This is a genomic window from Arthrobacter sp. UYP6 (assembly GCF_040547315.1).
Classification (GTDB): domain Bacteria; phylum Actinomycetota; class Actinomycetes; order Actinomycetales; family Micrococcaceae; genus Arthrobacter_B.
Genome location: NZ_JBEPPM010000012.1, coordinates 57,371 through 115,041 on the forward strand (window position 1 = coordinate 57,371; position 57,671 = coordinate 115,041).

Consider the following 57,671-nt stretch of genomic DNA (forward strand, 5'->3'; position numbering starts at 1 on the left):
CGGCGTCATCGGACAGCACGGTATTGGGGATCTCCTCATCGCGGACGTGGCGCACCGGAGATCCGCCGCGCGCTTCGCTCTGTCCCGCCCCGGCGCTCATTCGGAGAGTCCCATGAGGGTGATGAGGTCATAGGCAACGTGGGACGCAGCCACCGCGGTGATGTCGGCGTGGTCATACGCCGGAGCAACTTCCACGACGTCGGCTCCCACCAGGTTCATGCCGCGCAGTCCGCGCAGGATTTCGAGCAGTTCGCGGCTGGTCATGCCGCCGGCTTCGGGGGTGCCGGTTCCGGGGGCATGGGCCGGGTCCAGGACGTCGATGTCTACGGAGATGTACAGTGGCCGGTTCCCGATCCGGTCCCGGAGCTTGGCGACCACTTCGTCCACGCCCTGCCGGAAGACATCCGAGGAAGTGACAATCCCGAAGCCGAAGCGCCGGTCATCCTCCAGGTCCCGCTTTCCGTACAGCGGCCCGCGGGTACCCACGTGCGAGATGGCTTCGGTGTCGAGGATTCCTTCCTCCACAGCCCGCCGGAACGGGGTGCCGTGCGTGTATTCCGCGCCAAAGTAGCTGTCCCAGGTATCCAGGTGAGCATCAAAGTGCAGCATGGCCACGGGCTGTCCGGCGCGTTCGGTGGCCGCACGCAGCAGCGGAAGCGCGATCGTGTGGTCCCCGCCCAGGGTCAGGAGCTTGGTCCCGTTTGCGGTCAGGTCCAGCGCGTTCGCCTGGACGGCCTCAATGGCCTCGTTGATGTTGAACGGGTTGACGGCCATATCTCCGGCATCGGCCACCTGCAGGTTCTCGAACGGAGAGGTGTCCTGCGCCGGGTTGTACGGACGCAGCAGCCGAGAGGCCTCACGGACATGGTTGGCGCCGAAGCGGGCACCGGGCCGGAACGAGACGCCCGTGTCGAAGGGAACCCCTACCACCGCCACGTCCGCATGCTGCACCTGGTCCAGCCTCGGCAGCCGCGCGTAGGTGGCAGGTCCGGCATAGCGTGGCACCAGCGCCGCGTCTACGGGTCCGAGATTGCCGTTGGCGGTGATCCGCGGCGGATTCTGCATGCTGGTTTCTCCAGTTCCGGGCCCGCCGGAATCCGGCGAAGCCCTGCGCACGAGCCGGGACGCCAGCGGACCGGCCCCCGAACTCGTTTTCTATTAGGCATCAAGTGTTTCCCCTGAGGCTAAAGTGGAACCGGGGCTCCCGTCAAGACTAGGCTGTTCCTATGGCGGCTCATCAGCACAGTGTGGACAGTAACTACGACGTCGATGTCCTGATCGTGGGCGCAGGCCCCACGGGACTGGCCCTCGCGGCCCAATTGGAGAGTTTCGGCACCAGTTTCCGCATCATCGACCGCCAGCAAAACCGGCCCAACCATTCCCGGGCGCTGGCCCTGCAACCGCGCACGCTGGAGGCGCTGCGGCCCTTCGGTGTCAGTGCGGCGCTGGCCGCAGCAGGCCACCCGGCACGCGGCCTTCACCTCCACCTTCCCGGGCAGACCATCCCCGTGGACCTGAGCGACGCCGGGATTGAAGACTCCGAATTCCAGCAGCTGCTCTTCCTCTCGCAGGCAGAGACCGAACGCGCCCTGGCCTCCTACCTTGCCGGACGGCGCATCCGGGTGGAACGCGGCGTCGAGCTCCAGGACCTGGAGCGGCTGGACCCCGAGGATCCCTTTGCCGGGATGGAGGCTAAGATCCAGCGCATGGACCGCGGCATCGAACGCGTCCGGGCCCGCTACGTCGTTGGTGCGGACGGCGCGCACAGCACGGTCCGGGCCAAAACCGGCATGGACTGGCGCGGCAGCGGCTATCCCGGCACGTTTGTGCTGGCCGATCTGGAGGCCGACGGCGTGGAACCCGGCGTCATGCACTCCTACCTCACCGAAGACGGCTTTATGCTGCTGTTCCCGCTGGGCCGGCCCGCCACTTGGCGGCTGATCGGCATGAAAGAGCCCGGCGACACATCCGAGGTAACACTGGAGACCCTGCAGTCCATCGCGGATAAGTTCACCGGCGGCGACGTTTCCCTCAAGGACCCGCAGTGGATCAGCTCATTCAAGCTCTCCCACCAAATAGCCGAGTACTTCCAGTCCGGCTCCGTGTTCCTCGCCGGCGACGCCGCGCACGTCCACTCCCCCGTTGCCGCGCAGGGCATGAACACCGGCATTCAGGACGCTTTGAACCTCGGCTGGAAACTATCGCTCGGTGCACGCGGCCTGGCCTCGGAGGAGCTGGTGGACAGTTACGATGCCGAACGGCGCCCCGTCGGCGAGAGCGTCCTTCACTTCACTGACCGCCTCTTCCGGCTCGCCTCGTCTAAAAACGGCCTGCTGAAGCTGCCCCGCACCAAGGTCCTTCCGGCTCTTGCTCCCAAGGCCTCCGGGTCGAAGGCCCTGCGCAATCGCCTTTTCCGAACGGTCTCCCAGCTGGACACGCAGTACCGCGGCAGCGACATGGTGGATACCGGTGAGACCCGTCTTCCGGCCTTCCTCACGGCGGGCCCCAAGGCCGGAGATCGACTGCCGGATGCCGTGGTGCTGGACCACGGCCGCGAACGGCGACTTCACGAGATCCTCGCAACCCCGGGCTTTCATGTGCTCCTGTGTGGTCCGGGCTGGGCCGCCGACACACAGCTGCAGCTGCACAACGTTCTCGATCGCCTGTCTCCGTGGCTCAGCGTGCAGCGCCTCAACGTGGGCAGCCGGCTGGCGGCGGATAATCCCAATGAAATCCAGGACGTCAGCGGACTGGCCTTTGAACGCCTGGGGCTGAGTGTCCGGCGCCCCGAGCTCCTGGTGGTGCGCCCGGACGGACACATCGGATTCCGGTCCCAGGGTAATGACATCACCGGGGCGGTGGACTATCTGAACCGGCTCACCACTCCGTCCGCCGCTAACCAGCCGGCCTGACCCACACCCTGACCCGGGCCGGGCCAAGCCGGGCCGAGCCTGGCCGGGCCGGGTCAAGCCTGGCCTGGAAACCGGCGCTCCGGCGGGCAGCTGACGTCAGCTGGCCGCCGGGCTGACCAGCGTCCACAGGACCACGGTTTCCTCATCCGTTGGATTGCGCCAGGAGTGGGGCTCCTGCCCGGGAAACGTCACGGTGTCCCCCTCGGAGAGCTCCATGGTCTCGCCGGCAAAGATCAGCACAAACCTGCCGCGGGCCACGTGCAGCACCTCCACCTCGCAATCCACCGAGTACAGCTCGGCCTCTCCGGAGCCCCGGGGATCAATGACAGCGCGGATCACCTGCACCCGGCGTTCGGCCCGCGGAGTCAACAGCCTCTCGGTAATCCCCGTGCCTCCAAGGTTCACCGCCGGGGCATCGCCCCAGCGTGTCAGTTCCATCGCAGGGGCCGTGAAGAGGTCCCCAATGGAGATCGACAGCACCTGGCACAAGGTGAGCAGCGAGGCCACCGACGGAGAGGTCAGGTCCCGCTCCACCCGGCTCAGAAACCCCTTGGTCAGTCCCGTGGCTCCGGCCACCTGCTCAATGGTCATCCGCCGTGCCTGCCGTGCAAGGCGAATCTTCGGCCCGATGGCCACCGGCGCATTGGAGGGCTCTACGGGCAAGGCCTTCATGACGACAAACGTCCTCTCACTTTTCTTCCCCGGGGCGCAGCCGCAGGTTACCTTTCCCGAGCATATCGAGCGGCGCCAAACTGCCCGCTGCCCGAGTTCAGTAAGGCGTCACCGTAGCCGTCATGATTGACGGGGATTCTCCACTGAATTAGCCTACGGGACAACATATGTTTACTTGGGGGCACTTCGCCGCCAAGCCCGGCGCACGGCAGGAAACTTCATGGAACACCTCAATACCGTCATCGTGGTGGCTTACCTCGCAGGCATGCTTGCCTTCGGCTGGTGGGGCAAATCGCGGACAAAGAACGTGAGCGACTATCTGGTGGCCGGCCGCCGCCTCGGCCCGCTTTTCTACACCGGCACCATGGCCGCCGTGGTCCTGGGCGGTGCTTCCACTGTGGGTGGAGTGGGCCTGGGCTACACCTACGGAATATCCGGGATGTGGCTGGTAGTGGCCATCGGCGCCGGCGTCCTGCTGCTCAGCCTGTTATTTGCCTCCACGCTCCAAAAGCTAAAGATCTATACCGTTTCGCAGATGCTTACCCTGCGGTACGGCGTCCGGTCCACCCAGGTCTCCTCGATCGTGATGCTCGCATATACGTTGATGCTCTGCGCCACGTCCACCGGCGCCTACGCCACCATCTTTGTGGTCCTCTTTGGCTGGGAGCGCTGGGCAGCCATCGCCGTGGGCGGCGCCGTGGTGCTGGTCTACTCCACGATCGGCGGAATGTGGTCCATCACTCTGGCTGACATGGTGCAGTTTGTCATCAAGACGGTGGGCGTGTTTGCCCTGATGCTGCCCTTCACCCTCAACGCCGCCGGCGGCATGGACGGCATCCGGGAGCGCGTGGGAGCCGAGTTCTTCAGCATCACCGGCATCGGCGCGCAGAGCATCATCACCTACTTTGTGGTCTATACCCTGGGCCTGCTGATCGGCCAGGACATCTGGCAGCGCGTCTTCACCGCCCGGACGCCACTGATCGCCCGCTGGGGCGGCACCGCCGCCGGCATCTACTGCATCCTGTACGGGGTGGCCGGAGCCCTGATCGGCATGGCCGCCAGTGTGGTCCTGCCCGCGGTGGCATCCAAGGACGATGTGTACGCCGACGTTGCCATCAGCATTCTTCCCATAGGCCTGGGTGGCCTGGTGCTGGCCGCGGCTGTCGCGGCCATGATGTCCACGGCTTCCGGCGCCCTGATAGCTGCCGCCACGGTGGCCCGCGCCGACGTCGTACCCTTTGTGGCCGGCTGGTTCCGCAGCCGCGGAGCCGCTGCTGCACCCGCAGCCGAAGGCAACCCGGAGCACGCCGTCGCGCAGAACCGGGCGTGGGTCCTGGGGCTGGGGCTGGTGGCCATCGGCCTGGCCATTGTGGTCCAGGACGTGGTGGCAGCCCTGACGATCTCCTACGACATCCTCGTGGGCGGGCTGCTCGTGAGCATCCTGGGCGGACTCACCTGGAAGCGCGGCACCGGCTTTGGCGCGGCGCTGTCCATGGCCGTGGGCACCGTGGTCACGCTGGGCACCATGGTGTTCCTGGAGATCACCGGCGAACAGCAGTACGACGGCGTCTACGCCAACGAGCCCATCTACTTTGGGTTGCTGGCCTCGGCCGTGGCCTACATTGCCGGCTCGCTGCTCACCGGGCGCACCGACGACGGCGTGATGCGGGCTTGGGAGGACCGGGTGGCCGGCCGCGGCACGGAACTCGAGACCGCGCCGGTGGCCTAAGGCTAGCTGCGCTCCGCGGCCTCGGCCTCGGCGGCTTCCGGCTCCTCCGCTTCGGGGACTTCGGCGGTTTCCTCGGGATCGCCGTCGTCCTCCCCCGTCCAGACTTTGATGATGGCCCAGGTCACGGCCGCAATCGGAACCGAGAGGATGGCGCCTACAATGCCGGCCAGGATAGTCCCGGCGGTCAGTCCCAGCAGGATCACCAGGGCGTGGATGCTCAGCGTCCGGCCCATGACCACCGGCTGCAGGAAGTTTCCTTCCAGCTGGTTGACGGCGATGATCACGATCACCACCACCAGCGCCACCACGGGGCCGTTGGCCACCAGCGCAATCAGCGCGGCGAGCACACCCGCCGCAGTGGCGCCCACGAGCGGAATGAAGGAGCCAACAAACACAATCACTGACAGCGGCAAAGCCAACGGCACCTGCAGGATAAACAGTGCCGCACCAATGCAGATCGCGTCCACGGCGGCCACAATGGCGGTGCCGCGGACGTATCCGCCCAGGACCTCCATGGCCCGGGTTCCGGAAAGGCGGGCCTTCTGCAGCCGTTCCCCGTGGAACCAGCGCAGGACGAACGCCCAGATCCTGTCCCCGTCTTTGAGGAAGTAGAACAGCACCACCGCCATCAGCAGGAATCCGGTGACAAAGTTCGTGGCCGCGCCGATACCGGCTAGGGCACCGCTGCCCACGGCGGAACTGGTGGCAAAGTCGATCGCGGCGTCACGGGCGTTTTCAATGGCAGCGGCGTCATGCGGGATGGGGCTGTCCTGAATAAATTCGTACAGCTTGTTGAACCCGTCCACCGCCTGGTCCACCAGTGAGCTCCACTCGCTGCGGATGGCAAAGACGATGCCGGTGATAAGGCCGCCGAACACGGCGAGCAGAAGCAGGAAGGACACTCCGGTGGCAAGGGCGCTCGGCCAGCCCTTGCGCCGCAGCCAGTTCACAAACGGGGCGATCGCCGCGGCCAGGATGAGGGCCAGCAGCACTGGAATCACCACCAGGGTGATCTGCAGCAGGCCGTATACCGCCACGCCCACCAGCAGGAGGATCAGGAGGATCTGTGCTGACCGCTGGCCCGCGTGGCCCAGGGCTCCGCTCCAGTACCCCTGGGGCGAATCCCCGGCCGGCGGGCGCTGCTGGGGTGAAGGTGTTCTGGGCATGTGCTGATCTTCCTGTTGGGGGAACCGGGCTGGGCGTTACGGTCTAGGCGTTAGGTGTGGTGCTGCTGCCGTTTCCGGCGGAGTCCTGGCTTGCCGCGGGCGAGCCGTCGGTGTTGACCGAGTCGGAAGCTGCGGGTGCGGTCAGGCTGTCCCGGACATCCCGGCGCAGTACCTTACCGATCAGCGACCGGGGCAGATCCGGGATCTGAACTATCCTCCGGGGCACCTTATACGCGGCAAGTTCGTTGCGGACGTACTCGCGGAGGTCCTCCGGCTGGAAATGTGCATCCTCCTTGAGGACCACGGCGGCCACCACGTCTTCTCCCCCGGTAGCCCTGCTAATGCCGACGACGGCGGCGTCGGCAATGCTGTCGTGGCGCTTGAGCGCTTCCTCCACCTCGGACGGGGAAACGTTGAAGCCGCCGGTAATAATCAGTTCCTTGATGCGGTCCCGGATCGTCACAAAGTGGTCTTCGTCCACGGAGACAATGTCACCGGTCCGGAACCAGCCGCCATCGAGCAGCGCCGCGCGGGTTTCCGCCGGTTTGTTCCAATAGCCCTGGAAGACCTGGGGCCCGCGGATCAGCAGCTCTCCCTGTTCGCCCAGAGGACGGTCTATGTCGGGATTCTCCGGGTCCACCACGCGGATGTCGGTCAGCGGGAACGGCACCCCCACGGTTCCGGACTTCCGTGTCGGGCCCATCGGATTGCCGATCGCTACCGGTGAAGTTTCAGTCAGGCCGTAGCCTTCAATCAGGTATCCGCCGGTGGCTTCCTCCCAGGCTTTCACGGTGGCCGCCGGCAGGTTCATGGCACCGGAGATGGCAAAGCGAACTCCTTTCAGAGACACACCCTGCTCCTTGGCGCCCGCCGCGATGCGGTCATAGATCGGCGGAACTGCGGGCAGGAAGGTGGGAGGGGACTTCTTCACGGCCTTCAGCACCAGATCAACATCAAATTTAGGGAACAGAACCAGGTTGGCACCGAGGCTCATAGCCGTGGTGAGGCACAGCGTCAGTCCGTAAGCATGGAACATGGGCAGCACGCCGTAAAAGGTCTCTTTACCGGGCCGCAGCCCCGGCACCCAGGCCCTGCCCTGCGCGGCGTTGGCCATCAGGTTGGCATGAGTCAGCATGGCGCCCTTGGGGGTGGCCGTGGTACCGCTGGTGTACTGGATGGCGGCAAGGTCGGACGCCGCGGGACGGGGATGACGGCGGCGAAGCGGCCGATGGTCCAGCAGCTTCTTCCAGGCAACCACGTTTCGGTCTCCGCTGCGCGGGGCCTTGGCCACGGTCAGCGCGTTGCGGGCTTTGCGCGCAGCGGGAACGGGAAGTTTGAGCGCCAGCCTGTTTTTCAGCGGCATGCTCTCGATGAGGTTGACTGAAACAATGCTGCGCAACGGAACGTCGCCCGGCATTGCCTGCAACCGGTCCACCACTTTGTCCCAGGCCACAGCCACCGCGGCGCCGTGGTCCTCGAATTGGTGCCGCAGCTCCCGGTCCGTGTACAGCGGATTGTGCTCAACAACGACGGCGCCCAACCGAAGAACCGCGTAGAAGGCCACAATGTGCTGGGGGCAGTTCGGCAGCACCAGTGCCACCCGGTCGCCCTTCTTCACGCCAAGCTTTTTCAGCCCGCTGGCCGCCCGGCGGATTTGTTCGCCAAGGGCTTGATAGCTGGTGGTCGCACCAAAGAATTCAAGCGCCGTTTTGGGCCCGTACGTCCGGATCGACTTCTCCACCATGTCCACCAGCGATCCTTCCGGAAGACGCAGGTCGGCAGGAACCCCTGCGCCGTAATGTCGGGTCCAGGGCCGTGGATGTTCTGCGGAAGCTGAAAGTGTTTGAGTACTCACGTTCTCGACTTTAGCCGCTGGGCGGAACGGTTCCTTCCCGGGCCCGCTGGTGCCTGCGCCAAAGTTCTCTCCTGCTCGCTGCATCCGGCCTTCCTCTGGTTCCACGATGTTCTCCGCTACACTGATAGGTCGAAGGGGAGTAGCTCCGGCCCTTCCGCAGAATCCATAGTAGTGAACGTCCGCAGCCAGATAGGCTGCAGCGCACGCAGGATCCGCGGAGAGCCGAGGTCTGTCGACATACTGGCCGCCGTTGCGCGGCCCGGCATTCCACCCACAGTGTTCAACGCATGGGCGAGCGAGACCTTCGGTCAGTTTCGCCATCAGCTGACCGGAGACTCCCCGAAATGCTCCGGTCCCCGTATCAGGAGCATTGTGAACATCCATCCAGCAGACGAGCGCTCCCAGAGCTCGCCCCCGTCGTCCTCCGACCGCAGGCGGTGGCGGCAGTATCTGGCCGATGAACGCGCGGAAGCAGAAACCTACCGCTACCTCGCCGAACGCCGGGACGGCGAAGAACGCGACATCCTGCTCGCCCTCGCCGAAGCCGAAGGCAGGCATGAAGCCCACTGGCGCGCACTGCTGGGTGATGACGCCAACCGGCGCACCAAAGCATCCCTGCGCAACCGGCTGCTGGGGTTCCTGGCCCGCCGGTTCGGGTCGGTGTTCGTGCTGGCGCTGGCGCAGCGTGCCGAAGGCCGCTCCCCGTATTCCCGGGATCCCAATGCCACCGTGGCCATGGCCGCGGATGAGCAGATCCATGAAGAGGTGGTCCGCGGCCTTGCGACCCGCGGCCGGACCCGGCTCTCCGGCAATTTCCGGGCAGCAGTGTTCGGCGCAAATGACGGCCTGGTGTCCAACCTCGCCCTGGTCATGGGAATTGGCGCCACCGGCGTTTCCAGCGGCTTCATCCTCTTCAGCGGACTCGCCGGCCTGCTGGCCGGTGCACTGTCCATGGGTGCCGGCGAATACGTGTCAGTGCGGTCCCAGCGCGAACTGCTTGAAGCCTCCCGTCCCACGCAGATCACCCTTGCCGCTGCCAAATCGCTGGATATCGATGCCAACGAACTGGTGCTGGTCTACCGGGCGCGCGGTATGACACCGGAGGCGGCTGAGCATCGGGCGGCGGAACGGATGGGACTGTACAGCTGCGACTGCGACCCCAGTTTTTCCTTGAATCCGGAGGCCAGGGTGGAGGGCGTCGATGAACACGAGACCGTGGGTACCGGCCTCGGAGCCGCCATCTCCAGCTTCTGCTTCTTCGCCTCCGGAGCCATCATTCCGGTCCTGCCGTACATTTTCGGGCTCACCGGACTCGCCGCCGTCGTCGTATCGTGCGTTTTGGTGGGCCTGGCCCTGGTCGTGACCGGTGGCGTGGTTGGCCTGCTGTCCGGGGCGTCACCGCTGAAGCGGGGGCTGCGCCAGCTGGCGATCGGGCTGGGCGCGGCCGGCGCCACCTACCTCTTGGGCATGCTGTTCGGCACCGGCGTGGCTTAGGCTTCCCCCATGAATACTTCCGTGCCCGCCCTTCCGTTGCCCAGCGGAGCCCTGATCCCGCAGGTCGGGCTGGGAACCTGGCCCCTGGACGACGACGAAGCGGCCCGCGCCGTTGACACCGCCGTCGGCCTTGGCTACCGCCACTTCGACACCGCTGAGAACTACCGCAATGAAAAGGGCGTAGGTGTTGGGCTGCGCCGCAGCGGACTGGATCGCGGTCAAGCCTTCATCACCACCAAGTTCAACAAGGAATGGCATAGTTTCGACGGCGTCCGGCGGGCAGTGGAGGCCTCCACCCAGCGGCTGGGTACTGAGTACGTGGATCTACTGCTCATCCACTGGCCAAATCCGGACCTGGACCGCTATGTGGAGGCCTTCCGGGGGATGCGTGCCGTGCAGGACGACGGCCTGGTCAGGGCGGTGGGCGTCTCGAACTTCAAGCCGGCACACCTAAAAAAACTGGCCGACGCAGGATTGGTGCCGGAGGTGAACCAGATCCAGCTCGATCCCTACCGTCCGCGCCGGGATGTCCGTGAGGCTAATGCCGGCCTGGGAATCCTGACCGAGGCATGGAGTCCGTTGGGCAAGGGTACCCGACTGCTGGCGGAACCCCTGCTCCTGACACTCGCCGCCAAATACGGCAAGACGCCGGCACAGGTGGTCCTGCGCTGGGACATCCAGTCAGGCATCGTTGCCATCCCCAAATCCGCCAATCCGCAGCGAATGGCGGAGAACCTGGACATTTTCGATTTCGAGCTTGATGCCCGGGATCTCTCCTCCCTGGACGGCTTGGAAAATGACGCCGCAGTTTCAGATTCGGACACCTTCGGACACTAGCTGCGGGACTTGTCCACAGGCGCTCCCCTGCCCATATCCGCGGTGAAACGGACCGGTTAGATTGAACGGACCGGACGGGGCGCCGGGATTTGTTGCCTCTTTTCCGGCCCATGTCTCAACGCCCGGCCAGCCGCCGGGCACCGGAAGGGGAACTCATGGTTGCCTACAACATCGACACCGCTGCGGTCCTGACTGTCCTCCGGGACACGGAAATGGAAGTGGCTTCCCTGGGTTCCCTCAGCTCAGATCTTCAGGGCGGGGTGGACGCAGTTGGCGCCTCACTCGGGCCAGGCCCGGTGGCCCGCGCCTTCACCCGATACGCGGCTGAAACGCTTCTCTCCGACCTGCGCTCCGGAATGATCAGCTCCGGGCGCGCCCTTGCATCGGCACGCACCGCCGTAGCGGAATACGCCGCGGCCGATGAACAGATGAGGGCGCGGGCAGAGGCTGCGGCCGCCGCCGTTCCGGCTGTTCTACCTGAGTCCCCTGCCACGGTTGTCCCGCCGGCGGGCACCGCACCCGGGCTGATCCCTGCCGTGCCTTTGCCTTTGCCTTTGCCTTTGCCTATGCCTATGCCTTTGCCGCCCCCGGAAAAAGAACCGGAACATGAACGCGGAGCCGTGGAGCCCCTGCCCGGGCCCCCGCCCTGGCGCCCCATCTGGCCGCGGTCCCCGCTCCCAGTGCTGCCCAACCCGCTTCCGCCGCGGCCCAGCCCGGACCCCGCCTTCGGGCCCTGGTGGTGGGTGTGCCTGCCCCAGTGGTGGTGGATGCGTCCGCCGGGTTCGCAAAGATGGCCCGGTTGGCGGGACTGGTATGGATTCCGCTGGCCATGGGCGTTCCTGCCGTTGCCGGGATGTCCAGGACCACCTCTGCTGCCCGGTCGGGGCATCATGCCGCCGGGGTGCTACTACCCCATAGTGCCCCTTGAGAACCCGCTGCTGAGGGTGGGCCCTCCCGTTGCCCGAATGCTGGCTGACCACGCTACCGTCCCTGAAGGTGACCCGGGTCCGGAAAGCGGAGGCACCATTCCCGACGGAAAGAGCCTTCCCGCCCGCCTCTCCGCTACCGGCAGCCGAACATGGGGTCTGACATGAGCGCGCCCCTGGACCTGAGTGGAACGGCCGGCCTGCCCGTCCCGTCCGATCTCGAGGAGAGCGCGTCCGCGGTCCTGCGCTGCGGTTCGATCGTCAACGAATCCATCCGCCGCGCCCACACCAAATGGTCATATCTGGCCGAAGCCTATGCCGCCCCCGAGCAGCAGCGGGTCCAGCGCGCCATGGATCCTCCCCGTGATGCGGGGGAAGCCGTGTTCCAGGCAGCCACCCACGCGGCCTCGGCACTTGGTGTATTCGCCGCATCCGTCGAAGTGATCCGGCAGAAGCGCCTGGAACTGCAGGCCGAAGCGGAGGTGCTCTACGAAAAGGAGAATCAAGGGAAGGCAGCCGGCGTCCTGCCGGCGGAATGCGTCGCTTTGACCCTCCCCTGGATCCTGCTGCAAGACAGGGCCGACCAGCTGGCCCAGGAACTAAGCACCGCCGAAGACGAGTGCATCCGCACTCTGACCCGGTGAGAGCGCCATTCGGCCGGTTCGCGCATTCGGGGACACTAAAAGGCCTGGCTTCGGCCGCGGCAGCGGCGCCGGCCTTGAACGCAGGATCCGGTACGCGGTGTGTCATCCGTCACCAACCCGGGATGGAACTTGGGACAGCCCCGCGGATGCGTGCGTGCCCGGCCGCCAATCCGCCGTCCACGAATTTGACTTGCACCGTCAACCGGGAAACCCTAATAAAGACTACGCATTATCACGTACCAGGTACGGAAGAGCGTACAAGAGGGGCAGCGTCGCTTTCACCACCCGGTAGAGCCATGCCCGCAGAGCCACGCCCGCAGAGTACATACCTGCGAAATCCGGGGACCAGCAGCCTCATCACACGCCGCCCACTGCTCCCCTGCGGGAGCCGGGCATTCTTCCGTTAATACCAAGGAAGGTCTATGGCTAACATGATTGAACCTCACCCCCTTTCGGGGCAGGGGCCGGATGCACGCGACGGAGGCAGCCATCCTGACGCGGCTTCCGACACGGCGTCACAGCAGGCCAATGATCTACCCGCAGAGACCTTGGAAGCAGACCCGGACCAGGAACTGCTTCAACAACTCCGGGAAACAGAACGGGCGCATGAAGCGGCCCGCAGCACCGAGACGCCGGCAAGACTGGACAAGGTCCTCTTCGGAGTCACCGGTGCCCTGGCCATAGCGTTCATCCTGTGGGGTTTCTTCGGACGTGACTCCTTGGCAACGTCGTCGCAGGCAGCACTGGACTGGGTCATGGCCAACACTGGCTGGCTGTTTGTTCTGTTGGCTTCCTTCTTTGTGGTCTACGTCCTGTGGCTTGCCCTGGGGCGCTTCGGGAACATCCCGCTGGGCAAGGACGATGAGGAACCGGAGTTCAAGACACTGTCCTGGATCTCCATGATGTTTGCCGCTGGCATGGGCATTGGCCTGATGTTCTACGGCGTGGCTGAACCGCTCTTCCACTACGTTTCGCCTCCCCCCGGCACCGTGGATGGACAGACGCCTGAGGCCCTGCGCACCGCCATGGCCACCTCCATGTTCCACTGGGGCCTGCATCCCTGGGCGATGTACGCCATCGTCGGCATCGCCATGGCCTACGGAAGCTACCGGCTCGGACGCAAGCAGCTGATTTCCTCGACTTTCACCTCGCTCTTCGGCAGGGCCCGCGTGGACGGGCCCCTGGGCAAGCTGCTGAACATCTTCGCCATCTTCGCTACCCTGTTCGGCACCGCCGCCTCCCTTGGTCTGGGCGCCCTGCAGATCGGCAGTGGACTGGAATCCACCGGCTGGGTCGGAACAGTTGGTACCCCCATCCTGGTGGGCGTCGTCGCCATTCTGACAGCCTGCTTCGTGGCGTCGGCCATGTCCGGTATTTCCAAGGGCATCCAGTGGCTCTCCAATATCAATATGGGCCTTGCGCTGCTCCTGGCGATCATCGTCTTCATTGCCGGACCCACGCTCTTCATCCTGAACGTCATCCCGTCGGCCATTGCCGACTATGCCGGCAACATGGCCGAGATGGCATCCCGGACAGAGGCCGTGGGCGACGGCTCCATGCGTGAATGGCTCTCCAGCTGGACCATCTTCTACTGGGCCTGGTGGCTGTCCTGGACGCCTTTTGTTGGCATGTTCATTGCCCGCATCAGCCGCGGCCGTACCATCCGGCAGTTTGTCACCGGCGTACTGCTGGTGCCCTTTGTGGTTACCGTCCTGTGGTTCTCGATCTTCGGCGGTGCCGCCATCGGAACCCAGCAGAGCGCTGCCCCGGGGGAGGCAGACGCTCTGACGGCGGCTGCAGGTTCGGACGCAGCGCTCTTTGAGCTATTTGCCCTGATGCCCATGCCCAACCTGATTGCCGCCGCCGTGGGGGTCCTGGCGATGGTACTGGTGGCTATTTTCTTCGTCACCGGAGCTGATTCGGCATCCATTGTGATGGCCTCGCTGAGTTCCAACGGCGCTGAAAAGCCGGCCCGCGGCGTCGTCATCTTCTGGGGCGTCCTCACCGGCGCTGTGGCAGCGGTGATGCTCCTGGCCGGGAGCAGCGACGACCCGTCGGCCGCGCTGGCAGCCCTGCAGCGCATCACGATTGTTGCGGCGCTCCCGTTCGCGATCGTGATGCTTCTGATGACCGTGGCACTGGCCAAAGATCTTGCCCGTGATCCCATGGCTTTGCGGCGCCGGCTGACCAAGTCAGTGGTTGAGCGCGCCATTGCAGCCGGCGTGGACGAACATGGCGGATCGACCTTTGATCTGTCCACTGTTGAACACGACACCACCACGCACGACGTCGTGACACCCGGCCCGGTCCCGGCCCGATCGGCACGGGTAGAAGAATCCGCAGACGGCGGACCGTTGCGGCCACGCAGCTAACGCCCCGCACTGGGGCAGGGTAGCCAGCAAAAAAGGTTCCGGCCGCCGCTGAAAAGCGGTGGCCGGAACCTTTTTTACATGTCAGGTATTAGGCGTCGGTGCGCAACCCCTCGGGAGCGGCCCCGCGAAGCTGCGCTTCCACCTGTTCCAGGCTCTTGCCCTGTGTCTCGGGCATGAACCGCTTCACGAACAGAATGGCGCAGATGCCCAGGGCCACAAAAATAAAGAACGTGGTGGAGATCCCCAGCCCGGCCATCAACATCGGGAACGAGAAGCCGACGGCGAAGTTCGCCATCCACTGCACGAACACGGACAACCCCATGCCCAGCCCACGGACCCGCAGCGGGAAGATCTCCGCGATCATCAGCCAGGTCACCGGTGAAATGGAACCCTGCTGGAAGGCCAGGAACAGCACGGTCAGCGACAACACCACAAAACCCCGGGCGGCGCCCTCGGGCATCGTGATGGAGACGATGCCAATCAGCAGCAGCGTGGTGGAAGTGCCGATCAGCCCGGTCATCAGCATGGGGCGGCGGCCCACCTTGCCCAGCAGCCAGATGCCCAGGATGGCAGCGGCCACCGACACTACGCCGTTGGCGATGTTCGCGGTCAATGCGGCCTCGGTGCCAAACCCGGCGTCGGCCAGGATCTGTGTGCCGTAGTACACAATGGCGTTGACGCCGGTGATCTGCTGCACCACTGACATGCCCATGCCGATCAGGAGCACCCGGAACAGCCACGGCTCGGCGAAGTCCTTGAAAGACCCGTGACGGGTAGTTTCCTCGCTGGCCAGGGCGCGGACGCCGTCGTATTCGGCTTGGGCCTCTTCAGAGCTGCGGATTTTCTGCAGGACGGCCATCATCTGCGGGTAGCGCCCCTGAGCGGCGAGCCAGCGCGGGCTCTCCGGCACAAACTTCATGCCGATCCACAGTGCGATGGCCGGCAGCGAGGCCACGGCCAGCATCCAGCGCCATACATGGTTCTCCCCGCCCCACGCATTGCCGATGCCGGCGTTGACGGTGAAGGCGGCCAGCTGGCCGGTGACGATCATCAGCTGGTCACGGGTCACCATTTGTCCGCGCCGGTCCGCGGGGGCAATCTCGGACAGGAACATGGGCACGACGGCGGATGCCCCGCCCACGGCCAGGCCCAGCACCACACGTGCGGCCACCATCAGCCCCACAGTGGGAGCGACAGCCGTCCCGAGGGCTCCGGCCAGGAAGACCACTGCCAGCACCATGAGTAGGCGTCGCCGGCCAAACCGGTCGGCAAGCTGTCCGGCCACAAGGGCACCGAACGCTGCTCCAAAGAGCAGGCTGGAGGTGATCAGTCCCTCGGTGAAGGGGGTGAGTCCCAAATCCACCTGCATGAAGGGCAGCGCCCCGTTGATGACTCCGGTGTCATAACCGAACAGGAAGCCGCCAAGGGTGGCAATCCAAGAGGCACGCCCCAGCACGCCGCGGTGGCGGTTGCGGCCCTGCTGGCCGGAAGATGCGGGGGTAAGAGTTGTGGACATCACGTTCTTTCTGAAGATAGCCAAGCGCGCAAAAACCCCCGCCTGCCGGATAAGACTCCGGCGGACGGGGGTGGATGCGTGCGTTTTAGAGCGCTGCGAAAACTTCGCGCAGCAGGGTGGCGGTCTCGGACGGCGTCTTGCCGACCAATACGCCTGCAGCTTCAAGAGCTTCCTTCTTGGCCTGAGCGGTTCCGGCGGAACCGGAGACAATGGCGCCTGCGTGGCCCATGGTCTTGCCTTCGGGAGCGGTGAAGCCGGCCACATAACCCACAACGGGCTTGGTGACGTTGGCCTTGATGTACTCGGCAGCGCGCTCTTCGGCGTCGCCGCCGATTTCGCCGATCATGACGATCGCTTTGGTCTCGGGGTCAGCTTCGAACGCAGCCAGGGCGTCGATGTGCGTGGTGCCGATGACAGGGTCGCCACCGATGCCGATGGCGGTGGAGAAGCCCAGGTCCCGCAGTTCGTACATCATCTGGTAGGTCAGGGTGCCGGACTTGGAGACCAAGCCGATCGGGCCCTTGGTGGTGATGTTGTTGGGTGTGATGCCAACGAGGGCTTCGCCCGGGGTGATGATGCCGGGGCAGTTCGGGCCGATGATGCGCGTGACCTGGTTGCCGTCGGCGTCCACCTTGGACTGGGCGTGTGCCCAGAACTCGGCGGAATCCTGTACCGGAACACCTTCGGTGATGACAACAACGAGGCCGATGCCGGCGTCGATTGCTTCCATGACGGCGTCCTTGGTGAAGGCCGGCGGCACAAAGACGATGGAGACATCGGCGTCGGTCTTGTCCATGGCCTCGGTGACGGTGCCGAAGACGGGCAGTTCAACGTCGCCGTGGGTGACCGTGGTTCCGGCCTTGCGGGCGTTAACGCCGCCGACAACCTGGGTTCCGGCCTTGAGCATCAGGGCGGTGTGTTTGGTTCCTTCGCCGCCGGTGATGCCCTGAACGATGACCTTGGAGTCCTTGTTCAAAAAGATAGACATAAGGGGATTCTCTTTCTAAAGGTTCGACAGGCTCTGAGTCAGCGAGCTGCGTAAGCGAGCTCGGCAGCCTTGTCGGCGCCTTCGTCCATGGTGGTGGCCAGCGTGACCAGCGGGTGGTTGGCCTCGGCAAGAATGCGGCGGCCTTCTTCGACGTTGTTGCCGTCCAGACGGACGACCAGCGGCTTGTTGGCTTCGTCGCCGAGGATTTCCAGGGCCTTGACGATGCCGTTCGCGACGGCGTCACAGGCGGTGATGCCTCCGAAGACGTTCACGAATACGGACTTGACCTGCTCATCGTTGAGGATGACGTCCAGGCCGGCGGCCATGACGGATGCCGAAGCTCCGCCGCCGATGTCCAGGAAGTTGGCCGGCTTCACGTTGCCGTGCTTTTCACCGGCGTAAGCGACGACGTCGAGCGTGGACATGACCAGTCCGGCGCCGTTGCCGATGATGCCCACCTGGCCGTCGAGCTTGACGTAGTTCAGGTCATTCGCCTTGGCCTTGGCCTCGAGCGGGTCGGCAGCATCCTTGTCTTCCAGTGCGGCGTGGCCGGGCTGGCGGAAGTCTGCGTTTTCGTCCAGGGACACCTTGCCATCGAGGGCAACGATGTCGCCTGCGCCGGTGCGAACCAGCGGGTTGACCTCAACGAGGGTGGCATCTTCCTTGACGAAGACGTCCCACAGCTTCAGGATCGCGTTCACGACACCTTCGCGCAGTTCCGGTGCGAAACCTGCGGTGTCGACGATCTCTTCGGCCTTGGCCTGGTCGATACCCACGGCGGGGTCAACGGCAACGCGGGCCAGAGCGTCGGGGCGCTCTACGGCGAGGACCTCGATTTCCATGCCGCCTTCCACCGAGCACATGGCCAGGTAGTTGCGGTTGGCGCGGTCCAGAAGAACGGAGAAGTAGAACTCCTCGGCGATGTCTGCGCCCTGGGCGATCATCACGGTGTTGACGGTATGGCCCTTGATGTCCATACCAAGGATGTCGGAGGCGTACGAGAACGCCTCGTCAGCGGTCTTGGCAACCTTGACGCCGCCGGCCTTGCCTCGGCCACCGACCTTGACCTGTGCTTTGACGACAACTACGCCGCCAATCTTCTCGGCTGCAGCTTTTGCTTCTTCAGGAGTGTGCGCCACGATTCCGGCAAGCACGGGTACACCGTGCGCCTCAAAAAGATCGCGCGCCTGATATTCAAACAGGTCCACGGGCTAGTGTCCTTCTACGTCGAAGTAGGTTTACATTCGATCAGATGATCGCCGAAGCAGATGCGTCACGCCGGTCTGCCCCACTGGAACTTTAGTCGCTCGGCATCCAACGCCGTCCCCAGAGTACCCCTTTAGTGATGAAGCGCACAGTTCTATGGTTTGTAGAAATCCGGCTTCGTGAGCTATGTGGGCGCACCCTACCGCACCGCTTAGGACTCTTTCGTGAGCGGCGCGTAACGCAGCAGGAGGCGCTTCTCACCGACGTCGAACTTGACCTTGGCAACCGTCTTGTCTCCGGTGCCTTCCACCGCAAGCACGGTGCCGTGGCCAAAGGTGGTGTGGTTGACCTTGTCCCCCACTGCCACCGAGATGACTTCCTTCTGCGGCTGGACCCGGCCGATGGCCTTGGCAATGGGCGCTGCGGAAATATTTCCGCCGGTTCCGGAGCCCGACGGCGACCCGGCACCCCAGTGCGATCCGCCGTAGCGGCTGGATCCGGTTCCTGAGCTGCCGCCCCAGGTGGGCCGGTCCATCCCTTCGCGCTTCCAGTCGATGAGTTCGCCGGGGATTTCTCCGACAAACTGGCTGGCGGGGTTGTATTGGCTCTGCCCCCACATGCTGCGCACTTCCGAACGTGTGATGTAGAGCCGTTTCCGGGCGCGGGTCAGCCCCACGTAGGCCAGCCGCCGTTCCTCGGCCAGTTCCGCCGGGTCGGTGGCGGAGCGCTGGTGCGGGAACAATCCCTGCTCCATGCCGGTCAGGAACACCACCGGGAACTCCAGGCCCTTGGCGGTGTGCAGCGTCATCAGGGTGACCACACCCTGGCGGCGGGATTCCTCCACGGCGGCCGCAACTTCCTCCTCGGACCCCTCCGGGGCGTCGGGGATGGAATCTGCGTCTGCCACCAGGGAGACCTGCTCCAGGAACTCCCCCAGCGATCCTTCGGGATTGTCCTTTTCGTATTCGCGGACCACCGCCACCAGCTCGGCGAGGTTTTCCACCCGCGATTCATCCTGCGGATCAGCTGAAGAACGCAGCTGCGCCAGGTAGCCGGTCTGTTCCAGCACGGCTTCCAAGGCTGCGGCAGCACCGGAGCCACTGGCCACTTCCGCCAAATCGTCAATGAGTTTCACGAAACCGTTGACCGCATTCAGCGACCGAGTGGCCAGTCCGGGAGCTTCACCGGCGCGCCGCAGGGCTGCCATGAAGGAAATCCGCTCGCGCTCGGCCAGGGCCGCCACGGAATACTCAGCCCGGTCGCCGATGCCCCGCTTGGGTTCGTTCAGGATCCGGCGCAGGTTCACCACGTCATCAGAGTTCACCAGCACCCGCAGATAGGCCAGGGCGTCCTTGATTTCCTTGCGTTCGTAGAACCGGGTGCCGCCCACCACCTTGTAGGGAAGACCTACGCGGACCAGGACGTCTTCCAGGGAACGTGACTGCGCATTGGTTCGGTAGAACACGGCCACGTCGCCCGGCCGCAGACCCTCTTCATCCTGCAACCGGTCAATTTCCTCGGCAATGAACCGGGCCTCTTCGTGTTCGTTTTCGCCGACATAGCCAATGATCTTTTCTCCGTTGCCCTCGGCCGTCCAGAGGCGTTTCTCCGGCCGGTTCGGGTTACGGGAAATCACGGCGTTGGCCGCGTTCAGGATGGTTTGCGTGGAGCGGTAATTCTGCTCCAGCAGGATGGTGCGGGCCGAAGGATAATCCTTCTCGAAGTCATTGATATTGCGCACGTCCGCGCCGCGGAACGCGTAGATGGACTGGTCCGAATCGCCAACCACGGTCAGCTCCGCCGGCGGGATGTCCAGTGTGTTCCCTTCCCCGGGCACGCCCACGAGCTCACGCACCAGGGCGTACTGGGCGTGGTTGGTGTCCTGGTACTCGTCCACCAGGATGTGACGGAACCGGCGGCGGTAGTACTCTGCCACGCCGGGGAAGGCGCGGAACATGTAGACCACCTGGGCAATCAGGTCATCAAAGTCCATGGCATTGGCTGAGCGCATGCGCTCGGTGTAGCCCTTGTAAACGTCCGCGACGGCCTGCTCAAACGGGTCCGCATAGTTGGCCGAGGCGGCAAAGGACTCGTCATCGATGAGTTCGTTCTTCAGCGCGGAGATCTTATGCATGATCATTTTGGGCGTGAAGCGCTTGGGATCCAGGTCCAGGCCCTTGGCCACCAGGGTGATCAGGCGCAGCGAGTCGGCTGAATCATAAATCGAGAAGTTGGAGTTCATGCCCACGGACTTGGCCTCGCGGCGCAGGATCCGCACGCAGGAGGAGTGGAAGGTGGAAATCCACATGGTCTTGGCCACCCCGCCCACCAGCGCCTCAATGCGTTCCCGCATTTCCGCGGCGGCCTTGTTGGTGAAGGAAATGGCCAGGATCTGGCCGGGGTTGGACCGGCCGGTGGCCATCAGGTAGGCGATCCGGTGGCTGAGCACCCGGGTTTTGCCGGAACCGGCCCCTGCCACGATCAGCAGCGGGGAGCCAGCGTGCTTGACGGCTTCCTCCTGCTGCGGGTTCAGGCCGTGCAGCAGATCAGCCGCCCGTTTTTCATCCATGCGGGAGGAAGCCCGCGGGTGCTCCGCTTCGGCATGATGCCCGCCACCGCGGGCGCCATTGTCCGCCGATGGTTCCTCCGACAGCGGGCCTGCCGCAGCGGACTCGGTTGTGACGGCACCGGGCTTGGCTGCATCGGTTTTGGGGGCTGAAAAGTACGGATCAAAAAGATAGTCCATGGTGTTCTTAAGTCTAGGCGCTGGCACTGACCATTTCCGGCGGGCGGGTTCGGGCTGATCCCGCCGAAGCTGACCGGTCCAGGCAGCGGCGGGTCAGGGCGGAGCCTCACGCGGAGGTTAGTGCCCCGCTGATTTCCTTTACGGCCGTTTCAGTTCCGGCGATGTGCCAGCGAAAGCCGTTCACCTCCACCACAGCAGTACTGCCGCCGGCCGCACGCACTATGGCCTTTCCGGGCAGCCAGTCCCATTCCGGGCAGCTGTGCTGGAACCAGGCTCCAAGGCGGCCGGATGCCACGCCGCCGAGGTCACAGGATCCTGATCCCAGCATGCGGATGGTGGCGGCTCGGGACGCTGCAGCAGTCCAGGGGCCAGCCACCTCGGGACGGAGCAGCCAGGTGGGGTGAAGATACGTTCCTGCGCTGAGCCGGTCCACGGGTGCATCCGCCGACGGCTGCACCGGAACACCGTTGAGGGTTGCGGGATGTCCTTCCCCGCCAAGCCAGAGTTTGTCCTCCTGCGGCTGGTAGACGGCGCCGAGCAGGACCTCCGGATCCCCGTCCTGAGCGTCCGGCTCGTCCGCCTTCAACGCGATTGCCGAGCACCAGTAGGTGGAGCCGGCAAAAAAGTTGTAGGTGCCATCCACCGGATCTATCACCCAGGACCGGCCCGAGGTACCAGTGACGCTGGCACCTTCCTCCCCCACAATCCCGTCCTGCGGGCGCAGTTTACGGATCCGGTCCACCACCAGCCTTTCGGCGGCGTGGTCAGCCGCTGTAACGACGTCGGACACTGTGGTTTTGGCGGTGGCGGTCAGCCCTTCCGAGCGCATGCGCAGTGCCAAGGCACCGGCTTCGCGGACCAGATCGGCGGCGAGGGAAAAATCTTCCTTAGTGGCGTGAACACTCATTCGGCCAGCCTATCGGCCCGGTGCAGCGAACCAAAGGAAACGACTTTTGCGCCCGCCGTCAGCGTCCGGCCGGTGTTGCAGCCGCCACTTCCGGAGAACCGGCGGGAACGGACGCCGACGGTTCCGGCGGGACGGGCGGGACGGGCGCTCCGGACGGGGCCACGCCGGTTGCTCCGGACGCTTTTCCGGTCCGGCGGACCGCTCGCATGATGGGCCGTTCCAGCCAGATCCAGGAGGCGATGGCAGGCAGGAATGTAAGAGCCGCGGCAATGATGATGTAGGCGGCGAGACCCTTTTCGTGAAGCCCGTACACGGCCAGCAGCTGTTGGACCGGGAAGGCGTAAATGTAGATGCCGTAGGAGACATCGTTTTTCTTGACCAGCTGCGGTGACGGCAGCCACAGCGAGATCCAGAGCAGGCCGTAGGCGATGAAGGCGCCTGAGGCTCCGCCGCCCCAGGCCGGAAAGAGTGCAGTCAGGGTTGCAGCGGCACCAAGACAGAGAAGGGCCGGTAGCCAGTGGATTCCGATCCGGTGCTTCCAGACGTACACCACGGCACCGCCGAGGAAGAACGGCAGCAGGTGCACGAGTGTCACAAAGTCGTAGTTGCCCTGCGCATAGGGCGCAATCCGGGGCATGAACGCGTTCGCCGCCACGCTCAGGACAAAAAGAACCGTGATGGGCCACGGAGACCTGCGCACCAGCGCAAACAGGCCAATAAAGGCCACCAGGAGGTAGCAGCAGAACTCAAAGTAGATGCTCCACAGCGAGCCGTTCCACACGCCCGCGTAGGGGACGGCGGCAGGGGTGCCGGCGACGTCGTATGCGTTCATACGCAGCCCCAGGTTGGTGAACACATAGTTAAACGGGGTGGTTGCCGTACCGAAGAATCCGTCCAGTGTCCCCTTCTCGGCGGCGTAGCCGACCGGCGCGAAGATTGCCGCAACCACGATCAGGCAGAGGATAAACGCAGGCACGATCCGCGCCACGCGGTGCACGAGGTAATCACCCAGGCTGTGGGTGAAGCGGCTGTGGGTGATGAGATAGCCGCTAATGACGAAAAAGCCCGCAACGGCCCAGCCTCCGAGTGTGTCTCCGGCGAAAGCCGGGGAGTTTTCGGTCCCGGAAAGCGGCCATGCGTGGTGCACGAGGACGGCAAGGGCGAAGATCAGCCGAATCAGGTTCAGGCTGTTATTCCGCGCATCAAACGGTTTGCCCATCCATAGGCTGTCGGCAGCCCGGTAATTTCCCAACATGGCCTCCAGAGGGCATTGACAACCTGTCCATGCTAGCGGACCCGCCAAAAATCCAGTGCAAGGGGTTAGCCCGGCCCAGGGGGTCCCCGGCGGCAGTTGACCCCTGCGGCGATACTCTATAGGCATGGGAAAAACTCCGGCACAACGGGCCGCAAAGCACGGCGGCAATGCCGCCGCACCGCCGCATGTCGCGAACATGTCCGCGCCGCGCTCTGGGCAGCAGCCCAAAAGCAACGCCAATCTGATTCTGGTTGCGGCAGTTGCCACCACCTTGTTTATGTTCTTTTATCTGCACCTCATGGTGCTGGATCAAATGACGCAGCTCTCCAACGGCATGGCCATGCCGGACTCGCTGGTGGGCGGTTACAGCATGGAATACCTCGCGGACCTGCGCTCCGTCATGGACAGCGATGCCCTTGGCCAGCTCAGCTATGTGCACAAGACAGCCGGCACGATCTTCCCCCTGATGTTTGGATTTACCTGGCTGCTGATCATTGGCCTCAACGCCAGCGGCAGGGCCAAGCGCTGGGTCCTGTGGGCCGCGCCCATCCTTTTTGTCATCGTTGACCTGTGGGAAAACGTCGCCATTGATGCGGCGCTGGGTTCGGACACCCTGACCAGTGCCGACGCCACGCTGGCCAGCGTGCTGACGGTAGCCCGCTGGGTGCTGTTCGCCCTGAGTCTGCTTGCTTCACTGGTAGCCGTCTTCAGCAAACGGCGGCCCCCGGCCGCAACCGCAGGAGCACCGGCGGACCGCGCGGCCTAAGTAGAGTCCGCGGCTTGGGGAAATCCCTCGGCACCGGCACGGCACCGAAACCGGCACCGGCACCGGCACCGAAAAATAGCAGGAGGGCCTGCCCGGGATATCCGGGCAGGCCCTCCTGCTGTTGATCCGAGCGCCAAAACCGGCGGCTGCAGTGCGGCCTTGCCGGCCACCGGCTCGTCTGCGGCGGAACTAGCTGGTGCTGGCCCGATGCGCTCCGGCCGGAGCGCCTAGGGAGCCGGGACCGGAATCGTCGCCCGCAGCGGCTTCATGCCGACCGCCGGTGCCGCCCTGGGCCGCCGGCTTGGACGGCCACCAGAACTTCTCGCCCAGGATGAAGGCCAGCGCCGGAACAATCACGGTCCGCACCACCAGGGTGTCCAGCAGGACACCGATTGCCACCGTAATGCCCACCTGAGTCAGCGTGACCAGAGGCAGTACGCCCAGGACCGCAAACACCGCGGCCAGCAGGATGCCGGCACTGGTGATCACACCGCCGGTGGAGCGCAGCGCACTGAGCATGCCGTCCTTGGTGCCCATGGTCATGGCGTTCTCCCGGGCCCGGGTGGTCAGGAAGATGTTGTAGTCCACGCCCAGTGCCACCAGGAAGATGAACGAGTACAGCAGTGTGAGGGTGTCCAGGGCCGGGAAGCCGAGCACGTTCACGAACAGGAACCAGCTGATTCCGGTGCTCGCAACAAACGTCAGGAGCACTGAGGCGACCAGCAGCACCGGGGCCACAAGACTGCGCAGCAGGACCAGCAGCACCAGGAACACCAGGATGATCACCGAGGTGACCACCAGGGTCAGGTCATGCTGATTGGCAGCCAGCTGATCCACGCGTTCGGCAGCCTCGCCGCCCACCAGCGCCTCGTAGTCGGGGTTGGCCGCCAGATCGCTGCGCAGGTCTTCGATGAAAGCGTTGGCTTCGGCGGTGCCGGGCTCGTACCGGTCCACCACGTCAATGCGGGTTACGCCGTTGTTCTCGGAGACCACATCGGCCCCGGACACACCCTCAACGGCGGCGAGTTCCTCTGCCGCTGCTTGCGCGGAATCGGAATTGACCAGAACAATTACCGGTGAGGTGGAGCCTGCCGGGAAGCCTTCGGCCAGGGTTTCGGCCGCTGTGACGGCCTGCGGCTTCTCGGTGAACTGCTCATTTTCGCTCAGCCCGATCTGGACGTTGAACAGGAGTCCGCCGGCAGCCAGCAGGACGACGACGGCGACGCTGGCAATGCGCTTGGGCGCACGTGCCGTGGCCTCACCCAGCTTGCCCCAGAACTTGCCTTCGCGGGCGGCATCTCCCACCTTGGGAACAAAGGGCCAGAACAGCTTGCGGCCCAGCAGCACCAGGGCGGCCGGCAGGATAAAGAGGGCGCTGAGGATGGCCAGCACAATGCCGGTTGCTGCCGAGAAACCCAGTCCGCGGTAACTCATGGTGTCGGTGAAGAGCAGCACCAGCAGTGCCAGGATCACGGTGCCGCCGGAAGCGATGATCGCCTCCCGGGTGCGGGAAAGGGCTTTACCCATGGCCTGATACTTGGACTCGTAGGTGCGGAGCTCTTCGCGGTAGCGGGCAATCAGCAGCAGCGCATAGTTGGTGGCAGCACCGAAGACCAAAACGCTGGTAATGCCCACGGCGGAGGGATCCACGTCAATACCCACCACCGGGGCCAGCAAATCAACGACCTTCAGGGCTGCCTGCTCGATGGTTGCCACTACGGCCAGGGGAACCAGCCACAGCCACGGGGACCGATACGTAATGAGCAGCAGCAGTGCCACCACACCGGCGGTTACGGTCAGCAGGATGAAGTTCGCTCCGGAGAACACTCCGGCGAGGTCGGCGGTGAACGCTGCCCCTCCGGTCAGTTCGGCATTAATGCCCTCGGGGGCCGCCTCGGAGATGCTTCCGCGCAGGCTTTCAACCTCGGCGGCAACGGCATCGCCGTCGTCGGCCGCGGCCTGCAGTGTGACCGGAATAAGGCCAACAAGCTTGTTCTCCGAAACAATCGGCGGCACCTGGGGTGGGGGGCCAACAGCGCCCAGCTCCGCGGCGGCGGCGTTGATGTCCGCGATGGCTGCCTGGTCGGCATCCGTCAGTTCCGACCCGTCGGCCCGGGACACCACAATCAGTGCGGTGGATTCCTGGGCATCGGGAAACTCTTCAAGGAGTTCGTTGACCTGGGTCGTTTGGTACTTGTCGCTGAGGCCGCCAACGGTGCTGGCCTCATTTTCCTGCGCCGGCAAAGCAAAGAGGCCAATGACGACCGCAAGGCTCAGCAGCAGCGTAATCCAGGCCGCTTTGGCCGTCTTCACTATCCCTGCGTACATGCTCGCTCCTGGTGCACTAATAAGTATCTCCTGCAAAAAGTATCTCACTTTTAGAGATACTTCAATCTGGAGTTAGTATAGGGGCGTGGACGAAAAGGAATTGCGGCGCAGTATCGTCAATGCAATCCGCGGCATGGGCCTGGACGGGCAGCGTGTGGCGGATACTTTCGCGCACCGACATGGACTTAACAACACCGATATGCGGGCGCTGACCCTGATCATGGAAGCGGAAATGCGACATGAGCCCCTCACTGCCGGCCAGCTCAGCGCGAAGCTTGGCACCTCCACCGGTGCCACTACAGCGGTGATCGACCGGCTGGAGCGGGTCGGACATATCCACCGCAACCGCGACCATTCAGACCGCCGGAAGGTGACCCTGCACTTCGAACCCCTGGCGATGCAGCTGGCCGGAGCCTATTTTGGCCCGCTCGGAGCCCTCACCGACGAGGTCATGAGCCGCTACTCCACGCAGGAACTGTCAACTGTCCACCGGTTTATGGAAGACATGCGCGCTGCGTATTCTGCTCACCAGGCAGCCTTGTCCGAACCAGAGCCTCCGGCCTCGCCCGCCCCGCCGGAACAACACGCACCGTAACGCCTGCAGCATCCCGGCTTCAGGAACAGGTAAGCTGATAACCGCCTGCCGGCCAGTCCGGCAGTCCGCCCTCGTAGCTCAGTAGGATAGAGCGGCCCTCTCCTAAAGGGCAGGTCGTCGGTTCGATTCCGGCCGGGGGCACCACCGCGTTATTGCACCGCTAGCTGCGGAGCGAATCCTCGTCAGTGCCGGCGTCCGCCAGGGCATCCACGGCGAACTGCGTGCCGTGCAGCTCCGCATACCGCCCGCCCAGTGCCAGGAGCTCAGCATGGGTTCCCTGCTCCGCGATGCATCCCCCTTCGATCACCAGGATCTTGTCCGCGTTGCGGATGGTCGACAGCCGGTGCGCAATGACGACGGCGGTGCGGCCTTCCAGCGCTTCCCCCAGAGCCGCCTGCACGGCGGCCTCGGAGGTGGAGTCCAGCGCAGCGGTCGCTTCGTCCAGGATGACAATCCGGGGCTGCGCCAGCAGCAGCCGGGCAATGGTCATCCGCTGGCGCTCGCCGCCTGAAAGCCGGTAACCCCGCTCCCCCACCATGGTGTCCAGACCGTCCGGAAGGGACCGGATGAGATCCTCGAGGCGGGCACGCCGCAGCGCATCCCACACCTGTTCCTCGCTGGCTTCGGGATTGGCCAGCAGCAGGTTGGAGCGGATGCTCTCATGGAACAGGTGCCCGTCCTGGGTCACCATGCCCAGCGCCTGGCGGATGGAAGCAAAGCTGACGTCCCGGACATCGGTGCCGGAGAAGCGCACTGCTCCGGAATCGACGTCGTACAGCCGGGAAAGCAGCTGGGCGATGGTGGACTTGCCTGCACCGGAGGTGCCCACCAGCGCAACTGTCTGGCCCGGCTCCACCCGGAACGAAATTCCGTGCAGCACTTCTTCTCCGCCGCGCGAATCGAGCACCGCGACGTCCTCCAGCGAGGCCAGCGACACCTTGTCCGCCGTGGGATAGGCGAACCGGACGTCGTCGAACTCCACGCCCAACGGACCCTCGGGAACCGGCACCGGGTTCTCCTTCTCGCGGATGAGCGGTTTCAGGTCCAGAATCTCGAACACGCGCTCAAAGCTCACCACCGCGCTCATGATTTCCACCCGGGCGTTGGCCAGCGAGGTCAACGGTGCGTACAGCCGGGTCAAGAGCAGCGCCAGGGTCACCACATCGCCGGTGTCCAGCTTTCCCGTCAGCGCGAAGTACCCGCCCAGCCCGTAGACCAGGGCCAGGGCCAGGGCGGAGACCAGCGTCAGGGCCGTGACAAAAACGGCCTGCATCATGGCCATCTTGATGCCGATGTCCCGGACGCGGGCGGCCCGGACGGCAAATTCGGTGGATTCCTGATCGGGCCGGCCGAAGAGCTTCACCAGAGTGGCACCGGGTGCCGAGAACCGTTCGGTCATCTGCGTGCCCATGGAAGCGTTATGGTTGGCAGCCTCACGGCGCAGCGCGGCCAGCTTTCCGCCCATGCGACGGGCCGGAATCAGGAATACGGGCAGCAGCAGCATCGCCAGGACCGTTACCTGCCACGATGTGTTGAGCATGACAATCAGCGTGAGAACCAGGGCAACAACGTTGCTCACCACGCCGGACAGGGTGCCGCTGAAAGCCTGCTGGGCGCCGATGACGTCATTGTTGAGCCGGCTGACCAATGCTCCCGTGCGGGTACGCGTGAAAAAGGCGATCGGCATCTTCTGCACATGGTCAAAGACCGCGGTCCGCAGGTCAAGGATGACCTGCTCACCAATCCGGGAAGAGAACCAGCGGGTGGCCAGGGAGACCGCTGCGTCGGCCACCGCCACCACAGCAATCAGCAGCGCCAGCTGGATGACCACGGCGGTGGCGGAGCGGGCCACAATGGCGTTGACCACTTCACCGGCCAGGACCGGGGTGGCCACCGCAAGGAAAGCTCCGAACGTGGACAGGAGGACAAAGCCGATCAGCTGCTTCTTATACGGGGAAGCGAACGCGACGATCCGCTTGAGTGTCTCCCGGGAAATCTTGTTGGTGCCGCCCTTGGCGCTGGAGATCTTATGAAGAGAACTCCAGGCCGCGCCTTCCATGCTCATGATTAGTCCTTACGTTGTTAGCACTCTCCAGCTTAAGCCTCGGCGCTGACACAGATATTCCATGGACTCCGACGCCTCGCGGGGGACACCTCGGAACCACTGTTGGCGGGAACAGGGAAGCCCGGAACCGGGCACCGAAGTCAACTGCCTGCCGCAAACGGAACATGGTGTGACGCATCACGCTCCGGGAACCCGGGCGCTGGTACACTACCATTCGCTGGCCCCTCCCGGGACCCCGGCACATCATTGAAAGGCCTCCATGCCCACCGCGCTACTACCAGTGCAGGAAACGTCCGACGACGCAGACGCGCAGTATGCGGTGGTGGCGGTCTGCAGCCCGGATCTCAGGGACGCAGCGGATGCCGTCCTGCAGGCCGCGGGGGTGACACCGGTGCATGCCGAGGATGACGACGAGGCCATCCGCGCTGTGCAGGAGCTGGATGTGGTTCTGGGCATTATCGACGCCGAAATGCTCGCTGCCGCCCGGCCCGAACAGCTGCGCCGGCTCAGGCAGGAACCATCCGTTGCCGGGCTGCCGATCATCCTGCTCTCCGGGGACGGGGAGCCGGACATTGAGACGATGGTCGCGCTTGGCATCACCCATTTCGTGGCTGGCAGGGACCAGGGTCATGATCTAACCAACCGGGTGGCTCTGGTTCTGGCGGGCAGCCGAGCCACGCGCAGCCGGAAAATCGCCGCCGCCCGTCTGCGGGATCGAACTCGGGCGGTCTCCGCCGCGCTGCGCGGAACCAACGATCCTCAGCAGATGGTGGACGTTGTAGTCCAGGGACTGGGCGAGGCCTTCGGTGTCTGCCATGTCCGGATTGACACTTTCCCGGACGAACGCGTTCCTGAGCTGGCGGCATCCTGGAGCATGGCACCCCAAGCGGCCGGCCTTCCTCCGGTCCCGGCGCCCGAGGCCCTGCGGCTCTGCTCGTCTTTGTGGGAACGGGAGCGGGTCCTTCGGGTGGAAGACCATCTCTCCCCCAATGATCCGGAAAAGGCACTGCTGCCAAATGGCGTGCCCGCGGATGTGCGCACATCTGTCATTGCTCCGCTGGCCCACGGCGACCACATCCTTGGCTACGTCTGGCTCGCCGGCGCCACCGGAGCCCGGAGGTGGAGCCGAACCGAGCTTTCCCTCATCCAGCATGTGTGCGGCAACCTGGCCCATGGCCTGCTGCAGGGCCACCTCATCACGGCCCAGCGCGAGGTCCTGTCACGGCTGAGGGAACTGGACCAGGCCAAAACGGACTTCGTGGCCACTGTGAACCACGAGCTGCGAACACCCCTGACGTCCATCACCGGCTACCTAGATCTCATCCTGGACGGCTCCGGCGGAGAAGTCCCGCCGCACATGGTGCAGATGCTGGAAATAGTGGGACGCAATGCCACCCGGCTGGATCAGCTCATTTCCGATCTGCTCACCATTTCCCGCACCGATGCGCACGCCGGTCTAGCGGTGGAGGAACTTGATCTTGCCGAACTGCTGGAAACGGTGGCAGCAGCTCTGGCTCCGGCTGCCGCCGCGAACGCAATCACGCTGCGGCTGGGCCCGGTGGCAGGTCCACTCCTGGTGGATGGAGACGCAGCCCAGCTGGAACAGGTCTTCACCAATCTTGTCTCCAACGCCGTGAAGTTTACGCGCCCGGGCGGGAGCGTGAAGGTGCTCGGCGATACCATCTCCACTGACTCCGGAGCCCAGATCCGGGTCACGGTGGAGGACAGCGGCATCGGCATCCCGGAGGCGGATATTCCCAAACTTTTTCGGCGTTTTTTCCGCGCATCCAATGCCACCAGTGCGGCCATTCCGGGAACAGGACTTGGCCTGGCCATCGTGCAGGACATAGTGCTCCAACACGGAGGGGAACTGGACATCGATTCAGTGATGGGCCGCGGGACCACAGTGACTGTCCAGATTCCTGCCCGCTGACTTCTCACTGACAAGCAGGCACTCAGGGAACAATGCGCTCCGGGAACGAGTAGCAGTTCAGCGACGTTCCGCGGCTGAACCCCACCAGGGTCATCCCCGCGTCCTGGGCAAGCTCCACGGAGAGCGAAGACGGCGCGCTTACCGCTGCCAGGACCGGGATCCCGGCCAGCTGGGCCTTCTGGACCAGCTCAAAGGATGCCCGGCCCGATACCTGCAGGACGGTTCCGCGCAGCGGCAGCATCCCTGCACGCAGGGCCCATCCCACCACCTTATCCACAGCGTTGTGACGGCCCACGTCTTCGCGCAGGCACAGCAGGTCTCCGTCGACCGTGAAGAGCCCGGCGGCGTGAACTCCCCCGGTGCGGGCAAAAACCTTCTGCTGCTCCCGCAGCGACTCGGGCATTGCCGCCAGCGTCGAGAGCGGCACGCGTACGTCGTCGGCCCCTACGGAAAAGTGCGAAGACTTGCGGACCGCTTCTATGGAGGCCGTGCCGCAAATACCGCAGGAACTGGAGGTGTAGACGTGGCGTTCCATCGCAGTATCGGGCAGTGCGGTTCCAGGACGCAGCTGCACATCCACCACGTTGAACGTCTGCTGCCCTGACTCATCAACTCCGGCGCAGTAGCGCAGGCTGATGAGCTGGCCCGGCTCCCAGATAATGCCTTCGGAAACCAGGAACCCGGCCACCAGGTCAAAATCGTCACCCGGTGTCCGCATGGTCACTGTGAAGGAACGGCCTTCCACCCTAATTTCCAGCGGCTCTTCACCGGCCAGCACGTCCTCGCGCTTGGTGGTTGTTCCATCGGTCCGGAACTTAGTGACCTGTCCGCGGCGGGTAACCCGTCCCATGTCTGTCTCCCTCAACGCTTGGTTGTACGTGAACTGCCATGATGCCCCGGCTCCCGGCAAAGAACCCGGTGATTCGCAGCCACAGCGGCCGCCAATGCGCACCTGCACTCAGCTCCGAGATTAGATCAAATTCCCCCGCCGGGACCCTGGATCACAGCAGGATTGGCCCCGGCAATGCGCTGATCCTAGTGGGCGGGCGGCTGCCGGACCGTCCACGGCAGCGGCAGCGCCGTAATCGCTTCATCCGTGGTGCAGCCGCTCTCCGGGATGACCATCACGGCATCGGCATCGGCAATCCCACGCAGCATTCCTGAGCGGAAATACCGCGACGGAAGGGCCCTTCCATTCTCGATCCGACACGGGATGAGCCGGGTCCGTCCGGGCAACGGCTCAATGTCCACACCCACGAGCACATGGCGCTCGGGAGATAGCGGCGCTCCGCGGAGTCCGTCCAGGAGCGGCTGAAGAACAGTAAAGACCGCCATCATGGCGGCCAGCGGATTGCCGGGCAGCGCTACGAGCAACCGCCCGTCGGGAAGGCGTGCCAGCATAGTCGGATGGCCGGGGCGCATGGCAATCCCGTCGATCAGAAGTTCCGCCTGCATGTCCTCGAGGGCCTGCCGCAGATGATCGGCCTCGGAGCGCCCGGTGCCGCCGGTGGTGATCAGCACGTCTCCGGAGGACATGGCGATGGAGGTCTCGTCGCTGGCATCTGAGCTCAGCGCAGCCACCACGTCTTCATAACGGTCCGAAAGACGCCTCACCACATCCATGCGGCCGCCCAGCATCGTGACCAGCTGCGGCAGCTGCGGTCCGAAGGTGTCTCTGACCTGCCCGGATTCCGGCAGGCCGTACTCTATAACCTCATCCCCCGTCAGCAGGAGGGATACGCGGGGTGAGCGCAGCACCGGCAGGGTGTCATGTCCGCAGACGGCGGCCAGGGCAATGTGTGCCGGGTTCAGGAGCGTGCCCCGCTCAAGAGTGACTTCTCCCGCTGCCGCTTCCTCGCCGGCGGGCCGGATGTGTTCGCCGGCAGCGGGCTCGTCCCCTCGGGCCGCGGGGCTAAGCCTCAGCACAGGCTGGTCCCCGTCCGAAACAATGCCGCTTTCGGAGCGGAGCACGCTGTGCGCACCGGCGGGAATCATGCCGCCGGTCAGAATAGGGACTGCCTGCCCCGATTGAAGCGGGCGACGGCCCGATTCTTTGTGGATCTGCCAGCGTTGCGCGGGCGGCTCCTGATGGGTTACCAGCTGCCAGGGCGGCGGACCCGCCACGGCCCACCCGTCCATCGCGGAGGAGGCGTAATGCGGAACCGGCTGCAGCGCGGCCGTATCCTGGGCGAGGATCTGGCCCAGGGCCTCGGCCAACGGGACGGTCTCGAAGGGTAAGGCCCGGCCGGCGGAGAACGCCGAGCTTCGGGCGTGTTCCCAGGAAGCGTTCGGCTGGAGCGGAAGGATCACGGGGGTGGAATTGTCAGTGGTCATCAGAAGCTCCGCTTTCACCGTAGATTTTGCATTCCCGGGCGGCTACGCGCATTGCTGCACCCATGGCCACGGTGTCGTCAGCCTGTCCGCTTCCTGCCGCCAGGCCAGCCGCGAATCCGGCCACGAAAGTGGTGAGCGGCGCGGCGGGGCGTACCACTGAGTGGGCCGCAACCGACGCCAGCTGCAGCACTGCACCGACGTCCACCGCAGTTCCTTCAAGCTCCAAGGCGGTGAGCAGTCTGCCGCACCATGCTTGAAGTTCTTCTTCCTGGCTTGCCATTTTCCTGCTCCTTTGCCGGGTTCACTTGCACGCTGCGGGATTATCCGATTCCCCTGCGCCTGACGTTCCCACCGACCAGCGCCTTGCGTCCTCCCACGTGTCAATGTCCGTTGTGCTGTGGGTCGGCACCGCAACGTTCCTCCACTGCACCCTAGCAAGGAGCCGCTTCATCGAGAGATTATCCAGTCCTCCAGGCCTGTCGAAAAATCCGATGGCGGCACCCAGTGGCGCCGTTCGGTAGAGCCCAGCCAGGGGTTGTACCGCCCCTGTTTCATCGACAGCCAGGAGGGACAGAGGCGGGGCGTGCCCCTCACTGGCATGTGCCGCGGAGAGGAGTGCTTCCACTGCCCCGGCAATGAAGGGCATGTCGCAGGCGAGCACCAGCGTCCATTCCGGCGATGGGCGGGCGGCCGCTTCATCCCGCACCGCCAGGGCCGTCCACGCAGCGGCTACGGCGGCAGCGGGCCCGGAGAAGGGCGGATCCTCGCGAACCAGCACGGTGCTATCTCCGGCGGCGCCCACAGCCTCGCGTAGTTCAGGCGGCCCGGCGACGGCCCGCCCGTCAGCGCCCGAAGCGGCCTCCAGAGTAGCACTCAGCAGCGTCTTCCCGGAGGTCTCCAGCAGCGCTTTGGAGATTCCGCCCAGACGTGATGACCGGCCGCCGGCCAGCACGATGGCATTGAACGCGATGTTATCGAAGGAGGGTCGAGGGCCATCCGGCAGCGGCATCAGGCAGCCGTGCCGGCATCAAGGAACTCGTTCCACTGGGGTGCCGGCCGCTCGAGTTCACGGATTTGCCAGCGTGCTCCCCGCGGCGGCTGGGGGCGGATGCGCAACTGCCACCCCAGCTGGCCCAGCGTCCGATCCCCCTTGGCGTTGTTGCAGCGCAGGCAGCAGGCCACCATGTTCTCCCAGCTGTCGGCTCCGCCCCTGGATTTAGGCAGGACGTGATCCACGGTGGAGGCGGCCTTGCCGCAGTAGGCGCATTGATGCGAGTCCCGGCGCAGGACTCCCCGACGCGTGGCCACGGTGCCCTCCCGGAAGGGAATCTTCACGTACCGGTGCAACAAGATGACGGACGGCCGGGGAAGGATCTCCGTGGGTCCCACCACCGGTTCTCCGTCCTCGGCAACAACACTGGCCTTTCCGGACAGTACCAACACCAGTGCCCTGCGGAAGCTCACAACAGCCAGCGGCTCATAGCCGGCATTCAGAACGAGAGTACGCATGCACATTCCTCTTCGCCTGCGGTCCATCGGCGGGAGGCATCCCGCCGGCGGAGGACGGTACTTCAGATGATCTATGGAAAAGAGTATGCCCGGATCCTGCTCTTCGCTATTTCCTGCGCCGGGAGGCGCTTTAAACAGGTCAAGGGCCCCGCTTGAAGGAGGAGCCCTTGACGGCAGCCGGCAAAACGGCTGCGAAATACCTTGTGCGGTGTTTAGCCAACCCTGATGTACACGCCGCCGGAGCCGAGCTCAGCTGGCGCCACCACCGTGGAGTTACCGTTATAGCCGCCGTGGATGGCCTGTCCGTTGCCCACGTAAACGGCAATGTGGGCCATGCCCATGCCGCCGTCGGCGTAGTAGATCAGATCACCGGGAACGGCCTGGGACGCACTGACGGTGCTGCCCAGGGACAGGTAACCGGCAGGCCAGTCATGGAAGCTGATGCCCGCAGCAGCCAGCGAGTTGGTGACCAGCATGGTGCAGTCCTGAGAGACACCCAGCTGCGCGTAGGCCGCCGCTGCAATAATGGCCGCGGTACCCGAGGATGCCGCCGGAGCGATTTCCTGGGTGGGGGCAGCGGAGAGCGCCAGCGGGGCGGCAGCCCCGGTTTCGAATGCCGGTTCCGGTGCCGATTCCCCGGACAGCTGGGTTCCGGCCTGCGACTGCACGGCAACCTGTGCCTGCGGGGCTTCAGGAGCCACGATGACTCCGGCTACCGCCGGTCGATCAAAGCTCACGGTTGCCGTCTCGGGCACGGTCAGCTTTGCAGCAGTGTTCAGGTCCAAGGTGCTGGACTGCACGTCGCGAACCAGATCGGAACCCGTTGCGTTAGCGGCAACACCGCTGCTCAGGACCAGACCGGACGCGGCAACAACTACGGCTGCCTGGCGGCCGACAGTTCCTGCATTGGCGGACACTGCGTGGGCAAGTGCGCTCAGCGGGGCAGCACGTTCCACCGGCGCCCGGTGACGGGCGCGCTCAGTTGTAGAAGTCATACGGGTGCGATCTCCGATATCTGCAACTGGACTTAGCTGACGCGGACGAAGCTTGCGCCGCCGAGGTAGGACAGCGGGTGCAGGACGGTGTTCATGCCGTCGAAGCCGCCGCTGATGACCTGGCCGTTGCCCACGTAGATGGCTACGTGGCCGGAGGTGATGACAAGGTCGCCGGGCTCGGGCGAGCCAACAACCGTGCCGAAGGCGAAGAACTGTGCGGGAGCGAGATCGCCAACCGACTTGCCGACGGAGCGCAGAGCAGTCTCCACCATGGCAGTGCAGTCCTGGGCGACGCCGATCTGCGCGTAAGCCGAGGCAACCAGGCCGGCACCTACGCCGCTGGCAACCGGGGCGGGGGCCGGAGCCGGAGTCGGGGTGCTGGCGGCGGGAGCAGCCTGGCCTGCAGCCGGAGCGGCCGGAGCCTCGTAGGTCTGGGCCTGGACGGCGACAACCTGCTCAGCCTGAACGGCAGCAGCCTGCTGAGCCTGAACGGCGGCCTGTTCCTGTGCTGCGGCGGCGGCAGCTGCGGCTTCTTCTTCGGCTGCCAGCTGGGCGCGGTACTCGGCTCCGGATACAGAGGAGACGGACTCAAGCGTGGCCAGTTCGAACGGGGCCTGCGCGGAGACCGAAACGGCTCCGGTGGAGGTGACTGCACTAAGTGCGGTGGCCTCGAGTGCCTGTCGATCGGTGCTGACGGCTGCCTGGGCGGGAAGGCCTGCGGCAAGTACGAGGCCTGAAGCGGCGACGACGACGGCGGCCTGGCGGCCCATGGTTCCAACGTTGGAGGTGACTGCCCGGGATAGAACTGAAATTGGGCTCGTCTGGACGGTGGCCGCGCGACGACGGCCGTGAGCTACTGATGACACAAGTTTGCCTCTCCCAATGCCTACGAGGTGAGCTGTCGGATTCGGATGGGAGTCACCCGGCTGCTGGACCAAAAGGTCCGAGCAACTTAACCCCTAGGGCTTCTTGCGAAACCCGAATGTGGTTCCCCCGCCTCTGCCATGCGATGTTGCGAACGGACCTCAAACAGTGGCAGAGCTCGGCGATCTGTTCGAGAGTGCCCGATCTTTGGCCGATCAGGCACGAGGATGACCTTATAACAACATTGGCGAAATGTCACGTTCAGGTCACGAAATGGTTATCCTGCGGTCACAGCCAGCCCAGCGGGTCAACGACCTCGCCGTTAACCATGACTTCAAAGTGCAGGTGGCAGCCCGTAGAAGCGCCCGTGGTGCCGCTGACGCCCACAAGGGCTCCGCGCTCCACTGTGTCCCCCACGGCCACGGCCCGGCTGGACATGTGGTTGTACGTGGTTTCCACGCCGTTGCCGTGGTCAACCACCACACGGTTTCCGCCGCCAAAGTCATGCCAGCCGGAGAAGGTCACCGTACCGGCGGCGGCTGCGGTGACATCAGTGCCGCACGCTGCGGCGAAGTCCTGGCCGCGGTGAAGTTCACCGGCACTGCCCGTAATGGGACTGACCCGGTAGCCGAAGCCCGAGGTCTGCACCAGTTCCGAGGCCAGCGGCTTCGCCAGAGTGCCCTGGGCCGCACCCGCTGAGATCTCCGAACCGGCGGCAACAACCACCTGGCGGAGTTTCGCTTCGGGATCAAACCGGCTGCTCAGCGCTGCCCGCTCAAAATCAGCCGTTGCCTGGGGATCCGCCGAGACTACCGGCGCTTCCACCGCAACTGCCTGCATTTCCTGGACCGGCTCGCTAACGGCCGCCGTGGTCGGCAGCGCGACGGTGAGGATCAGGCCAGAGGTTGCCGCGGTGATGGCGACTTTCTGAGCGGCGTCGCCGATGGAGCGGTTCTTCGTTTCTGCGCGGCGGCGGCCGGATGCCTGGCCGTCCCGCGGACGTGGAGCCGGAGCCTGAGCAGACGCGCGGCGCCTGCTCGGGGCAGCATGCTTCGACAAGTTGTACCTCTCTCATAGGCCTGCGAAGTTAGCTGTCGGATTCGAGTAGAGAAACTCGGCCCCACACTCACCACTGGCCGCACCATGGGTGCGGCCGTTGTGCTGATACTGGAGGCTTCACCCCGAGGCAGCCGTAGCTGCCAGTTGATGGGTCCTCCGCCCCTGCCTGAACGGTTTGAATGTCCGGGCCAGCGGCAGGGTTCGGCGGAAGGCCCGGATAACGGTGTTATTTCAACGTCAGTAAGTCACTATAGGGGAAAAAGGGCAAAAGAGACCATTCCGTTATCCGATGGAGGACACAAACACGTGGGCGGCCACCTCGGGGGGCAGCTCCAGGGCACCTTCGATGCCCGGAACCCGCACTGAAACGTATCCAGCGACCACTTCGGCGGTGATCTCCGCCCCCGGGCGCAGCCCTGCCTCATCGAACTGGGTCAGCAGTTCAGGCTCCACCTGAACCGGCTCCGCCAGCCGAACCAACATCATCTTGGTTCCCGGCTCAGCAGCGGCCACGGCTGCAAAGAGATTGGTGACTCCGTGGTGGAACAGTTCAGCAGGCATGCCGCCAATCTCTTCAAGGCCCGGAATGGGGTTGCCGTACGGCGACTCCGTGGGATGACCCAGCAGCTCGTACAGCCGGCGTTCCACACGCTCACTCATGACATGTTCCCAGCGGCAGGCCTCGTCATGGACGTAGGCCCAGTCCAACCCGATCACATCCGCGAGAAGCCGTTCGGCCAGCCGGTGCTTGCGCATTACCTCGGTGGCACGGCGGCGGCCCGCTTCAGTCAATTCCAGGTGTCGGTTGCCGGAGACCACAACCAGCCCGTCCCGTTCCATCCGCCCGATCGTCTGGGACACAGTCGGCCCGGAATGGCGCAGCCGCTCGGCGATCCGGGCCCGGAGCGCCACGATGTTCTCTTCTTCGAGCTCCAGGATGGTCCGCAAATACATCTCGGTTGTATCAATGAGGTCCGTCATGGCAGGCCGCTCCTATGTACTCAGTGGAAAGATCAGGAGAACAACGGCGGACGCCGCCGCCACAGGTCATTACTGCCAATACGTTAGCTCATTCGGACATAGTGCAGATAATTCCGCCGGCATCGGACAGGCCCCGCGGCGCGTTCACAAATGGCCCGAGACGGGACCGGTGGGGCAGAATAAAAGGGCATATCAGAGCACCTGCCTACCGCTTGGAGCGATACACCATGGGCGAAGCCGCCGCACTCAAGATTCCTGCCGAACTTCTCCCGAAGGACGGACGGTTCGGAGCCGGGCCCTCCAAGGTGCGCCCGGAGCAGTTGGAAGCCCTGTCCCGGGCGGGCACCAATCTGCTGGGCACCTCCCACCGGCAGGCCCCCGTCCGCAACCTCGTGGGCAGCATCCGTGAAGGACTTTCGAGCCTCTTCCGCGCTCCGGACGGATATGAAGTGGTTCTGGGTGTGGGCGGGTCCACTGCTTTCTGGGACGTTGCATCCTTCGGCCTGGTCCTGGACAAGGCCCAGCACCTGTCCTTCGGCGAGTTCGGGTCCAAGTTTGCCGCGGCCACCAATAAAGCGCCGTTCCTCGGACCCTCCACCATCATCAGGTCCGATCCGGGCACTCGCCCGGAGCCGGCGGCCGAAGCCGGTGTGGATGTCTACGCCTGGCCGCAAAACGAAACCTCCACGGGCGTGGCGGCTCCGGTACACCGTGTTGCGGGTGCCGACGCCGGTTCCCTGGTCCTGATCGATGCCACCTCGGCAGCGGGCGGCCTGGATGTGGATCTGGCCGAGTCCGATGTCTACTACTTTGCCCCGCAGAAGAACTTCGCTTCCGACGGCGGCCTCTGGCTGGGGATGTTCTCACCGGCTGCATTGGAACGGGCCGCCCGGATCAATTCCTCGGACCGCTGGATACCGGACTTCCTGAATCTGCAGACGGCTATCGATAATTCAAAGCTCAACCAGACCTACAACACGCCCTCGCTGTCCACGCTCGTGACCCTCAACGCCCAGATCGAATGGCTCAATGCCAACGGCGGGCTGGACTTCGCTGCGCAGCGCACTGCGGACTCAGCCGGCCGGATCTATTCCTGGGCCGAGGCGTCTGCCGTGGCTACCCCGTTCGTGACCCGTCCCGAAGACCGTTCCAATGTCATTGCCACCATCGATTTCGAGGACGGCATTGATGCGGCGGCCATCGCAAAGACGCTGCGCGCCAACGGAGTGGTGGACGTGGAGCCGTACCGCAAGCTGGGCCGCAACCAGTTGCGCATCGCAACCTTCGTCTCCATTGAACCGGACGACGTGAGTGCACTGCTGCAGTGCATCGACTACATCATCGAGCACAGCCGGTAATCTCCGGGAGCAGCTCTGCAGGACCCGGGCCTAGAACAGGTCCGGGTCCTGTTCCGTTTCACGGCTGGTCAGGCGCAGCCGGCGGGGCAGCGTGCGGTCATAGTGGATCCGCAGGTGATGGGCACGCCACGCCCAGATAAAGCCGACCACGGCGGTGATCAGCCCGGAGGCAGCCGCAACCCCCAGGCTCCAGCGCGGCCCGAAGCTGTTGGACACCCATCCCACCAGGGGAGCACCGATCGGTGTTCCGCCCATGAAGATGGCGAAATACAGCGCCATCACGCGCCCGCGCATGACCGGGGCAGTGGTTGTCTGGACGTACGCATTGGCGCTGGTCATCAGGGTCAGCGCAAACAGGCCCACCGGGATGAGTGACACCGCAAACCAGAGCAGCGTGGGTGATGCCGCAGCCACCAGGCAGGCAACTCCGAAGGCACCGGCGGCCCCAAAGACGAAACGCAGCCGGGGCTTGTCCCGGCGGGCCGAGAGCAACGCCCCGGCCACCGAACCAATGGCCATCACAGAGTTAAGCAGCCCAAAGACCCCGGCATCCTGGGCGAACTCCGTGCGGGCCATAGCAGCGATGTACACCGCAAAGTTCAGGCCAAACGTTCCAACAATAAAGATGGCCAGCAGCACCATCATCAGGTCCGGGCGATGCCGGACGTACCTCAGCCCTGCCCTGATACGGCCCTTTCCCGGAGCCGCCTTAGGCAGGACCCGCAGTTCGGAGCTGCGCATCTTGAGCAGGGCACCAACCATCGCGGCAAAGGTCAGCGTATTGATCAGGAAGACCCAGCCCGGCCCCACGGCGACAGTCAGCAGCCCGGCGACGGCGGGGCCCACCATGCGGGCACCGTTAAAGGAAGCACTGTTCAGCGCGACGGCGTTGGGCAGGTCGGCTTCGCTGACGACTTCCGAGACGAAGCTCTGGCGCGCGGGCGCGTCCACGGCGGAGACCACACCCAGTGCCAGAGCAAACGCGTAGACGTGCCACAACTGGGCTGCCCCGGAAAGCACGAGCACGCCCAGTCCCAGACCCAGCGCTGCCATGGCCACCTGGGTGAAAAGCAGTACCTTGCGCCGGTTGTAGGTGTCGGCAACCAAACCGGCCCAGGGCGCCAAAACCAGCTGCGGGCCGAGCTGCAGGGCCATCACAATACCCATCGCCGCTGCATCCTGCTCGGTGAGGATGTCGTACACCAGCCAGTCCTGGGCTGTCCGCTGCATCCAGGTGCCTATATTGGACACCAAGGCGCCCAGGAACCAGATGCGGTAGTTAAAGAGCCGAAGCGAACGGAACACGGCTCACCACCGGCCAAACAAGAACTCGATGATGACTACCCCCGGGCCCACTGGTTTAGTGTTCCTCCTGAGTTCCCGCCTCAGTACCGTGGGAATCCCCTGCCGGCACATCCTCACCGGCAGCGTCGTCGTGTACCTGATCCTGCGCCTCTTCCTGCGCCCGCGCTGCTTCCTCAGCAGCAACATCCTCCGGGCGCAGACGCTCGGACCACGGCACCCACTCGGGAGCAAGCACAGCTTTTTCGGACGGTAGGAGTCCAATCTCGCAAACGGTGACGGCCTTGCCTCGCGGTACCCGGGCAACAGTGGCATACCAGTGCCAGCCGTTGTAGCCGGGGCGCAGGGATTCAAAGCGGTGCGTGACCAGGCGTTCCGCGTCCGGGAAGGCCCCGATGTATGCGCCGATCTGCTCAGGCGGAACAACTTCGAGCAGTCCGGCGCGTGCCGTTTCGACGGCCGCGGCAAGAACCGCGTCCGGCTTGGACGGGCGACGTGGAGCACGCCGCGGCGCCCGGGCAGGAGCAGTTTCCCCGGCGGGGCCGGGCGTCTGGGAGACTGAGTAGGAAGATGTTGTTGCGCTAGTGGTCATTCAGCGGATCCGCCTTATACGTCCAGGTCATCGGCAACGGCACGCAGGACGGCCGCCACCTTGGTGGCATGCTTCTTGTCCGGATAACGGCCCTTGCGCAGGCCGTTCGAGACTGCATCCAACAGTTTAATAAGGTCTTCCGTAATAATGGCCATGTCATCCGCGCTCTTGCGGGTGGCACGCGCCACTGACGGCGGGGCTTCCAGGATTCGGGCCGAAAGGGCCTGCGGCCCGCGGCGCCCGTCGGCAACACCGAACTCCATGCGGGTACCGGGTTTCACCTCGGTGACACCTGCCGGAAGGGCCGAGGCATGCAGGAAGACTTCCTGGCCCTCGTCCGTGGCCAGAAACCCAAAACCTTTACCAGTGTCGAACCACTTGACCTTGCCGATGGGCACTTCGGTTACCTCGTTCTTAGCTAATGAGTGCAGCAGATATATCTGCCGCAGTGTTGCGCAACCCGCAGTGCCGGCCGTGTGTATTAAGGCATGGCCCGTGCTCTCCGAAAACGCTGGATGCGTGCAGAGATACTGCTTCCAGAGATACTACGGGAGAGATACTACGGGGAAGTCTGTTCCCTTTAGAATATCCCGCCCGGGTAATCCATCTCCGTCCCGAACCTTTGGCCGGGGAAGTTTCCGCTGTTAGCGTTAAAGCCCATGGACACCAGCACACCCTCCCCCGGCAGGACACCGCACCGAACCGCAGCGGACGGACCCCGGTGGCGACGGATCCTCACAGGTGCGGCAGCCTTTCTTGCCGTCCTGGGGATGCTCTGTCTGGCAGCGGTGCTGCTTTCCGCTCTGCGCGGCGAAAGTGTCTGGCCCGGGTTCGCTGCCGGCGCCATTTATGCCCTCCCAACAGCGTTCCTCCTGATGGCAGCCCTAATAATTGACGGAATCCGCCGCCGGCGACACGGCTAGGCCGTTCGTTTTGGTTCGTGGTCGGGTAACGTGGAGACGATGTCCGCGATCCGAGCTTTAGCCGAAGATCTAGCTGCACGCAGTGATGACCAGCTGCGTGAATTGCTTGCGGCCAGACCGGATCTGGTGCTGCCTCCGGTGCCCGATTTCCAGGCCCTCGCAGCCCGCGCCTCCACCCGGATCAGTGTTCAGCGGGTCCTTGAAAAGCTCACGTCCCCCGAGCTGCAGGTCCTGGAAGCTGTGGACCTGACCACCAACGAAGATTCGCATCTGAGCACCACGGCATCATGGCTCAAAAGTGCCATTGCCGGGTCAACGATCAAGGCGCTGGACGCCATCTTGAACCACCTGCACGCCCTCGCCCTGCTGCGCCGGGCCACCCCGCATCCCGGAGCACCAAAGGCCGACGCCGGACGTCGGTTCTATCTGCCCGTTTCGGTGCTCGGTGAAGCGCTCGGGGCTTACCCCGCCGGTCTGGGGCGGCCCTACTCCACGCTGGCTGTCCAACAGCCGGAATTCGGCCAGCGCCTGGTGGACATAGTGGAGGGACTGCGCAGAAGCGGCATAAGCATGGAACGTGCGGACACTCCGGCCACCGCGGCGCATTCGCTGCACCACCTGGTCTCGGACCCGGCAGCCTGGGAGATGCTGATGTCCGACGCGCCGCCCCAGACCCTCGAGCTGCTCCGGCGCTTCAAATACTCCCCGGTGGGCGCCATCCCCAAGAAGGCCGCTTTGGGCCGGGCTGTGCTGGATAATCCTTCCCCCACTCCGGTGGAGTGGTTGGTGGCCCGCGGCCTACTGGTTCCCCTGGACGCCCTGCATGTGGAACTTCCCCGCCCGGTGGGGCAGGCATCCCGCGGCCACGTTATTGTGTCCGATTTCAAGCTATCCCCTCCCGCGCCGGTGACCAGGCAGGTCGCTAACAGTGTGCGGGACAATGCAGCGTATGGAGCCGTGGCGGAAACGCTCCGGCTGGTCACCGAACTGCTGACACTGGCTAAGGCCACGCCTATCAGCACGCTGCGCTCCGGCGGAGTGGGCGTGCGGGAAGTCCGCCGCGTCTCGGAATCGCTGCGCATCGATGCTGCTTCCACCGCCTGGTTGTTGGAACTCGCGGCTCTGGCCGGTTTGCTGTCCCTGGATGTCACCACATCCCGGTGGTGTGTCACCGAGGGAGACTGGCTGAGCCTGGACCGGCACAACCAATGGAAGCAGCTGGTCGCGGCATGGCTCGAGGGCGACCGTGCGCCTTCCCTGGTCGGCAGCCCGTTGCCCGGCGGTGGTGCCATCAACGCCCTGGCGGCAGAGGCATCGCGGCCGGACGCTCCCCTGGTGCGCAAACGGGCCCTCGAAATGCTGGCTCAGATGGTGAATAAGGACGTCACCGAAGAAGGTGCCACCGGCGCCCTTGACGCCGAAGCCCTGGTCAGCGCCCTGACCTGGCATCAGCCGCGCCTTCAGCGCAGGTTCGCACGGCTGGTACCGGGCATCCTCAAGGAAGCGGCACAGCTGGGACTGCTCGGGTCCGGCGCCCTCACCGAGCTGGGTGCCGCGGTTGCCGCCGGAGAATGGGACGCTGCCTTGGAACGCCTCCGCGGGGCCCTGCCGGAGCCGCTCAACTCCTTTCTGCTGCAGGCGGACCTGACCGCGGTGGCGCCCGGTTACCTGGAGCCCGGCGTCGCACGTCGGCTTGCGTCCATCTCCGTGGCCGAAGGCCAGGGCCCTGCCGCCATCTACCGCTTTTCCGCTGACTCCATCCGGCAGGCCCTGGACAGCGGACAGGGCTCCGCTGAGATTCTGGAGTTCCTGCACCGGCATTCCGCCACGGAGGTGCCGCAGCCGCTGAAGTACCTGGTGGAGGACACCGCTGCCCGTTACGGCAGGCTCCGGGTGGGCTCCATGGCGTCCTATCTGCGCAGCGACGATGAAGACGGCCTGACGGGGCTGCTCGCGGACCCGGGCACGGCGGCCCTGGGCCTGGTTCGACTTTCACCCACCGTCGTCGGGTCCGTTGCGAGCCCACAGGAGCTGTCCTATACGCTGCGCGAACTGGGCTATTCACCGGCGCTGGAGGGCAGGGCACGGCCCGTGGCCGGATCGCACGCCCACCCGGCGGTGACCGTGCCGGCGTCGTCCCCTACCCGGATTAATCCCTGGCAGCTGACCGATGATGACATCTCCGACCAACTGGCCGCACTCCGGGGGCAGGGACCCCCGGTGGCTGGGCACAGCGAAAGCCAGCCGCTGGTGGGACTCGAGATCCTGCGCGAAGCCATTCGCACGCGAAGCTCGGTCCGGATGGGTGTCGTCGACAGCCAGGGGAATCAGCGGCAGGAGATCTTTGTTCCCTTATCAGTCACCGACGGACGGGTGCGGGTCTTCGATCCGCGCCGGGACGTGGAGCGAGTAGTGTCGGTGCACCGAATCATGGATGTTGAAATAGTGGAGGATACCCCGGCGCATGGCTGACGGACCGTTGATTGTCCAGAGTGATAAGACCATTTTGCTGGAGGTGGATCACGCCCAAGCTACGGAGGCCCGGCATGCCATTGCAGCCTTTGCCGAGCTGGAGCGTGCACCGGAGCACATCCACAGCTACCGGCTGACCCCGCTGGGCTTGTGGAACGCCCGGGCCGCAGGGCTCGACGCCGAGCAGGTCCTGAACACGCTGCTCACCTATTCCCGTTTCCCCGTTCCGCACTCGCTGCTCGTGGACATCGAGGAAACCATGTCCCGTTACGGTCGGCTGCGGCTGGAGAAGGATCCCCAGCACGGCTTGGTCCTGCGCACCACCGATTATCCGGTGTTGGAAGAAGTGATGCACGCCAAGAAGATCCAGCCGCTGCTGGGTCCGCGGATCGACGGCGAAACGGTGGTGGTGCAGTCTGCGATGCGTGGCCAGCTGAAACAGCTGCTGCTCAAGCTCGGCTGGCCCGCCGAAGATCTGGCCGGCTATGTGGACGGCACGCCGCATCCCATCATGCTCAATGAAGACGGCTGGTCCCTTCGTCCCTACCAGAAGCTGGCGACGGAGAACTTTTGGGCCGGCGGATCGGGCGTCGTCGTCCTGCCCTGCGGGGCAGGGAAAACCCTGGTGGGCGCCGCTGCCATGGCCACCAGCTCCACCACCACGCTGATCCTGGTGACCAACACCGTTTCCGCCCGGCAGTGGAAGGATGAACTGCTCAAACGGACGTCGCTGACGGAAGATGAGATTGGGGAGTATTCCGGCGCAGTCAAGGAAGTCCGCCCGGTCACCATCGCCACCTATCAGGTCCTGACGCTCAAGCGCGGGGGCCTATATCCGCATCTGGAGCTGCTGGATGCCAACGACTGGGGCCTGATCATCTACGACGAGGTGCATCTGCTGCCGGCGCCGATCTTCCGCATGAGCGCGGATCTGCAGGCCCGCCGCAGGCTCGGCCTGACCGCCACTTTGGTGCGCGAGGACGGGCGCGAGGGCGAGGTCTTCTCCCTGATCGGGCCCAAACGCTACGACGCGCCCTGGAAGGACATCGAGGCGCAGGGCTACATCGCCCCGGCCGAGTGCATTGAGGTCCGCGTAGACCTGCCGCGGGATGAACGGGTGGCCTACGCCATGGCCGAAGACGGAGACAAGTACCGCCTGTGCTCCACCTCGGAAACCAAGACCGGCGTCGTCGAGCGGCTGGTCCGCCGCCATGCCGGGGAGCAGACGCTGGTGATCGGACAATATCTGGACCAGTTGGACGAACTCGCCGAGCGGCTGGATGCTCCGGTCATCAAGGGTGACACCCCGGTAAAGGAACGCCAGCGGCTCTTCAACGAGTTCCGCGAGGGCACCTTGAACACCCTGGTGGTGTCCAAGGTGGCTAACTTTTCCATCGACCTGCCCGAGGCTTCGGTGGCCATCCAGGTCTCCGGGTCCTTCGGGTCCCGGCAGGAGGAAGCTCAGCGCCTCGGCCGGCTATTGCGGCCCAAGGCCGACGGCAAGGCTGCACACTTCTACACCGTGGTGGCGCGGGACACCGTTGACCAGGATTTTGCGGCCAAGCGGCAGCGCTTCCTGGCCGAACAGGGCTATGCGTACTCCATCCTGGATGCCGCGGATATCGAAAAGCCGGTCTAGGCGCCGGCACCAGCGCACAGTCAGGAACCACCGGGCCTACCTACAGACAACGCACAGCTAAATGTAAGAAACTGGAGCCGTGAATAAATCATCCGGACCTGAAGCTCGTCTCCTGGTCGTTGACGACGAGCCCAACATTCGCGAACTACTGTCCACCTCGCTGCGTTTTGCCGGCTTCGACGTCGTGGCTGCCGCCAACGGGCGGGAGGCCCTTGCCGCCGTCGAGGAGCACGCCCCTGACCTTGCCGTCCTGGACGTCATGCTCCCGGATATGGACGGCTTCACCCTGACCCGCCGCCTGCGCGCTGCGGGTCGTCACTTCCCGGTGGTCTTCCTCACCGCCCGGGATGACACCGAGGACAAGGTCACCGGGCTGACAGTCGGCGGGGACGACTACGTCACCAAGCCGTTCAGCCTCGACGAAGTGGTGGCGCGCATCCGGGCAGTGCTGCGGCGCACCCAGCCGCTGGACGACGACGACGCCGTCCTGCGCGTAGATGATCTGGAACTGGACGACGACGCCCATGAAGTCCGCCGCGGAGGCGTCACCATCGACCTCTCCCCCACCGAGTTCAAGCTGCTGCGCTACCTGATGCTCAATCCCAACCGGGTGCTGTCCAAGGCCCAGATCCTGGACCACGTCTGGGAATACGACTTCAACGGCGACGCCTCGATTGTTGAGTCCTATATTTCCTACCTGCGCCGCAAGATTGACCGCAGCCCGGACGCTCCCGCCCTCATCCAGACCAAGCGCGGGGTGGGCTACCTGCTGCGAACGTCGGAGAAGCGCTAAGTCTTGCTCCGCCGCTGGAAATCTGCCTCACTTCGCTCCCAGCTCGTGGCTATCATGGCCGTGTTGATGGTCATCACCGTGACCATCACGGGTCTGGCCACGATCTATGTGCTGCGGCAAATCCTGGAGTCACGCCTGGACGTGGAAATCAAAGACAACGCTCCGGCGGTGTCCAGATATCTCCTTTCCGACGGACCGGCAAGCGACACATCGCTGTTCCAGTTTTACGGCCTGTATCTGGCCAATGACGGTACCTACGGCCCGGAGACGCACTCGGATCCCTACGTCGACACCCCCGATGTTCCGCACTACACCGCGGAGCAGGTGAAGGAGATGGATCAGCTGGGCCAAACGGTTCCCGGCACTGCCCCCGGCAGCAAGGGCTGGCGCCTGCGGGTGTACTCCCTGGACAGCGTTCCCGGCTCCGTGGTTGTTGCGCTACCCCTGGATTCCGTTGCGGCAACGGTGGACGAAGCGGCCTCGCTGGTGTTCTCGGTGGGCCTGCTGGGAACCCTGGGAGCCACCGGGATTGCCTACTGGGCCGTCACCCGCCAGTTCCGTCCGCTCAGCCAAGTGGAGAAGACTGCTGCGGCCATCGCCGCCGGGGACCTCTCCCGACGCGTGGATGTGGGTAACCCGGCCACCGAAATTGGCCGGCTCTCCCGGTCTCTCAACGCTATGCTGGCGCACATTGAAACTGCTTTCGCGGCCCGCACCAAGTCGGAGCAGAAGATGCGCCGCTTCGTCCAGGACGCATCGCACGAGCTGCGCACTCCGCTGGTAACCATCCGCGGCTTCTCTGAGCTGTACCGGCACGGTGCACTGCAGAAACCCGAAGAAATCGGTGCCGCCATGGGCCGGATCGAGAGTGAAGCCAAGCGGATGGGCCGGCTGGTGGAGGATTTGCTGACTCTTGCCCGCGTGGATGAGCAGCGTCCGCTGGAATATGAACCGGTGGATTTGATGCTTTTGGGCAATGACGCAGCATTGGACGCCCGGGCCAGCTCCCCCGGACGAGAGATCCGCGTGGTGGGGCTGGACGGCCAGCAGCCGCGTCCGGCTCCCACTGTGGGTGATGAGGCCAGGTTGCGGCAGGTCGTCGCCAACCTGATGACCAATGCCCTTCGATATACGCCGGACGGCTCCCCCATAGAGATCGCCGTAGGAGTGGCTCCGGTCATCCACAACCGCTCTGACGCCGTGCTGGAGGTGCGCGACCACGGGCCGGGAATCTCGGAAGAAGACGCGGCACGGGTCTTTGAGCGGTTCTACCGCGCTGATTCCTCCCGCTACCGCGAAACCGGTGGTACGGGCCTCGGATTGGCCATTGTCGCGGCGCTGGTGGCCCAGCATGACGGCACAGTGCGTCTCTCTGAAACGGAAGGCGGAGGCGCCACTCTATCCATCCGTCTGCCCTACCGCGCTCCGGAGGAGTTCGACGACGAGCAGGAAGATCCCGCCGACACCTAGCATCTGCGCGTCCTCCCTCCACAGGCGGCGCCCGGCCCTTTCGCCGTCCCTCTTGTCCACAGGGCCCGCTGCTGCGCGGGGCTTGAACAACGCGCCGGCCTAGCCTCGAAAGCTCAATGACCCCTCGAACCTTCGAGCCTCAGACCTTTCGAACGGAGACAACCATGGGACTAGTTTCAGTGGACAGCGAGGTCCTCGACGCCAAGAGCGCCGAAGTCCGGGGCACCATCGACCGGCTGCAGTCGGACATCAACCGGATGCAGTCAGGCCTGCAATCCCTCAGCGAATCCTGGCGGGGGCAGGCCTCGGCGAACTTCCAGTCGCTCGTCGCAGACTGGCGCAGCACGCAGGCAAAGGTTGAGGAATCACTGGCCAGCATCAACCTGGCACTGGGCCATGCTTCGGCCCAGTACGCCGAAACGGAAGCAGCCAATGTAGCCCTGTTCCGGCACTAGGCCGGACAAAAAATGAGACACAAAAAGAGGCGCGGAACCTCAAAAGGTGCCGCGCCTCTTTTTCGTGAAGAGCTAAGCGTTAAGCGTGGGGCTGCTAGAAGCCGCCCATCCCGCCCATGCCGCCCATGTCGTCGCCGCCGGCCATGGCCGGTGCAGCCTTTTCAGGCTTGTCGGCAACCACTGCCTCCGTGGTGAGGAACAGACCGGCAATGGAGGCCGCGTTCTGCAGAGCAGAGCGGGTCACCTTTACCGGGTCATTCACACCGGCAGCCAGCAGGTCTTCGTACTCGCCGGTTGCTGCATTCAGGCCCCAGCCCTCGGGCAGGCCGCGGACCTTGTCAACAACAACGCCCGGCTCCATGCCGGCGTTGAAAGCGATCTGCTTCAGCGGAGCATCAATGGCAACACGGACAATGTTGGCGCCCGTAGCTTCGTCGCCCTCAAGGTTCAGGTTGGCGAAAGCCTTGAGTCCGGCCTGGATGAGGGCCACGCCGCCACCGGCAACGATGCCTTCTTCAACGGCAGCCTTTGCGTTGCGGACTGCGTCCTCAATGCGGTGCTTGCGCTCCTTGAGCTCAACCTCGGTGGCTGCGCCGGCCTTGATGACTGCAACTCCGCCGGCCAGCTTGGCCAGGCGTTCCTGCAGCTTCTCACGGTCGTAGTCGGAATCGGAGTTCTCGATTTCGGCACGGATCTGGTTGACGCGGCCCGCGATTTCCTCGGTGTCACCGGCGCCTTCCACAATCGTGGTTTCATCCTTCGTGACAACAACCTTGCGGGCCTTGCCCAGCAGGTCCAGCGTGGCGTTTTCCAGCTTCAGGCCAACTTCCTCGGCAATAACCTGGCCACCGGTGAGGATGGCGATGTCTGCCAGCTGAGCCTTGCGGCGGTCGCCGAAGCCCGGAGCCTTGACGGCGACGGACTTGAAGGTGCCGCGGATCTTGTTGACAACCAGGGTTGCCAGGGCTTCGCCCTCGACGTCTTCGGCGATGATCAGCAGCGGCTTGCCGGACTGCATGACCTTCTCGAGAACGGCAACGAGATCCTTGACGTTGGAGATCTTGGAGTTGACGATCAGGATGTACGGGTCTTCCAGAACTGTTTCCTGACGCTCAGCGTCAGTGACGAAGTAACCGGAGATGTATCCCTTGTCGAAGCGCATGCCTTCAGTGAGCTCAAGCTCCAGGCCGAAGGTGTTGGATTCCTCGACGGTGATGACGCCTTCCTTGCCCACCTTATCCAGCGCCTCGGCGATCAGGTCGCCGATCTGCTGGTCACCGGCGGAGATGGAAGCCGTAGCAGCGATCTGCTCCTTGGTCTCGATCTCCTTGGCGGAGGAGAGGAGCTCGGCCGTGACGGCTGCAACAGCCTTCTCAATGCCGCGCTTCAGGCTCAGCGGGTCAGCTCCGGCAGCAACGTTGCGCAGGCCTTCCTTGACCAGTGCCTGGGCCAGGACGGTTGCCGTGGTGGTGCCGTCGCCGGCAACATCGTCAGTCTTCTTGGCAACTTCCTTGACCAGCTCAGCGCCGATCTTTTCGTAAGGATCGTCGAGCTCGATCTCCTTGGCGATGGAAACGCCGTCGTTGGTGATCGTGGGGGCGCCCCACTTCTTTTCGAGGACCACGTTGCGGCCGCGCGGGCCCAAGGTGACCTTCACGGCGTCGGCGAGGATGTTCAATCCGCGCTCAAGGCCGCGGCGTGCCTCTTCGTCAAATGCAATGATCTTGGCCATAACGGCTTTCGTCCTTCCGGAACAGTCATGCTGGGTGCTTAGATGTTGCATTCCAGACTGGGGTGCCCGCGACGGACGGGCCTTCGGGACGCGATCTCTTTACGCGCCCGCAGGCCCTCACCTCAGTGGCTTGCTATTTCACTCAACACCGACAATTCTTAGCAGTCAGTCGGCAAGAGTGCTAACTCAATAATTAGCACTCCCACACACTGAGTGCAAGCGATCACGCCTGCACGATGCCGCTGTCACATACATCCCCTGCCAGGGTTGGCATACCTATCCGCAGCAAACGGCGGCGCCCGTGCCAGGGGCGAACCACGGCAAGGCCGGACCGGTCCCCGGATTGTGCGCCTGGAAGGTGCGTCTAAACGGCGCGGACGTCCTCCGCCTGCGGGCCCTTTTGCCCTTCACCGATCTGGAACTCCACCCGCTGCCCCTCTTCGAGCGTGCGGTACCCCGACGCCTGAATGGCGGACCAGTGCACAAAAACGTCGGTTTGAGCCTCATCTACGGTAATAAACCCGTAGCCTTTCTCCCCGTTGAACCATTTGACGATCCCCTGCGCCATGTGCGTTTCTCCCACCTTGTTCCGAGCGTGCATTCCGCCAGGGTGCCCGTGGCGGAACGGGCCGGCGCACAGTCGGCCGTGATCAGCGGATTTCTCTGCCCGGTCCGGTCGGCGTGGCACGGCTGGCACTCACTTTAGCCAGAGTGATACAGCCCATGATCGGGGACGCCGGATCGTTATGCAGTTTTAACGTAAAGGCGCTTTTCGTCCCTTATTGGAACCCCGGGCCGGCAACTATTGTCACCAGATTAAAGTCGGGCGAATCAAAGAGGGTGGGGATGCCGAGCAGAGCAGACAGAGCCTGAGCATTGGGCAGCTGATCCTCGCCGTTGTAGAAAATGATCGAGGTCTGCAGCGGTTGCCCGCCCCAGTTAGCCACCTGCGCAGTGGTCCAGCCGTCGCCCGCTATCCGGGCCGACAGGTTGGCGCCCAGGCCGCCAATACCGCTGCCGTTAAGGACCGCTACGGGTTGGCTCCGGTCAACGGCTGCGGAGGGCTCGGGCGATGGAGTCGGCGTTGGGGCAGCGCTCGGCGTCACGCTTTCGGACGGGCTGGGTTCCGCCGTCGGCTCCGGCTCTGACGCCTGTGTTTCCGGGGATTCGGCGGCGGCGGACGAATCAGCTGCCGGTGCCGGGGAGCCGTCGTTCGCTCCGATGCCCAACCGGGGAAGGACAAAGAATGCGGCCAGGCCAAGCACAAGGGCCAGCACTCCCACAGTAATGATCAGGCCGAGTCCGCCGGACTGCGAGGGGATCAACCGCTCCCGGTGGACGCCTTGGCGCGAGGACGTCTCGGAAACCTTGTCAAACTCATCCCGGGGGTATTTGCTCATGGTGGGGTAACAGTCCTTGGTCTCAGGTGGCGCCGGGTCTAGACGTCAGAGCCTGAACGACGGGCGGTGCGCGCGCGCTGACGGGTTGTACGTAGTCTACGCAATCTCTTGACCAGCATGGGGTCGTGCGCCAGGGCATCCTCTGTATCGATCAGGGCGTTGAGGACCTGGTAATAGCGGGTGGCAGACATGCCGAAGAGCTCACGAATAGCCTGCTCCTTCGCCCCTGCATACTTCCACCAGGCCCGCTCCAGGGCGAGCATCTGCTGTTCCTGCTCCCCCAGCGGACTCTCAGGGTCAACCGTGCCGTCCAGCGAGAAGGCTTCGGTTGTTTCGGCCACAGGATGCTCCCAGATAGGTTGACGGTTTCACTTCCATGCTAGTTGCTGAATCACAAGCTTGTCATTTGTGCGCCGTACACGGATTCCTGCGTCCAGCTGGATGTTCGCCCGCCAGCAGGGGGACTACCGTTGCCGGCAGCCCTAGGCTTGAAGGGTGAGCTCCAATGAACCAACACTGTTTTCCCTGCCGTCAGAGTACTCGGTCTCCGCTTTCCTGACAGCGGCGGGCGCTTCCGAGGCCGACGGCGGGGCACCCGGCACTGGTGCCGCCAGCCCGGCTGCCCCGCCGTTCCCCTTCGCAGCGCCGGCCCCGCTCAGCGACGTCATGGCTCCGGACTGGGCAGCGGCTCTGGGCCCTGCCGCTTCTGACCTGCACCGGATCGCTGCCGGGCTTCAGGAGGAGCGTGCCGCCGGCCACCATGTACTTCCGGCGCCCCATAACATCCTGCGGGCATTCTCCCGTCCGCTTGCAGAGGTAAAAGTCCTGCTGATTGGCCAGGACCCGTACCCCACTCCGGGCCATGCAGTGGGGCTGTCCTTCTCCGTCGATCCCGCAGTGCGGCCGCTACCCCGGAGCCTGAACAACATCTATAAGGAGCTGAACGCTGACCTCGGCATAGCTCCCTGCACCCACGGAGACCTCAGCGGGTGGGCGGATCAGGGCGTCCTGCTGCTGAACCGCGTCCTGACCGTCCGGGCGGGAAGCGCCGGATCCCACCGGAAACGCGGCTGGGAACAGATCACCGAGCTGGCGGTCCGCGCCGTCGTCGCGCGCAGGCTCGCTGACGGGAGCCGCGCTCCCCTGGTAGCAGTGCTCTGGGGCAATGATGCCCGCTCGATCGTGCCGCTGCTTGAAGATGTCCCCCGGGTCGAATCTGCCCATCCCAGTCCGCTTTCGGCGTCGCGCGGATTCTTCGGATCCCGCCCGTTCAGCCGGGTCAACCAGCTACTGCAGGATCAGGGCGCGCGCCCGGTTGACTGGCAGCTGGACGCGATACGGTAGGACAAACCCCTGATCAAGGAGAACCACATGCCTGAGTCCGCTATGCCCGCCGGGAAGCCTGCACAGGAAGCTCCGCGCCGGTCCCGTCCGCTCCTGACCTTGGAGGTCCTACGGCGGGAGCAGCTGACACCCCATATGGTTCGCATCATTGCCGGCGGCCCCAACTTTGCCCGCTATGCGGAGAACGGCTTTGCCGACGCGTACTGCAAGATCTGGTTTGGTCCGGACGGCAAGCCGCTGGACGGTACAGCCGAACTCGAGACGCTCCGCGAGGAGTTTCCGCGTGAACAGTGGCCGGTATCCCGCACCTACACCATCCGCAGCGTCGATACCGCTGCCCGGGAACTGGCCATCGATTTCGTGGTCCACGGAGATGAAGGCCTTGCCGGACCGTGGGCTGACCGGGCCGCAGCCGGCGAAGCCCTGACGTTTTCCGGTCCGGGCGGGGCCTTCAACCCGGACCCTGAGGCAGGCTGGCATCTGTTCGCCGCTGATGAATCCGCGCTTCCTGCCACTGCAGCGGTACTGGAGGCGCTGCCGGCCTCCGCCGTCGGGCAGGTGTTCCTGGAAGTGGGCGGCCCCGAGGATCAGCAGCCGTTGACTGTGCCTGCCGGCATTAGCGTCACCTGGCTCCACCGCGGAGACATCCCCGCCGGAAACACCGGGCTGCTGGCTGCCGCCGTCGCGGCCGCTCCGTGGCAGAGCAACGATGTTCAGGTGTTCGCCCACGGTGAGCGGGAGGCCATGAAGGCGCTGCGGGACGTCCTTTTTGGCAGCCGCGGGCTGGAACGCCGGCAGGTGTCCCTGTCCGGATATTGGGCGTCCGGACGCAGCGAAGACGCCTTCCAGGCAGAAAAAAGGACCCCGGTCGGCAAGATCCTCTAGATCCTGCGTTCCGGGGCCCGTTTCCGTGCCGGTTAGCTCCCGCTAGCGCCGGCGGTTTCGCCGGTCGTTGCCGGAGAGGTTCCGGGTCAGCGGCCGCGCCAGGTTGTCTCCGAACACTACGCCGCCGGCAATCGCCAGAATCACTGTCAACGCGTTGAAGATTCCCACCGCGCCAATGGTGATGTCGTCCGAGCCAATGCTCAACCCATACATGGCCCGGAAGATGGAAAGCCCGGGGAACAGGAACAGCACGGCCGGCACCGCCACGATAAGCTGCGGCGCCCCCATGCGCAGGGCGATCATTCGGGCCACCATGCCAATGAAGATGGCCGCAACTGCCGGCGTCAGCCGGGGGCCGACGCCTACCAGTTCCGCGACCTGGAACACGAGGAACCCGGCAACTCCGGTCAGGACGGTGGGCAGCACCAGGTTCACGGGCGACTGTTCCACTACGCAGATGGTTCCCAGTGCCACGGCCAGCAGCAGCAGCGTCACCGCAAACGGATACTGGGATCCGGCCACCTGCGTGACGTCCAGCCGCGGCACGCCCAGCAGTGCTCCCACCACCAGCGCGACGGCGATGCCCGCAACTAGCGCACCGAACGTCAGGAACGCGGACAGGAAACGGCCGGAGGCCGTGACCGGGAAGCCGTTGATCGCATCCTGTACTGCGGAGACGAGCCGGCCGGTGGGCAGGAGCAGCAGGATTCCTCCGGCCACCACGATGCCCGGAGAGATGGGCACGTCCAGGGACCAGAACAGCATGGCCATGGCAGTGACCAGGAAACCGCTGGCCGCCGTGGTGAAGAAATCCGGCACGCGCCAGCGGCCCAGCACCCGCTGCAGCAGGCTCACCATGAAAGTACTGATGAAGGCCACCACTGATGCCAGCGGGCCGCCTCCGATGAAGCCTACGATCGCCGCCGCGAAGGCACCGGTGGAAAAGGTCACCGCCCAGCGCGGAAACGGCTTGGGCCGGTGGGTAATTTCGTTCAGCCGGTTGGACGCCTCTGCGCGGGAGACACCGCCATCAATGATGTCGGTGACCAGCTGGTGCACCAGCCCCAGGCCGGCATAGTTGTTGGTCCAGGAACGCACCACCCGCATCACGGTGATGGGGGTCTGGTCCTTGGGCGAGTAGTTCAGCAGCACCGACTGGTTGGTGATGTCCACCTCGATGCTGTCCAGACCGAAGGCAGCAGTCACTGCGATGATCGCGGTCTCCACCTCCAGGGCACCGGCCCCGTAGCGGAACATCGTTTCCGCCAGTCCCAGGGCCAGGTCCAGAGTCTTTCTGGCCGAGGCATCCGGCCCCGCCGTACGCACCAGCGGGTTGGCATAGGGGGAACCTGCCAGCCGCTCCACAATGGACATGGCCTGGGTGGGCGGCGTTTCGCCCTGTACGAGCCGGCGCAGCATCCGCTTGGCCGCAGCCGACGAGCGGTCCTGCCGCAGGGCGCTGGCACTTCCGGGATGATGATGGCCGCCGGGCACGGTTTTGCGCGCCCGTGGTTTTCGCGGCGGCTGGCCTGCCGGGCTGATCGGCCCGGAGCCCAGGCCGCCCGACGTACCCTTCACCGGGGTCTGCATCACGGAGGTGGTGGGAGGCGGCGGCTTGGGCTTGGTACTGCGCAGGCCGACGCCGGTGGGGCCGGTGGGCAGGCCCGCAGCGCCGTTCGAGGCCTGGACCGATTTCGGAGCCTTGCCGGGCGCAGCTGGACGCCGGACCTTGCCCTCGGATCCCTTGGCCTGAGCCCCGGGTTTGGTTTGCCCCGCGGATTTGGCCTGCGCGGCGGATGTAGTTTGCCCAGCGGATGTAGTTTGCGCGGCAGGTTTGGTCTGCCGGATCACCGGAATCAGCCCCACCATCGGATCCGGGTTCTGCGCAGGCTCTTGGCGGTCTGCATCGGACGTGTTCTCCAAAGGACTCACCCTTTCGCCTTTTGTTGGCCTGAAACCTCTTCAGGCGCACTTGCTGTTTAGTAGAACGGCTGCTGGTGCCGGCGCCAGTAAATCTGGCGGGCCACGCGTTCGCCGATGGTGTTCCAGATCTTGTACCGCAGCGGGTCCAGCACCAGGTCATAGCAGCCCACAAAGTCCGTCACCGTCTTCGAGAAACTGGTCTTGAACAGGCCGAGGCCATGGTGCGGATGTTCCTTGTTTTTCAGCTGGTCGCTGGGGGGCGTTCCGCAGAAGTCGTACTGCTCAATACCGAAGTCTTCCTTCAGCTCATTGATGGCGGTCCACTGGACCAGGTGGGAATCCCCATACTGGTTGCGGCGCGGCTTGGAACCGCCGTCCTTGTAAGTGCCCTTTTTGCCGTAGGCGATGACAAAGGCACCAACCGTAGGTTCGCCCTCTTCGAAAGCAAAGTAGAACCGGCCCTGGCCCGCCGCCACAAAGTTGGACCAGAAACGGTGGTAGTAGTCGTAGGAGCGCATCCGGGCCGAGGAACGGTCCTCGATGTGGCTCATCAACTTGTACATGGTGCGCATGTTCTCTTCGGTGGGTTCCACCCGGCGCACGTCGGCGCCCTCGCGGATTGCCCGGCGGACAGCATTGCGGCCGCGCGAGGAAAGGTTCTTCAGCAGCTGCTCGGTATCCGGAGTGGTATCGAGCAGCGCCGTGGAGTCATTGGGCTGCAGGTTAAAG

The 57,671-nt window shown here is 64.6% G+C and carries 50 protein-coding genes, 1 tRNA gene and 2 riboswitches (2 of these 53 running past the window's edge); of the genes, 20 read left to right on the forward strand and 31 right to left on the reverse strand.

The window, feature by feature from the left end:
- A protein-coding gene (locus tag ABIB35_RS11515; RefSeq protein ID WP_354181499.1) for a thiamine pyrophosphate-binding protein crosses the window boundary here: on the reverse strand, positions 1-100 show its 5' end (the start). The gene continues 1,667 nt to the left of window position 1, outside the view; only the first 100 of its 1,767 coding nucleotides appear in the window; it begins with the start codon at positions 98-100; its stop codon lies beyond the left edge, outside the window.
- Positions 97-1,065: an agmatinase gene (speB, locus tag ABIB35_RS11520; RefSeq protein WP_354181501.1), complete on the reverse strand. Its 969-nt coding sequence runs from the start codon at positions 1,063-1,065 to the stop codon at positions 97-99. The genes ABIB35_RS11515 and speB overlap by 4 nt, the downstream gene beginning before the upstream one ends.
- 161 nt (positions 1,066-1,226) lie before the next feature.
- Here speB and ABIB35_RS11525 point away from each other — a divergent pair, with 161 nt between their 5' ends.
- Positions 1,227-2,912, forward strand: a complete 1,686-nt coding sequence (locus ABIB35_RS11525) for an FAD-dependent monooxygenase (protein ID WP_354181503.1) — start codon at positions 1,227-1,229, stop codon at positions 2,910-2,912.
- A 96-nt stretch (positions 2,913-3,008) separates the two neighbouring features.
- On the opposite strand, the gene ABIB35_RS11530 is transcribed toward ABIB35_RS11525, so the two are convergent.
- Positions 3,009-3,584 (reverse strand): helix-turn-helix domain-containing protein, encoded by a 576-nt coding sequence (locus ABIB35_RS11530; protein WP_354181505.1) that lies wholly within the window; start codon positions 3,582-3,584, stop codon positions 3,009-3,011.
- Positions 3,585-3,804: 220 nt separating this feature from the next.
- Here ABIB35_RS11530 and ABIB35_RS11535 point away from each other — a divergent pair, with 220 nt between their 5' ends.
- Positions 3,805-5,313: a sodium:solute symporter family protein gene (locus ABIB35_RS11535; protein ID WP_354181507.1), complete on the forward strand. Its 1,509-nt coding sequence runs from the start codon at positions 3,805-3,807 to the stop codon at positions 5,311-5,313.
- A gap of 2 nt (positions 5,314-5,315) precedes the next feature.
- Here the strand turns inward: ABIB35_RS11535 and ABIB35_RS11540 are convergent, their stop codons facing one another.
- Together ABIB35_RS11540 and ABIB35_RS11545 are read right to left on the reverse strand one after the other, a co-directional pair.
- On the reverse strand, positions 5,316-6,479 hold the full coding sequence (locus tag ABIB35_RS11540) for an AI-2E family transporter (RefSeq protein WP_354181509.1): 1,164 nt from the start codon (positions 6,477-6,479) through the stop codon (positions 5,316-5,318).
- Between the two features lie 43 nt (positions 6,480-6,522).
- Positions 6,523-8,334 carry a long-chain-fatty-acid--CoA ligase gene (locus tag ABIB35_RS11545; protein ID WP_354181511.1) on the reverse strand — a complete coding sequence of 604 codons (1,812 nt, stop codon included), beginning with the start codon at positions 8,332-8,334 and terminating at the stop codon, positions 6,523-6,525.
- 378 nt (positions 8,335-8,712) lie between these two features.
- On the opposite strand from ABIB35_RS11545, the gene ABIB35_RS11550 reads away from it, so the two are divergent.
- From ABIB35_RS11550 to ABIB35_RS11570, 5 genes are all read left to right on the forward strand, one after another.
- Complete coding sequence (locus ABIB35_RS11550) at positions 8,713-9,828, forward strand: VIT1/CCC1 transporter family protein (RefSeq protein ID WP_502915781.1); 1,116 nt, start codon at positions 8,713-8,715, stop codon at positions 9,826-9,828.
- A 9-nt stretch (positions 9,829-9,837) separates the two neighbouring features.
- Complete coding sequence (locus ABIB35_RS11555; RefSeq protein ID WP_354181515.1) at positions 9,838-10,665, forward strand: aldo/keto reductase; 828 nt, start codon at positions 9,838-9,840, stop codon at positions 10,663-10,665.
- 155 nt (positions 10,666-10,820) lie between these two features.
- Positions 10,821-11,759, forward strand: a complete 939-nt coding sequence (locus ABIB35_RS11560; protein WP_354181517.1) for a DUF6507 family protein — start codon at positions 10,821-10,823, stop codon at positions 11,757-11,759.
- Entirely contained in the window at positions 11,756-12,235 is a 480-nt protein-coding gene (locus tag ABIB35_RS11565; RefSeq protein WP_354181519.1) for a hypothetical protein, read from the forward strand. The genes ABIB35_RS11560 and ABIB35_RS11565 overlap by 4 nt, the downstream gene beginning before the upstream one ends.
- Positions 12,236-12,666: 431 nt before the next feature.
- Positions 12,667-14,607 (forward strand): BCCT family transporter, encoded by a 1,941-nt coding sequence (locus ABIB35_RS11570; RefSeq protein ID WP_502915782.1) that lies wholly within the window; start codon positions 12,667-12,669, stop codon positions 14,605-14,607.
- Between the two features lie 88 nt (positions 14,608-14,695).
- Here the strand turns inward: ABIB35_RS11570 and ABIB35_RS11575 are convergent, their stop codons facing one another.
- The 6 genes from ABIB35_RS11575 to ABIB35_RS11600 form a co-directional block, all read right to left on the reverse strand.
- Positions 14,696-16,123: a sugar porter family MFS transporter gene (locus ABIB35_RS11575; protein WP_354181523.1), complete on the reverse strand. Its 1,428-nt coding sequence runs from the start codon at positions 16,121-16,123 to the stop codon at positions 14,696-14,698.
- Between the two features lie 85 nt (positions 16,124-16,208).
- On the reverse strand, positions 16,209-17,111 hold the full coding sequence (sucD, locus tag ABIB35_RS11580; RefSeq protein WP_354181525.1) for a succinate--CoA ligase subunit alpha: 903 nt from the start codon (positions 17,109-17,111) through the stop codon (positions 16,209-16,211).
- 38 nt (positions 17,112-17,149) lie between these two features.
- On the reverse strand, positions 17,150-18,319 hold the full coding sequence (gene sucC / locus ABIB35_RS11585; protein WP_354181527.1) for an ADP-forming succinate--CoA ligase subunit beta: 1,170 nt from the start codon (positions 18,317-18,319) through the stop codon (positions 17,150-17,152).
- Positions 18,320-18,528: 209 nt separating this feature from the next.
- On the reverse strand, positions 18,529-21,063 hold the full coding sequence (pcrA, locus tag ABIB35_RS11590; RefSeq protein WP_354181529.1) for a DNA helicase PcrA: 2,535 nt from the start codon (positions 21,061-21,063) through the stop codon (positions 18,529-18,531).
- A 106-nt stretch (positions 21,064-21,169) separates the two neighbouring features.
- The gene (locus ABIB35_RS11595) at positions 21,170-21,970 is read right to left on the reverse strand and encodes an inositol monophosphatase family protein (protein WP_354181531.1); all 801 of its coding nucleotides are present in this window, start codon (positions 21,968-21,970) and stop codon (positions 21,170-21,172) included.
- Positions 21,971-22,028: 58 nt separating this feature from the next.
- Entirely contained in the window at positions 22,029-23,189 is a 1,161-nt protein-coding gene (locus tag ABIB35_RS11600; protein WP_354181533.1) for an acyltransferase family protein, read from the reverse strand.
- 160 nt (positions 23,190-23,349) lie between these two features.
- Between ABIB35_RS11600 and ABIB35_RS11605 the strand changes: the two genes are divergently transcribed.
- Positions 23,350-23,991 (forward strand): hypothetical protein, encoded by a 642-nt coding sequence (locus tag ABIB35_RS11605; protein WP_354181535.1) that lies wholly within the window; start codon positions 23,350-23,352, stop codon positions 23,989-23,991.
- Positions 23,992-24,180: 189 nt separating this feature from the next.
- Here the strand turns inward: ABIB35_RS11605 and ABIB35_RS11610 are convergent, their stop codons facing one another.
- On the reverse strand, positions 24,181-26,319 hold the full coding sequence (locus ABIB35_RS11610; RefSeq protein ID WP_354181537.1) for an MMPL family transporter: 2,139 nt from the start codon (positions 26,317-26,319) through the stop codon (positions 24,181-24,183).
- 85 nt (positions 26,320-26,404) lie between these two features.
- On the opposite strand from ABIB35_RS11610, the gene ABIB35_RS11615 reads away from it, so the two are divergent.
- Entirely contained in the window at positions 26,405-26,914 is a 510-nt protein-coding gene (locus ABIB35_RS11615; protein ID WP_354181539.1) for a MarR family winged helix-turn-helix transcriptional regulator, read from the forward strand.
- Positions 26,915-26,981: 67 nt separating this feature from the next.
- A tRNA-Arg gene (locus tag ABIB35_RS11620) sits at positions 26,982-27,058 on the forward strand.
- A 16-nt stretch (positions 27,059-27,074) separates the two neighbouring features.
- On the opposite strand, the gene ABIB35_RS11625 is transcribed toward ABIB35_RS11620, so the two are convergent.
- Positions 27,075-28,979: an ABC transporter ATP-binding protein gene (locus tag ABIB35_RS11625; protein WP_354181541.1), complete on the reverse strand. Its 1,905-nt coding sequence runs from the start codon at positions 28,977-28,979 to the stop codon at positions 27,075-27,077.
- Positions 28,980-29,238: 259 nt separating this feature from the next.
- Here ABIB35_RS11625 and ABIB35_RS11630 point away from each other — a divergent pair, with 259 nt between their 5' ends.
- Positions 29,239-30,912 carry a sensor histidine kinase gene (locus ABIB35_RS11630; protein WP_354181543.1) on the forward strand — a complete coding sequence of 558 codons (1,674 nt, stop codon included), beginning with the start codon at positions 29,239-29,241 and terminating at the stop codon, positions 30,910-30,912.
- A gap of 22 nt (positions 30,913-30,934) precedes the next feature.
- Here ABIB35_RS11630 and fdhD read toward each other — a convergent pair whose 3' ends face one another.
- From fdhD to ABIB35_RS11675, 9 genes are all read right to left on the reverse strand, one after another.
- Positions 30,935-31,762 (reverse strand): formate dehydrogenase accessory sulfurtransferase FdhD, encoded by an 828-nt coding sequence (fdhD, locus tag ABIB35_RS11635; protein WP_354181545.1) that lies wholly within the window; start codon positions 31,760-31,762, stop codon positions 30,935-30,937.
- 185 nt (positions 31,763-31,947) lie between these two features.
- Positions 31,948-33,246, reverse strand: coding sequence for a molybdopterin molybdotransferase MoeA (locus ABIB35_RS11640; RefSeq protein ID WP_354181547.1), 1,299 nt, complete (start codon positions 33,244-33,246; stop codon positions 31,948-31,950).
- A complete protein-coding gene (locus ABIB35_RS11645; protein WP_354181549.1) occupies positions 33,236-33,526 on the reverse strand; it encodes a DUF6457 domain-containing protein in 291 nt (96 codons plus the stop codon). The genes ABIB35_RS11640 and ABIB35_RS11645 overlap by 11 nt, the downstream gene beginning before the upstream one ends.
- A 21-nt stretch (positions 33,527-33,547) precedes the next feature.
- Entirely contained in the window at positions 33,548-34,255 is a 708-nt protein-coding gene (gene mobA, locus ABIB35_RS11650; protein ID WP_354181551.1) for a molybdenum cofactor guanylyltransferase, read from the reverse strand.
- The gene (locus tag ABIB35_RS11655) at positions 34,255-34,755 is read right to left on the reverse strand and encodes an HNH endonuclease (RefSeq protein WP_354181553.1); all 501 of its coding nucleotides are present in this window, start codon (positions 34,753-34,755) and stop codon (positions 34,255-34,257) included. The genes mobA and ABIB35_RS11655 overlap by 1 nt, the downstream gene beginning before the upstream one ends.
- Positions 34,756-34,967: 212 nt before the next feature.
- Entirely contained in the window at positions 34,968-35,750 is a 783-nt protein-coding gene (locus ABIB35_RS11660; protein ID WP_354181555.1) for an NlpC/P60 family protein, read from the reverse strand.
- Positions 35,751-35,782: 32 nt separating this feature from the next.
- Positions 35,783-36,520: an NlpC/P60 family protein gene (locus tag ABIB35_RS11665; RefSeq protein ID WP_354181557.1), complete on the reverse strand. Its 738-nt coding sequence runs from the start codon at positions 36,518-36,520 to the stop codon at positions 35,783-35,785.
- A gap of 99 nt (positions 36,521-36,619) precedes the next feature.
- Positions 36,620-36,784: riboswitch (cyclic di-AMP (ydaO/yuaA leader) on the reverse strand.
- Between the two features lie 118 nt (positions 36,785-36,902).
- Positions 36,903-37,673 (reverse strand): M23 family metallopeptidase, encoded by a 771-nt coding sequence (locus ABIB35_RS11670; RefSeq protein ID WP_354181559.1) that lies wholly within the window; start codon positions 37,671-37,673, stop codon positions 36,903-36,905.
- Between the two features lie 2 nt (positions 37,674-37,675).
- A riboswitch (cyclic di-AMP (ydaO/yuaA leader) is annotated at positions 37,676-37,890 on the reverse strand.
- A 65-nt stretch (positions 37,891-37,955) separates the two neighbouring features.
- Complete coding sequence (locus tag ABIB35_RS11675) at positions 37,956-38,654, reverse strand: iron-dependent transcriptional repressor DtxR (RefSeq protein ID WP_354181561.1); 699 nt, start codon at positions 38,652-38,654, stop codon at positions 37,956-37,958.
- Between the two features lie 227 nt (positions 38,655-38,881).
- Here ABIB35_RS11675 and serC point away from each other — a divergent pair, with 227 nt between their 5' ends.
- On the forward strand, positions 38,882-40,012 hold the full coding sequence (gene serC, locus ABIB35_RS11680; RefSeq protein WP_354181563.1) for a phosphoserine transaminase: 1,131 nt from the start codon (positions 38,882-38,884) through the stop codon (positions 40,010-40,012).
- A 30-nt stretch (positions 40,013-40,042) separates the two neighbouring features.
- Here serC and ABIB35_RS11685 read toward each other — a convergent pair whose 3' ends face one another.
- Genes ABIB35_RS11685 through ABIB35_RS11695 form a run of 3 tightly spaced genes read right to left on the reverse strand, consistent with a single transcriptional unit; the run spans position 40,043 to position 42,304 of the window.
- The gene (locus ABIB35_RS11685; RefSeq protein WP_354181565.1) at positions 40,043-41,317 is read right to left on the reverse strand and encodes an MFS transporter; all 1,275 of its coding nucleotides are present in this window, start codon (positions 41,315-41,317) and stop codon (positions 40,043-40,045) included.
- 55 nt (positions 41,318-41,372) lie between these two features.
- Positions 41,373-41,906 (reverse strand): DUF3027 domain-containing protein, encoded by a 534-nt coding sequence (locus ABIB35_RS11690; protein ID WP_354181567.1) that lies wholly within the window; start codon positions 41,904-41,906, stop codon positions 41,373-41,375.
- 14 nt (positions 41,907-41,920) lie between these two features.
- Positions 41,921-42,304, reverse strand: a complete 384-nt coding sequence (locus ABIB35_RS11695) for a cold-shock protein (RefSeq protein WP_104056228.1) — start codon at positions 42,302-42,304, stop codon at positions 41,921-41,923.
- 261 nt (positions 42,305-42,565) lie between these two features.
- Between ABIB35_RS11695 and ABIB35_RS11700 the strand changes: the two genes are divergently transcribed.
- From ABIB35_RS11700 to ABIB35_RS11725, 6 genes are all read left to right on the forward strand, one after another.
- Positions 42,566-42,829 carry a hypothetical protein gene (locus ABIB35_RS11700; RefSeq protein WP_354181570.1) on the forward strand — a complete coding sequence of 88 codons (264 nt, stop codon included), beginning with the start codon at positions 42,566-42,568 and terminating at the stop codon, positions 42,827-42,829.
- Between the two features lie 39 nt (positions 42,830-42,868).
- Positions 42,869-45,301 carry a helicase-associated domain-containing protein gene (locus ABIB35_RS11705; protein ID WP_354181572.1) on the forward strand — a complete coding sequence of 811 codons (2,433 nt, stop codon included), beginning with the start codon at positions 42,869-42,871 and terminating at the stop codon, positions 45,299-45,301.
- Positions 45,294-46,940, forward strand: a complete 1,647-nt coding sequence (locus tag ABIB35_RS11710; protein WP_354181574.1) for a DNA repair helicase XPB — start codon at positions 45,294-45,296, stop codon at positions 46,938-46,940. Before ABIB35_RS11705 ends, ABIB35_RS11710 begins: the two co-directional genes overlap by 8 nt.
- A gap of 79 nt (positions 46,941-47,019) precedes the next feature.
- Positions 47,020-47,733 carry a response regulator transcription factor gene (locus ABIB35_RS11715; protein ID WP_354181576.1) on the forward strand — a complete coding sequence of 238 codons (714 nt, stop codon included), beginning with the start codon at positions 47,020-47,022 and terminating at the stop codon, positions 47,731-47,733.
- Positions 47,734-47,787: 54 nt separating this feature from the next.
- Positions 47,788-49,203 carry a sensor histidine kinase gene (locus tag ABIB35_RS11720; protein ID WP_354181622.1) on the forward strand — a complete coding sequence of 472 codons (1,416 nt, stop codon included), beginning with the start codon at positions 47,788-47,790 and terminating at the stop codon, positions 49,201-49,203.
- Positions 49,204-49,367: 164 nt separating this feature from the next.
- Positions 49,368-49,658 carry a WXG100 family type VII secretion target gene (locus tag ABIB35_RS11725; protein WP_354181578.1) on the forward strand — a complete coding sequence of 97 codons (291 nt, stop codon included), beginning with the start codon at positions 49,368-49,370 and terminating at the stop codon, positions 49,656-49,658.
- Between the two features lie 94 nt (positions 49,659-49,752).
- On the opposite strand, the gene groL is transcribed toward ABIB35_RS11725, so the two are convergent.
- The 4 genes from groL to ABIB35_RS11745 all read right to left on the reverse strand — a co-directional run bounded on the left by groL (position 49,753) and on the right by ABIB35_RS11745 (position 53,131).
- A complete protein-coding gene (gene groL, locus ABIB35_RS11730) occupies positions 49,753-51,390 on the reverse strand; it encodes a chaperonin GroEL (RefSeq protein ID WP_354181580.1) in 1,638 nt (545 codons plus the stop codon).
- Between the two features lie 364 nt (positions 51,391-51,754).
- Entirely contained in the window at positions 51,755-51,958 is a 204-nt protein-coding gene (locus ABIB35_RS11735; RefSeq protein WP_354181624.1) for a cold-shock protein, read from the reverse strand.
- Between the two features lie 211 nt (positions 51,959-52,169).
- Positions 52,170-52,790, reverse strand: coding sequence for a LytR C-terminal domain-containing protein (locus tag ABIB35_RS11740; protein ID WP_354181582.1), 621 nt, complete (start codon positions 52,788-52,790; stop codon positions 52,170-52,172).
- 38 nt (positions 52,791-52,828) lie between these two features.
- Positions 52,829-53,131, reverse strand: coding sequence for a DUF3263 domain-containing protein (locus ABIB35_RS11745; protein ID WP_354181584.1), 303 nt, complete (start codon positions 53,129-53,131; stop codon positions 52,829-52,831).
- A 154-nt stretch (positions 53,132-53,285) separates the two neighbouring features.
- Here ABIB35_RS11745 and ABIB35_RS11750 point away from each other — a divergent pair, with 154 nt between their 5' ends.
- Complete coding sequence (locus ABIB35_RS11750; protein WP_354181586.1) at positions 53,286-54,134, forward strand: uracil-DNA glycosylase; 849 nt, start codon at positions 53,286-53,288, stop codon at positions 54,132-54,134.
- A gap of 27 nt (positions 54,135-54,161) precedes the next feature.
- On the forward strand, positions 54,162-55,019 hold the full coding sequence (locus ABIB35_RS11755) for a siderophore-interacting protein (RefSeq protein ID WP_354181588.1): 858 nt from the start codon (positions 54,162-54,164) through the stop codon (positions 55,017-55,019).
- A gap of 42 nt (positions 55,020-55,061) precedes the next feature.
- Here ABIB35_RS11755 and ABIB35_RS11760 read toward each other — a convergent pair whose 3' ends face one another.
- A complete protein-coding gene (locus ABIB35_RS11760; protein WP_354181590.1) occupies positions 55,062-56,951 on the reverse strand; it encodes a threonine/serine exporter family protein in 1,890 nt (629 codons plus the stop codon).
- A 47-nt stretch (positions 56,952-56,998) separates the two neighbouring features.
- On the reverse strand, positions 56,999-57,671 hold the 3' portion of the coding sequence (locus ABIB35_RS11765; protein ID WP_354181592.1) for a lipid II:glycine glycyltransferase FemX. It continues 401 nt past the right edge of the window; 673 of the gene's 1,074 nt are visible here — the last part of the coding sequence; the start codon falls outside the window, past its right edge; its stop codon occupies positions 56,999-57,001.

Bases quoted from the DNA above. Each gene is read 5' to 3' on its own strand.
- speB (WP_354181501.1), bottom strand. From the start codon at position 1,065: ATGCAGAATCCGCCGCGGATCACCGCCAACGGCAATCTCGGACCCGTA.
- ABIB35_RS11525 (WP_354181503.1), top strand. From the start codon at position 1,227: ATGGCGGCTCATCAGCACAGTGTGGACAGTAACTACGACGTCGATGTC.
- ABIB35_RS11530 (WP_354181505.1), bottom strand. From the start codon at position 3,584: ATGAAGGCCTTGCCCGTAGAGCCCTCCAATGCGCCGGTGGCCATCGGG.
- ABIB35_RS11535 (WP_354181507.1), top strand. From the start codon at position 3,805: ATGGAACACCTCAATACCGTCATCGTGGTGGCTTACCTCGCAGGCATG.
- ABIB35_RS11540 (WP_354181509.1), bottom strand. From the start codon at position 6,479: ATGCCCAGAACACCTTCACCCCAGCAGCGCCCGCCGGCCGGGGATTCG.
- ABIB35_RS11555 (WP_354181515.1), top strand. From the start codon at position 9,838: ATGAATACTTCCGTGCCCGCCCTTCCGTTGCCCAGCGGAGCCCTGATC.
- ABIB35_RS11560 (WP_354181517.1), top strand. From the start codon at position 10,821: ATGGTTGCCTACAACATCGACACCGCTGCGGTCCTGACTGTCCTCCGG.
- ABIB35_RS11565 (WP_354181519.1), top strand. From the start codon at position 11,756: ATGAGCGCGCCCCTGGACCTGAGTGGAACGGCCGGCCTGCCCGTCCCG.
- ABIB35_RS11570 (WP_502915782.1), top strand. From the start codon at position 12,667: ATGATTGAACCTCACCCCCTTTCGGGGCAGGGGCCGGATGCACGCGAC.
- ABIB35_RS11575 (WP_354181523.1), bottom strand. From the start codon at position 16,123: ATGTCCACAACTCTTACCCCCGCATCTTCCGGCCAGCAGGGCCGCAAC.
- sucD (WP_354181525.1), bottom strand. From the start codon at position 17,111: ATGTCTATCTTTTTGAACAAGGACTCCAAGGTCATCGTTCAGGGCATC.
- pcrA (WP_354181529.1), bottom strand. From the start codon at position 21,063: ATGGACTATCTTTTTGATCCGTACTTTTCAGCCCCCAAAACCGATGCA.
- ABIB35_RS11595 (WP_354181531.1), bottom strand. From the start codon at position 21,970: ATGAGTGTTCACGCCACTAAGGAAGATTTTTCCCTCGCCGCCGATCTG.
- ABIB35_RS11600 (WP_354181533.1), bottom strand. From the start codon at position 23,189: ATGGGCAAACCGTTTGATGCGCGGAATAACAGCCTGAACCTGATTCGG.
- ABIB35_RS11605 (WP_354181535.1), top strand. From the start codon at position 23,350: ATGGGAAAAACTCCGGCACAACGGGCCGCAAAGCACGGCGGCAATGCC.
- ABIB35_RS11610 (WP_354181537.1), bottom strand. From the start codon at position 26,319: ATGTACGCAGGGATAGTGAAGACGGCCAAAGCGGCCTGGATTACGCTG.
- ABIB35_RS11625 (WP_354181541.1), bottom strand. From the start codon at position 28,979: ATGAGCATGGAAGGCGCGGCCTGGAGTTCTCTTCATAAGATCTCCAGC.
- ABIB35_RS11630 (WP_354181543.1), top strand. From the start codon at position 29,239: ATGCCCACCGCGCTACTACCAGTGCAGGAAACGTCCGACGACGCAGAC.
- fdhD (WP_354181545.1), bottom strand. From the start codon at position 31,762: ATGGGACGGGTTACCCGCCGCGGACAGGTCACTAAGTTCCGGACCGAT.
- ABIB35_RS11640 (WP_354181547.1), bottom strand. From the start codon at position 33,246: ATGACCACTGACAATTCCACCCCCGTGATCCTTCCGCTCCAGCCGAAC.
- ABIB35_RS11645 (WP_354181549.1), bottom strand. From the start codon at position 33,526: ATGGCAAGCCAGGAAGAAGAACTTCAAGCATGGTGCGGCAGACTGCTC.
- mobA (WP_354181551.1), bottom strand. From the start codon at position 34,255: ATGCCGCTGCCGGATGGCCCTCGACCCTCCTTCGATAACATCGCGTTC.
- ABIB35_RS11655 (WP_354181553.1), bottom strand. From the start codon at position 34,755: ATGCGTACTCTCGTTCTGAATGCCGGCTATGAGCCGCTGGCTGTTGTG.
- ABIB35_RS11660 (WP_354181555.1), bottom strand. From the start codon at position 35,750: ATGACTTCTACAACTGAGCGCGCCCGTCACCGGGCGCCGGTGGAACGT.
- ABIB35_RS11665 (WP_354181557.1), bottom strand. From the start codon at position 36,520: ATGGGCCGCCAGGCCGCCGTCGTCGTCGCCGCTTCAGGCCTCGTACTT.
- ABIB35_RS11675 (WP_354181561.1), bottom strand. From the start codon at position 38,654: ATGACGGACCTCATTGATACAACCGAGATGTATTTGCGGACCATCCTG.
- serC (WP_354181563.1), top strand. From the start codon at position 38,882: ATGGGCGAAGCCGCCGCACTCAAGATTCCTGCCGAACTTCTCCCGAAG.
- ABIB35_RS11690 (WP_354181567.1), bottom strand. From the start codon at position 41,906: ATGACCACTAGCGCAACAACATCTTCCTACTCAGTCTCCCAGACGCCC.
- ABIB35_RS11700 (WP_354181570.1), top strand. From the start codon at position 42,566: ATGGACACCAGCACACCCTCCCCCGGCAGGACACCGCACCGAACCGCA.
- ABIB35_RS11705 (WP_354181572.1), top strand. From the start codon at position 42,869: ATGTCCGCGATCCGAGCTTTAGCCGAAGATCTAGCTGCACGCAGTGAT.
- ABIB35_RS11710 (WP_354181574.1), top strand. From the start codon at position 45,294: ATGGCTGACGGACCGTTGATTGTCCAGAGTGATAAGACCATTTTGCTG.
- ABIB35_RS11720 (WP_354181622.1), top strand. From the start codon at position 47,788: ATGGCCGTGTTGATGGTCATCACCGTGACCATCACGGGTCTGGCCACG.
- ABIB35_RS11725 (WP_354181578.1), top strand. From the start codon at position 49,368: ATGGGACTAGTTTCAGTGGACAGCGAGGTCCTCGACGCCAAGAGCGCC.
- groL (WP_354181580.1), bottom strand. From the start codon at position 51,390: ATGGCCAAGATCATTGCATTTGACGAAGAGGCACGCCGCGGCCTTGAG.
- ABIB35_RS11735 (WP_354181624.1), bottom strand. From the start codon at position 51,958: ATGGCGCAGGGGATCGTCAAATGGTTCAACGGGGAGAAAGGCTACGGG.
- ABIB35_RS11740 (WP_354181582.1), bottom strand. From the start codon at position 52,790: ATGAGCAAATACCCCCGGGATGAGTTTGACAAGGTTTCCGAGACGTCC.
- ABIB35_RS11755 (WP_354181588.1), top strand. From the start codon at position 54,162: ATGCCTGAGTCCGCTATGCCCGCCGGGAAGCCTGCACAGGAAGCTCCG.